Origin of the sequence: Shewanella sairae (assembly GCF_023283535.1) — a bacterium.
GTDB classification, from domain to species: domain Bacteria; phylum Pseudomonadota; class Gammaproteobacteria; order Enterobacterales; family Shewanellaceae; genus Shewanella; species Shewanella sairae.
The window spans coordinates 1-43,079 of record NZ_JAKILT010000050.1 but is presented as its reverse complement, the minus strand read 5'-3'; the positions used below and the strand labels follow the sequence as shown (position 1 = coordinate 43,079).

At 43.9% G+C, this 43,079-nt stretch carries 27 protein-coding genes, 4 tRNA genes and 1 rRNA gene; 15 read left to right on the top strand and 17 right to left on the bottom strand.

Translation table 11 applies throughout. The annotated features are described in order from the left end of the window. A 5S ribosomal RNA gene (gene rrf / locus L2748_RS24730) occupies nucleotides 1-82 on the top strand; the annotation flags it as partial. 741 nt (nucleotides 83-823) lie between these two features. Then, a complete protein-coding gene (locus tag L2748_RS17970) occupies nucleotides 824-1,759 on the top strand; it encodes a LysR family transcriptional regulator (RefSeq protein WP_220781526.1) in 936 nt (311 codons plus the stop codon). On the opposite strand, the gene ilvY is transcribed toward L2748_RS17970, so the two are convergent. Next, the gene (gene ilvY, locus L2748_RS17965) at nucleotides 1,756-2,628 is read right to left on the bottom strand and encodes an HTH-type transcriptional activator IlvY (RefSeq protein ID WP_220781527.1); all 873 of its coding nucleotides are present in this window, start codon (nucleotides 2,626-2,628) and stop codon (nucleotides 1,756-1,758) included. The genes L2748_RS17970 and ilvY overlap by 4 nt on opposite strands. A gap of 201 nt (nucleotides 2,629-2,829) precedes the next feature. Between ilvY and ilvC the strand changes: the two genes are divergently transcribed. From ilvC to L2748_RS17930, 7 genes are all read left to right on the top strand, one after another. Beyond that, complete coding sequence (ilvC, locus tag L2748_RS17960; protein ID WP_220781528.1) at nucleotides 2,830-4,311, top strand: ketol-acid reductoisomerase; 1,482 nt, start codon at nucleotides 2,830-2,832, stop codon at nucleotides 4,309-4,311. 523 nt (nucleotides 4,312-4,834) lie between these two features. Further along, nucleotides 4,835-6,514 (top strand): acetolactate synthase 2 catalytic subunit, encoded by a 1,680-nt coding sequence (gene ilvG, locus L2748_RS17955; protein ID WP_220781529.1) that lies wholly within the window; start codon nucleotides 4,835-4,837, stop codon nucleotides 6,512-6,514. A 102-nt stretch (nucleotides 6,515-6,616) separates the two neighbouring features. Continuing rightward, entirely contained in the window at nucleotides 6,617-6,874 is a 258-nt protein-coding gene (ilvM, locus tag L2748_RS17950; protein WP_220781530.1) for an acetolactate synthase 2 small subunit, read from the top strand. Between the two features lie 13 nt (nucleotides 6,875-6,887). Beyond that, nucleotides 6,888-7,811 (top strand): branched-chain amino acid transaminase, encoded by a 924-nt coding sequence (locus L2748_RS17945; protein WP_220781531.1) that lies wholly within the window; start codon nucleotides 6,888-6,890, stop codon nucleotides 7,809-7,811. 137 nt (nucleotides 7,812-7,948) lie between these two features. Beyond that, on the top strand, nucleotides 7,949-9,796 hold the full coding sequence (gene ilvD / locus L2748_RS17940) for a dihydroxy-acid dehydratase (RefSeq protein ID WP_220781532.1): 1,848 nt from the start codon (nucleotides 7,949-7,951) through the stop codon (nucleotides 9,794-9,796). A gap of 28 nt (nucleotides 9,797-9,824) precedes the next feature. Then, nucleotides 9,825-11,375: a threonine ammonia-lyase, biosynthetic gene (gene ilvA, locus L2748_RS17935; protein ID WP_220781533.1), complete on the top strand. Its 1,551-nt coding sequence runs from the start codon at nucleotides 9,825-9,827 to the stop codon at nucleotides 11,373-11,375. Between the two features lie 295 nt (nucleotides 11,376-11,670). Continuing rightward, complete coding sequence (locus L2748_RS17930; RefSeq protein ID WP_220781534.1) at nucleotides 11,671-12,807, top strand: pyridoxal-phosphate-dependent aminotransferase family protein; 1,137 nt, start codon at nucleotides 11,671-11,673, stop codon at nucleotides 12,805-12,807. 84 nt (nucleotides 12,808-12,891) lie between these two features. Here L2748_RS17930 and L2748_RS17925 read toward each other — a convergent pair whose 3' ends face one another. From L2748_RS17925 to L2748_RS17910, 4 genes are all read right to left on the bottom strand, one after another. After that, nucleotides 12,892-14,877, bottom strand: coding sequence for a TonB-dependent copper receptor (locus tag L2748_RS17925; RefSeq protein WP_420833307.1), 1,986 nt, complete (start codon nucleotides 14,875-14,877; stop codon nucleotides 12,892-12,894). 187 nt (nucleotides 14,878-15,064) lie between these two features. After that, nucleotides 15,065-16,420 (bottom strand): sodium-dependent transporter, encoded by a 1,356-nt coding sequence (locus L2748_RS17920; protein WP_220781536.1) that lies wholly within the window; start codon nucleotides 16,418-16,420, stop codon nucleotides 15,065-15,067. Between the two features lie 323 nt (nucleotides 16,421-16,743). Further along, nucleotides 16,744-17,220, bottom strand: coding sequence for an Lrp/AsnC family transcriptional regulator (locus L2748_RS17915; protein ID WP_220781537.1), 477 nt, complete (start codon nucleotides 17,218-17,220; stop codon nucleotides 16,744-16,746). A gap of 106 nt (nucleotides 17,221-17,326) precedes the next feature. Next, nucleotides 17,327-18,166, bottom strand: a complete 840-nt coding sequence (locus L2748_RS17910; protein WP_246616170.1) for a phosphatase PAP2 family protein — start codon at nucleotides 18,164-18,166, stop codon at nucleotides 17,327-17,329. A gap of 191 nt (nucleotides 18,167-18,357) precedes the next feature. Between L2748_RS17910 and L2748_RS17905 the strand changes: the two genes are divergently transcribed. Continuing rightward, the gene (locus L2748_RS17905; RefSeq protein ID WP_220781538.1) at nucleotides 18,358-19,221 is read left to right on the top strand and encodes a DUF417 family protein; all 864 of its coding nucleotides are present in this window, start codon (nucleotides 18,358-18,360) and stop codon (nucleotides 19,219-19,221) included. Between the two features lie 93 nt (nucleotides 19,222-19,314). On the opposite strand, the gene ubiK is transcribed toward L2748_RS17905, so the two are convergent. From ubiK to L2748_RS17885, 4 genes are all read right to left on the bottom strand, one after another. Beyond that, nucleotides 19,315-19,569 carry a ubiquinone biosynthesis accessory factor UbiK gene (gene ubiK / locus L2748_RS17900; RefSeq protein WP_028767932.1) on the bottom strand — a complete coding sequence of 85 codons (255 nt, stop codon included), beginning with the start codon at nucleotides 19,567-19,569 and terminating at the stop codon, nucleotides 19,315-19,317. A gap of 162 nt (nucleotides 19,570-19,731) precedes the next feature. Beyond that, a complete protein-coding gene (locus tag L2748_RS17895; RefSeq protein ID WP_220781539.1) occupies nucleotides 19,732-22,830 on the bottom strand; it encodes a multidrug efflux RND transporter permease subunit in 3,099 nt (1,032 codons plus the stop codon). Nucleotides 22,831-22,844: 14 nt separating this feature from the next. Beyond that, nucleotides 22,845-23,963, bottom strand: a complete 1,119-nt coding sequence (locus L2748_RS17890) for an efflux RND transporter periplasmic adaptor subunit (protein ID WP_220781540.1) — start codon at nucleotides 23,961-23,963, stop codon at nucleotides 22,845-22,847. Nucleotides 23,964-23,978: 15 nt separating this feature from the next. After that, the gene (locus tag L2748_RS17885) at nucleotides 23,979-24,590 is read right to left on the bottom strand and encodes a TetR/AcrR family transcriptional regulator (RefSeq protein ID WP_220781541.1); all 612 of its coding nucleotides are present in this window, start codon (nucleotides 24,588-24,590) and stop codon (nucleotides 23,979-23,981) included. Nucleotides 24,591-24,797: 207 nt separating this feature from the next. On the opposite strand from L2748_RS17885, the gene rep reads away from it, so the two are divergent. Then, a complete protein-coding gene (rep, locus tag L2748_RS17880) occupies nucleotides 24,798-26,813 on the top strand; it encodes a DNA helicase Rep (protein ID WP_220781542.1) in 2,016 nt (671 codons plus the stop codon). A 30-nt stretch (nucleotides 26,814-26,843) separates the two neighbouring features. Here the strand turns inward: rep and L2748_RS17875 are convergent, their stop codons facing one another. After that, entirely contained in the window at nucleotides 26,844-29,483 is a 2,640-nt protein-coding gene (locus L2748_RS17875; RefSeq protein ID WP_220781543.1) for a bifunctional diguanylate cyclase/phosphodiesterase, read from the bottom strand. A 228-nt stretch (nucleotides 29,484-29,711) separates the two neighbouring features. On the opposite strand from L2748_RS17875, the gene L2748_RS17870 reads away from it, so the two are divergent. The 4 genes from L2748_RS17870 to L2748_RS17855 all read left to right on the top strand — a co-directional run bounded on the left by L2748_RS17870 (nucleotide 29,712) and on the right by L2748_RS17855 (nucleotide 30,145). Beyond that, nucleotides 29,712-29,788: transfer RNA gene (locus tag L2748_RS17870), tRNA-Arg, on the top strand. 37 nt (nucleotides 29,789-29,825) lie between these two features. Then, nucleotides 29,826-29,901 (top strand) — tRNA-His (locus L2748_RS17865). Nucleotides 29,902-29,933: 32 nt separating this feature from the next. Beyond that, a tRNA-Pro gene (locus tag L2748_RS17860) sits at nucleotides 29,934-30,010 on the top strand. 58 nt (nucleotides 30,011-30,068) lie between these two features. Next, nucleotides 30,069-30,145: transfer RNA gene (locus L2748_RS17855), tRNA-Pro, on the top strand. A 359-nt stretch (nucleotides 30,146-30,504) separates the two neighbouring features. Here the strand turns inward: L2748_RS17855 and L2748_RS17850 are convergent. From L2748_RS17850 to L2748_RS17820, 7 genes are all read right to left on the bottom strand, one after another. Continuing rightward, nucleotides 30,505-32,424, bottom strand: coding sequence for a bifunctional diguanylate cyclase/phosphodiesterase (locus L2748_RS17850; RefSeq protein ID WP_220781544.1), 1,920 nt, complete (start codon nucleotides 32,422-32,424; stop codon nucleotides 30,505-30,507). 8 nt (nucleotides 32,425-32,432) lie between these two features. Then, nucleotides 32,433-33,140 (bottom strand): transglutaminase-like cysteine peptidase, encoded by a 708-nt coding sequence (locus L2748_RS17845; RefSeq protein ID WP_220781545.1) that lies wholly within the window; start codon nucleotides 33,138-33,140, stop codon nucleotides 32,433-32,435. A gap of 18 nt (nucleotides 33,141-33,158) precedes the next feature. After that, nucleotides 33,159-33,764 (bottom strand): OmpA family protein, encoded by a 606-nt coding sequence (locus L2748_RS17840; RefSeq protein WP_220781546.1) that lies wholly within the window; start codon nucleotides 33,762-33,764, stop codon nucleotides 33,159-33,161. Beyond that, nucleotides 33,761-35,176: a TolC family outer membrane protein gene (locus L2748_RS17835; RefSeq protein WP_220781547.1), complete on the bottom strand. Its 1,416-nt coding sequence runs from the start codon at nucleotides 35,174-35,176 to the stop codon at nucleotides 33,761-33,763. The genes L2748_RS17840 and L2748_RS17835 overlap by 4 nt, the downstream gene beginning before the upstream one ends. Before the next feature lie 29 nt (nucleotides 35,177-35,205). Beyond that, complete coding sequence (locus tag L2748_RS17830; protein WP_220781548.1) at nucleotides 35,206-36,588, bottom strand: HlyD family type I secretion periplasmic adaptor subunit; 1,383 nt, start codon at nucleotides 36,586-36,588, stop codon at nucleotides 35,206-35,208. Beyond that, nucleotides 36,585-38,762, bottom strand: coding sequence for a type I secretion system permease/ATPase (locus L2748_RS17825; RefSeq protein ID WP_220781549.1), 2,178 nt, complete (start codon nucleotides 38,760-38,762; stop codon nucleotides 36,585-36,587). Before L2748_RS17825 ends, L2748_RS17830 begins: the two co-directional genes overlap by 4 nt. Nucleotides 38,763-38,856: 94 nt before the next feature. Beyond that, a partial coding sequence (locus L2748_RS17820; RefSeq protein ID WP_276521626.1) for a type I secretion C-terminal target domain-containing protein occupies nucleotides 38,857-43,079 on the bottom strand: 4,223 nt, incomplete at its 5' end.

Below are 43,079 nucleotides of genomic sequence, written 5' to 3'. Positions count from 1 at the left end.
CCATTCCGAACTCAGAAGTGAAACGCAATATCGCCGATGGTAGTGTGGGGTCTCCCCATGTGAGAGTAGGTCATTTCCAGGCGCCAAATACACGAAAAAGCCCTAGCAAACAACGCTAGGGCTTTTTTCGTATATGCGCTGCGCGAAAAGAACGACTCCCGACGTCGACCCGCCGCTGAGCGGGGTCTCCGGCTTCGAAGGCAAGCTTCTCCGCGTTCAAGTGAGTCTGAATACTACGTATTCAAAACGCCTCACTTTCACCCCCATGTGTTCGCTGCGCGAACTACGAGAGTAGGCCATTTCCAGGCTTTAAATTAAGTGAAGAAGCCACCTACTCTTATATGATAAAAGCAGGTGGCTTTTGTGTACAGGAAGTACTTATCCTCGAATGCCATGGATGGCATAGGAGTTGCGTTTGGGCGTTTGTAAAATATTGAACGCTATCTTATCTGAATACAGCTACCCGTTAAGGTGGCAGCTTCACTTGAAGTAGGCATAAATGCCTCCCCCTACGTCGGTCGATAAATGTTCCTAACAATATCGACACTTCCGCCATCCTTGGCGGTCACTGCTGCTACGCGCTACAAGATTGCAATGTACTTCGTACATTAAGCGCAACCTCTTCGCCCCCATATGTACGCTGCGCGAACCGAGGGCGATTATATGCTTAGCATAATCGACTCTGCGGACATCCATTTAGACCGTAGGTCATTTGCAGTCGGTTTTTATTGCTTGAATATCGATATGGTCCTAATTTTTGTTATTCCTGAGCCATAAAGGCTTTATGATGTCTGTAGGTTGGTGTGTTTAATAGAGGGGTTGCGTGAAACAGTTGGATTTCAATTTACTTAGGGTGTTAGAAGTCTTGCTCGAAGAGCAGAGTGTTACCGCTGCTGCCTCAAGATTACATTTGAGCCAATCGGCAGTGAGTAAACAGCTAAGTAAATTAAGGGAGACTTTTGATGATCAGTTATTTGAGCGCACGGCTTATGGATTAAAGGCGACACCTAGAGCTCTGGAGTTAGCACCGGAACTTAGAGAGGTATTACAACGGCTTGATCAGTTTACTCGCCCGAGTACTTTCGAACCTGCTGAAAGTCAGCGCCGATTTCGAATGCATGTAGTTGAAACTGCTTACTCGCTAAGTTATCCGCACTTTATGCCCAAACTTTTGAAAGATGCACCATTAGTTAGTGTTAATAGTCAGACTTGGTCACATGACAGTATGGATAAGTTATTGCGTTGTGAAATCGATATGGGGATTATTTGCCGCGAATGGGATAACCGCTCTTTGTTGCATATGAATAACTTGCCGGAAGAGCTTGGTTATGCAGAACTGATCCGTGACTATCCAGTATGTTTAGTTAGGCGTGGACACCCTTTATTAAAAGAGACTTGGGATCTCGACACTTTCCTTAAGTATCGACATTTACAGGTGGCCTTTGGAGGTGTTGAACATTGGTTGTTAGATGATGTGCTTAGGTTGCAGCATTTACAGCGTGATATCGCGGTTAACATGACTGACTTTAATTGTGCCTTGGGTTTATGTGAGCATAGCGATCTGATTTTATGTGCTCCGCGGAAATACCTGATGCAGATGATTGCCGACTATGATTTAGTTTGCTTAGACGTGCCGGTAAAAGTTGAGCCAGGTGCTTATGTGCTGGTGTGGCATAAACACTTTAGCCTAGATCCAAGTCATAGTTGGTTACGTAACTTGATCATTAATGGTGTCCAAGCGCATTCAGAAGTAAGTTAGATAGCACTTAAAAAGGCATCGATAATAGGCTCTTGCTGGCGTTTTACTTTGCAGCAACAGCCAAGTTCAAATGGCGGAATTTCTATTGGTGAGCTTAACAACTGAATGCGGTCACGCACTGGACTATTGTTAATTACCACCTCTGGAGTAATACTGACACCACATCCAAGTGCGACCATCGAAGCTATTGCTTCCTGTCCCGATACTTGTGCGTAAATATTGGGTATTAAGCCTAATGATTTGAACCAGTTATCAATTCGCTTTCGACCGGGTCCGTGTTCTGGAACAATAAAGGGGAGTCTATCCCACGGGATATAAGATTCGGTTAATAACTCTTGTACCTGACACCTAAAAGTTGGTGCGATGATGGATAAAGGGACGTCATCTATTTTGGCAAAATGTAGGGTGTCAGGAAAAGCATCGGGTAACGCTGCAATCGCGATATCGGCACGATTATTACGTACTTCATTCACCGCGTTTGCTGCATCACCAGTGATCAGGGCTATTTCAACTTGAGGGTGCTCACGGCGAAAGCGGTCGAGTAATCCCGGTAAATGGCTATAGGCTGCAGTGACCGAACAATAGATATTGAGCTTGCCTCTTAGAACATCTTGCTTGGGATCTAATTTTGTTTTCAATTTAGCCCACTGAGCCAGTGTCACTTCGGCAAAGTTTTTATATTCGACCCCAGCGCTGGTTAAGGTGACACTGCGATTATCGCGTTGAAATAATTGTGCACCAACTTCCTCTTCCAATCTTTGCATCGCACGACTTAATGTCGATGGACTGACATGCATCGCCTGCGCCGTTTTAGAAAAATGTAAGCTGTCTGCTAGATGCAAATAAAGCTTGATGGTTCTTATATCCACAGTGACTCCGCTATTCCTGCAGCTACTTTCACGTAACCTTTATATTTCGCTCTGCCTATTGATGTTGCAATAAATGCAATATGACGTTTCGAATATATCATTTTAAGCAATCAAAAGCTTGCGCTATAGTGACCTTAATCACAGCGTGGCTCGGTAAAGAGTCAGCCCGTTTAAATGTCCAGAATCAAGGTGGTATATCAGATGGCTAACTATTTTAACTCTCTGAATTTGCGTCAACAATTAGAACAGCTGGCACAATGCCGCTTTATGGATCGTAGTGAATTTAGCGAAGGCTGTAACTTTATTAAAGGTTGGAACATCGTTATTTTAGGTTGTGGCGCACAAGGTTTGAACCAAGGTTTGAATATGCGTGACTCCGGTCTAAATATCTCTTTTGCATTGCGTGAGCAAGCGATTAATGAAAAGCGCGACTCGTACCAAAAAGCCACGGGCAATGGATTCCGTGTTGGCACCATTGAACAGCTTATTCCTGATGCGGATTTAGTGCTCAACCTTACTCCAGATAAGCAACACACCAATGCAGTTAACACTGTTATGCCGCTGATGAAGCAAGGTGCAACCCTGTCTTATTCTCATGGTTTCAATATCGTTGAAGAGGGCATGCAAGTTCGCCCTGATATCACGGTCATCATGGTGGCACCTAAGTGTCCGGGTACTGAGGTACGTGAAGAATATAAGCGTGGTTTTGGTGTACCAACATTGATTGCAGTTCACCCTGAAAATGATCCTAAGGCTGAAGGTTTTGATATCGCTAAGGCTTATGCAAGTGCTACCGGTGGCGATCGCGCTGGCGTTTTACATTCATCATTTATTGCCGAAGTGAAGTCAGACTTGATGGGCGAGCAAACTATTTTATGCGGCATGCTGCAAACGGGTGCGATTCTTGGTTACGAGAAGATGGTTGCCGATGGTGTTGAGCCAGGATACGCAGCTAAGCTTATTCAGCAAGGCTGGGAAACCACCACGGAAGCGCTAAAGCACGGTGGCATCACGCATATGATGGACCGACTCTCTAACCCTGCAAAGATCAAAGCTTATGACATGGCTGAAGAGCTTAAAGTTATCCTTAAGCCGCTATTTGAAAAGCATATGGACGACATCATCGGTGGCGAATTCTCTAAGACCATGATGACGGATTGGGCTAACGATGACGCTAATTTGCTTAAGTGGCGTAGCGAGACTAACGATACAGGTTTTGAAAATGCACCGGGTTGTGAAGAGCATATCGATGAGCAAGCATACTTCGATAAGGGCATCTTCTTAGTCGCCATGATTAAAGCGGGTGTTGAGCTTGCGTTCGATACTATGGTAGCAGCAGGGATTGTTGAAGAGTCTGCTTACTATGAGTCTTTACATGAAACGCCGCTTATCGCTAATACCATTGCACGTAAACGTTTATATGAAATGAACGTAGTGATTTCAGATACAGCTGAGTACGGCTGTTATTTGTTCAACCATGCGGCGCTGCCTTTACTAAGCGACTATGTGGCTAACATGTCTGCCGAATACTTAGGTGGTGGCTTGCAAGATGCGAGTAACGGTGTCGATAACGTACGCCTAATTGAAGTAAATGCGGCAATTCGTGGTACCGCCGTTGAAGAGATTGGTGCTGAGTTACGTGGCTATATGACCGAAATGAAGCGCATTGTCGAAGAAAGTTAATCACTTTTTTACCAATAGCCTGGAGGGTAACCCGCTCTAGACTCTTGGTCGTTAAAGTGTTTGTTAGAGACAAAAGATATTTTAGAAAAAACATTAATGATTAACACGTTAGTGGTATTAACTCAGTTAGGCAGAACATGATTATTTGTCAGTATATGAGTCGATAAAGGAATAGGCTCAACTTGATTAATTTTGATGTTAAAAAGTTTTTTATTGTGTTTTTTATAGGCTTTGTGGTACTTCTAAATGGTCGCGTTTTAAACGACACCGAATTTAAGCAAAGAATCTGATTAGGATACAAGTCGAATATGTTCAAACAAGCTGCCCAGCTGATTATTGTGATTATTACCGTCGTGATTATTAAATCACAGCGGGGGCTGCGCATATCGAATCGACATACCTAACTTAGGTTTAAGATTGCAAAAACCCCCGCTCCGAAAGGAACGGGGGTTTTTTCGTTTAAGGGGTTAAGCAAAAGCTAACCCATTAAGAAATAAAGTTAAATGTAGTGGAGTAAGAGCTGATGGAACAAGGGCAAATGATAAGAGGCGCAGACGCAGTCATAAAAGCGATTGCCGCACATGGTGTAACAACAGTGTTTGGTTACCCTGGCGGAGCGATTATGCCTATTTACGATGCGCTCTATGGTAGCCCGGTAGAGCATCTGCTTAGTCGCCACGAACAAGGAGCAGCATTTGCAGCTGTGGGTTACGCCAGAGCAAGTGGCAAAACTGGGGTTTGCTTTGCTACATCTGGCCCTGGGGCAACGAATTTAGTCACCTCACTTGCTGACGCGCTGCTGGACTCTGTGCCGGTTGTTGCTATCACAGGGCAAGTTTCCACAGCGGTTATTGGTACTGATGCGTTTCAAGAAATCGACGTATTAGGCATGTCACTGTCATGTACTAAACATAGCTTTATGGTGACTAATGTTGATGAGCTAGTGCCGACGCTTTATAAAGCCTTTGAGATCGCTGCATCAGGTCGTCCGGGCCCGGTATTGGTGGATATTCCTAAAGATGTGCAAATTGCCATGCTGGAATATAAAACACCTCTGCAAGCTATCAGCGCCGAGCCTGAGCATACCCCAGAGCAAATTAACGATGCGCGCGAGCTTATCGAACAAGCTAAGCAGCCAATGCTGTATGTTGGCGGCGGCGTGGGTATGGCGAGTGCTGTTGAGCAATTACGCGATTTTATTCAAGTGACCGGCATTCCATCAGTGGCAACACTCAAAGGTCTAGGCTCAATTACCATAGATACGCCTGGTTACTTGGGCATGTTGGGTATGCATGGCTCTAAGGCGGCGAATTTAGCCGTACAAGAATGTGATTTATTAATAGTGGTTGGCGCACGTTTCGACGACAGAGTTACCGGCCGGTTAGCTAGCTTTGCTGAAAACGCCAAAGTTATTCACCTTGATATAGACGCTGCTGAGCTTGGCAAATTACGTTTACCTGAAGTGGCTATAGCTGGCGACTTACGCCAAATCCTGCCTGCATTAAGTCAAAATCTAGGTGAGCAGTTTGCGTCATGGCAAGCCAAGATTGATGAGATGAAACAAGTGCATCAGTGGCGTTATGATCGTCCCGGTGAGCTAATCTACGCACCTGCAATGTTAAACCGTTTAGCCAATAAGTTACCGAAAAACAGTGTAGTGGCTTGTGATGTTGGTCAGCACCAAATGTGGGTTGCACAGCATATGTTTTTCAATCGACCGGAAGACCATCTTTCAAGTGCTGGTCTCGGCACTATGGGTTTTGGCTTACCTGCTGCAATTGGCGCTAAAGTGGCACGCCCAGATGCCACAGTAGTAACAGTATCAGGCGATGGCTCTTTTATGATGAATGTACAGGAGCTAACGACGATTAAGCGCAAGCGCTTACCGGTAAAAATCTTACTTATCGATAACCAAAAGCTCGGCATGGTTAAGCAGTGGCAGCAGCTGTTTTTTGAAGAGCGTTATAGCGAAACTGACCTATCAGATAATCCAGACTTTGTAAAAATGGCCTCGGCATTCGATATCCCAGGGCGCAGGATCTTTAAGGCTTGCGAGGTTGAAGCCGGCTTAGATGAGATGCTCAATAGCGAAGGGCCTTTCTTGCTGCACGTGTCGATCGATGATGCTCACAATGTATGGCCGTTAGTGCCGCCGGGAGCCTCGAACCAAGACATGATGGAAGAAATGGATAAGCAAACTTAGTTTGTATCAGGGCTAAACGTATTACGGCATGACTGACTTGAAACAAGTATTAAAGCTAAAACATTGAAACAACAGCATTGAAGCAAGATGGAGAGCAAGAATATGAACAATTACTCATTAGCGTTAAACGTGCAGCAAAGACCAGAAGTGCTAGAGCGTGTTTTACGCGTTGCTCGCCATCGTGGTTTTAAGATCGCCAACTTAAGTATGCAGATTAATAGTAATAACAGCACCAGCATCGACATGTTGGTAGAGAGTGAGCGTGAAATTGGCTTGCTAACTAATCAGATAGATAAGCTTATTGATGTCATTGATTGCCGCGTATTAGTAAGCAATTCAACTACCGCATTAGCAAAATAGAAAGGGTGAGAAAATGGCCGCTAAAACAGCAGAATTAATTTGGTTCAATGGTGAAATGATGCCTTGGGGTGATGCTAAGGTACATGTTATGTCTCACGCACTGCATTATGGCACGTCGGTTTTTGAAGGTATTCGAGTTTACGATACGCCTAATGGTCCTGCAGGGTTTAGGCTAACTGAGCATGTGCAGCGCTTATTTGATTCTGCCAAGATCTACCGTATGCCGATCCCCTATAGTTTCGATGATGCAATGCAAGCTTGCCGCGACGCAGTCTTAGGTAATGGCTTACGCAGTGCTTATATCCGACCATTGGCTTTTTATGGCGATGTGGGCATGGGTATTACGCCGCCTAAAGATGCTCAGTGCGACTTAATGGTCGCAGCGTTTCCTTGGGGCGCTTACTTAGGTGAAGACAGCATGGATGCCGGTGTTGATGTGGCAGTAACGTCATGGAATCGCTTAGCGCCCAATACTATTCCGACTGGCGCTAAAGCGGGAGGTAATTACCTTTCATCATTACAAATCTCCACCGAAGCTAAACGCAACGGTTTTGATGAAGGTATCGCACTTGATACTAACGGCTTAGTGAGCGAAGCGGCTGGCGCTAATATATTTGTGATTAAAAAGAACAAAATCTACACACCGCCTGCAACTGCCGCTATTCTGATGGGATTAACGCGTGACACCATTATCACCTTGGCACGGGATCAGGGTTATGAAGTGGTTGAAGAGCAGATGTCGCGTGAGTTTCTTTACCTTGCCGATGAAATCTTTATGACAGGCACCGCGGCTGAAATCGTACCTGTGCGCAGTGTCGACAGAATTGAAGTAGGCACAGGTAAGCGTGGTGAGATCACTAAACAAATTCAGCAAAGTTTCTTCGGTTTATTTAACGGAGAGACGCAAGATAAATGGGGCTGGCTAGAGGTGTTATAACATCCATAAGCTCCGATTAATTATCTAACGATAAACACAGAAAACAAATTGAAGTGGCTTAACTCGGTTGGGTTAAGCAATAAAGAATCAGCATAAATGCGTCAATGAATGACGCATTTTATATCAAGGATAAAGCAATGCCAAAACTACGTTCAGCAACCAGTACCGAAGGCCGTAATATGGCAGGCGCGCGCGCATTATGGCGTGCAACAGGCGTTAAGGATAACGATTTTGGTAAGCCAATTATTGCCATTTCAAACTCGTTTACTCAGTTTGTTCCGGGGCATGTGCATCTTAAAGATATGGGCTCATTAGTTGCCGGTGCAATTGAAGAAGCCGGTGGTATCGCTAAAGAATTTAATACTATTGCCGTTGATGACGGCATTGCGATGGGCCACGGCGGCATGCTTTATAGCTTACCGTCACGCGAGCTGATTGCAGACAGCGTTGAATACATGGTCAACGCACATTGCGCCGATGCCTTAGTGTGTATTTCAAACTGCGACAAGATCACTCCAGGCATGTTGATGGCTTCGCTACGTCTTAACATTCCGGTAATTTTCGTGTCAGGTGGACCGATGGAAGCGGGTAAAACTAAGCTTTCAGATAAACTGATTAAACTCGATTTGGTTGATGCTATGGTCGCCGGTGCAGACGAGCGTGTATCAGATGAAGACAGCGAAAAGATTGAGCGCAGCGCGTGCCCTACGTGTGGTTCATGCTCGGGTATGTTTACTGCTAACTCAATGAATTGCCTAACTGAAGCGCTAGGTTTATCACTACCGGGTAACGGCTCAATGCTGGCGACTCACGCTGATCGTCGTGAGCTTTTCTTAGAGGCTGGGCGCCGCATTATGGATTTAGCGACGCGCTATTATCGCGATGATGACGAGTCTGCATTGCCACGCAATATCGCCAATTTTGCTGCCTTTGAAAATGCGATGACACTTGATATCGCCATGGGTGGTTCAAGTAATACCGTATTGCACTTGTTAGCGGCGGCGCAAGAAGCCGAAGTTGATTTCACTATGGCAGATATCGACCGACTTTCTCGCCTTGTACCACACCTTTGTAAAGTGGCACCAGCAACGCCAAAGTATCACATGGAAGATGTGCACCGCGCCGGTGGCGTAATGGGCATTTTAGGTGAGTTAGACCGCGCAGGCTTACTGCACAATACCGCCTATCACGTAGCGGGTAAAAACTTGGCGGAAGTATTGGCTAAATACGACATTGCTCAGAGTGACGATACTGCAGTACGTAAGTTCTTCTCGGCAGGCCCTGCAGGTATTCCAACCACTAAAGCCTTTAGCCAAGATTGTCGCTGGGATAGTGTTGATGATGACCGTCAGGAAGGTTGTATCCGCAGCCGTGAGTTTGCCTTTAGCCAAGAAGGTGGTTTAGCTGTATTAGCAGGTAATGTCGCCGTCGATGGTTGTATCGTTAAAACTGCAGGTGTTGAAGTCGAAAACCATACCTTTATTGGTAGTGCACGTGTGTATGAAAGCCAAGATGACGCAGTTGCTGCGATTTTAGGTGGTGAAGTGGTAGCTGGCGATGTGGTGGTGATCCGCTATGAAGGCCCTAAAGGTGGACCCGGTATGCAAGAGATGTTGTACCCAACCAGTTACTTAAAGTCTCGTGGTCTTGGCACTAAGTGTGCGTTGATTACAGATGGTCGCTTTTCGGGTGGTACGTCAGGTTTGTCTATTGGCCATGTTTCACCTGAGGCTGCAGCTGGTGGCACCATTGGTTTAGTGCAAACGGGCGATCGAATTGAAATTGATATTCCTGCACGCTCCATCAAATTGGCGATCAGTGATGTTGAATTAGCCGCGCGTCGCATTGCGATGGAAGCGTTAGGCAAAGATGCTTGGAAGCCATTGGGGCGTGTAAGGCAGGTATCACTAGCGCTTAAAGCTTATGCGCTACTAGCGACCAGTGCCGATAAAGGCGCTGTGCGTGATACCAGTAAATTAGTGTAATGGATTTAACGGGTTTAAGAGGTAGTTTATGTTGGCTTTAGCATCACAATCACAACTGGATTTAGCCCACTATTATTTACAGAAAATTTTGCTGTCGTCGGTTTACGATGTCGCTAAAGTGACGCCATTATCGAGCATGAACAAACTGTCAGCGCGCTTAGGTTGTCAGGTATTTTTAAAGCGTGAAGATATGCAGCCAGTGCATTCTTTTAAGCTGCGTGGCGCTTATAACAAAATAGCTGAGCTGACGACAGATGAGTGTGCGTGCGGCGTTGTTTGCGCCTCAGCTGGCAATCATGCTCAGGGCGTAGCATTGTCTGCGTCAGCTCGTGGTATTAGCGCAGTGATTGTGATGCCAGAAACCACGCCGGATATTAAAGTCGATGCGGTTAGACGTTTGGGCGGTGAAGTGGTGTTGCACGGACAAGCATTTGATCAAGCGAATGCCTATGCCCAAAGTTTGGCTGAAAATGAAGGCCGTGTGTATGTGGCGCCGTTTGACGATGAAGCCGTGATTGCCGGCCAAGGTACCGTTGCGCAAGAGATGTTGCAGCAGCAGCGGGATCTTGAAGTGGTATTTGTACCTGTTGGTGGCGGCGGGCTGATTGCCGGGGTTGCTGCTTATTATAAAGCGGTGATGCCACAAGTTAAAATCATCGGCGTAGAGCCTGAAGATTCTGCTTGTTTAAAGGCGGCACTCGACGCTGATGAGCGGGTAGTGTTATCGCAAGTTGGATTATTTGCTGATGGCGTAGCGGTAAAGCAGATTGGCGCTGAGCCTTTTAGATTGGCGCGTGAATATGTTGATGACGTGATTACCGTAACGTCAGATGAAATCTGTGCTGCGGTCAAAGATATCTTTGAGGATACTCGTGCGATTGCTGAGCCGTCAGGTGCGCTGTCGCTGGCAGGCCTAAAAAAGTATATCGGCATTAACGGCAAAGGTGAAAAGCTTGGCGCGATTCTCAGTGGTGCCAATGTAAATTTTCATAGCTTGCGTTATGTGTCTGAACGCTGCGAATTAGGTGAGCAAAAAGAAGCTATTCTAGCGGTAAAAGTGCCGGAGCGTCCGGGGATATTTTTGCGCTTTTGTGAGCTGTTAGAACAGCGGGCAATGACCGAATTTAACTATCGCTTTAGTAGTCGTGATAAAGCGGTGGTGTTTGCGGGTATTCGTTTGTCTAACGGTCAAGATGAGTTAAATGAGATTATTGCTAAGCTCGAGTCTGAAGGCTTTGGAGTACAAGATTTATCGAATGATGAAACCGCTAAACTGCATGTGCGTTACATGGTCGGTGGTCAACCACCAGAGCCGATAGAAGAGCGCTTGTTTAGTTTTGAGTTTCCGGAGCACCCCGGCGCGCTATTTAAGTTTTTAACCACCTTGCAGAGCAAATGGAATATCAGTTTATTCCATTATCGTAATCATGGTGCAGCCTACGGCAGAGTGTTGGCGGGTTTTGAAGTACCTGCGAGTGATAGTTTACCGTTCCAGCAGTTTTTAACTGAATTAGGTTTTGTTTATCAAGAAGAAACAGACAGTCCTGCGTATCAACTGTTTTTAGATAATCGCGATTGATTGAGTTTTTAGGGTATCAAAGGCAGCGGCATTTTACATGTCGCTGCCTTTTTTATTTCTATAAATCGTTATAAATATTATCAGTTAGGCGGTTGATAGTATTGGAGCTTCTTCTGTAGTATGGTCAGAAAGTCGTCTTTAAATACTAGCACTTTACGCTGTTAAAGATGGAACAATAATAATATTCCACTAAAGACTGACTACACGTAGGGGCTTAACGGTATTTTTCGTTATAGCAGTATGGCATCAGTCAAATCTTAACCTTATTAAATCGCCAAGTTTTAGAGGAAGTATCATGTTACCTGCACCGTTTATCGAGTCATTTTCACCACCACGCCGTATTTTAATGGGGCCTGGACCATCAGATGTTTATCCTGAAGTGTTAGCTGCGCAAGCTAAACCAACTATTGGTCATTTAGACCCTTTGTTTGTCGGTATGATGGATGAGCTTAAAGCGCTGATTCAATATGCTTTTCAAACCACTAATGAGATGACATTAGCCGTTTCTGCGCCAGGTAGTGCAGGCATGGAAACCTGTTTTGTGAATCTGGTTGAACCGGGTGAAAAAGTGATTGTTTGCCGTAACGGCGTGTTTGGTGAGCGGATGCGCCAAAACGTTGAGCGTGTTGGTGGTATTGCGGTCGTGGTTGATAACGAATGGGGCGAAGCGGTAGACGCAGATCTGGTGGCGAGCGCATTAGCAGCTAATCCTGATGCTAAATTCTTAGCCTTTGTGCATGCCGAAACATCAACTGGCGCTCTGTCTGATGCCAAAACCTTATGTGCATTAGCTAAGCAACACGATTGTTTGTCGATTGTTGATGCGGTGACCTCATTAGGTGGCGTAGAGTTAAGAGTCGATGAGTGGGGTATTGACGCCATTTATTCCGGCAGTCAAAAGTGTTTATCTTGCGTGCCGGGGTTATCGCCGGTGTCATTCTCACCCGCCGCAGTTGAGAAGCTAAAAGCACGTAAAATGCCAGTGCAGAGCTGGTTTTTAGATCAAACATTAGTGATGGGGTACTGGGATGCATCGAGTGACGGTAAGCGTAGTTACCATCATACGGCGCCAGTTAATGCGCTATATGCCTTACATGAATCACTACGTTTATTAGCGGCAGAAGGGTTAGAGCTTGCTTGGCAGCGTCATGCGGATATGCACCAAGTATTGCGTCATGGGCTGCAGCGTTTAGGGCTACGCTTTGTGGTGACAGAAGCTGACCGTTTACCGCAGTTAAATGCAGTGTATATTCCAGAAGGGATTGATGACGCCAAGATCCGTAAGCAACTACTGGAAAATTATAATTTAGAGATTGGTGCTGGCCTTGGTGCACTAGCGGGTAAAGCGTGGCGCATAGGTTTGATGGGTTATGGTGCTCGCCGTGAAAACGTTGCCTTATGTTTAAAGGCATTGGAAGAAGTGCTGGCTTAGTTAATTTGGTATAAGTATTCGTTGTTCATTGAAAAATAAAAGTCCGCTCAGTTGAGCGGACTTTTTTAGTTAATGAGGTAAAGCTTAGAAAGTGTAATCCACTTTGACCCAAGCGGTGCGACCCGGTTCATTAACTTGGAAAGTGGGTTCGCTTCCAGGAATATCGTTACCTGCGCCAGAGCGGCTAATGTGCTCGGCATAGGTAATATCAAATAGGTTTTCAACACCAAAGCTAACCAATAGTGCATCGTTGTGCTTCCAGCTTGCGTTGAACGAAAGCGTACCAAAGCCGCTGCTTTCTGCTAAGTCTTGGCCTGAAATATTGCCCTCACCAATAGCGACTCGATCTTGAGCTGCCACTAGACGCCATAGAAGACCTGCTGCCCATTGATTGTATTGGTAGTCTAAGGTGATACGTCCCTCAAGCGGTGGAATTTGCCCTAGCGGTGTGCCAGCGGTGTCGTTATCACCATGACTATAGCTCACGCTTGTTTGAGTAGAAAAGTGCTCAGTGAGTGGAATGGTTGCTGCAACCTCACCGCCATAAACTGTAGCATCAATATTGTATGCGCTGGTTTTATCTGTATTGGCATCAATTAAGATATAGTCACGGATCTCACCGTAAAACAGTGAAGTAGAGATAGCGATATCCGCTTCGTAGATCCAACCGATATCAAGCTGAGTGGTTTTCTCTGGCGCTAAGTCGAAGGCTTTTTGGCTTGGGTTATTCACATCGGCTTTCATGATCTCCCAGTAATCAGGAATGCGCTGCGCGTGGCCAACACCTGCGTAGTACTGGCTGTTACCTGACGTTAACTCATAGCGACCGTAACCACTGAACAAGTCATCGGTACGTTCACCCTGTTGGGCAACCATAAGCTCGGTTTTCCAGTGGTCATAACGCGCGCCTGCAAGCAATTGCCCATGGGGTAACTCGTAGGTGGATTCAACAAATAAGCCACTGGTTTGATAGCGCATATTGTCTTTAAACGGTTTATTGAGTAGATCATCAAGTCCATTATCAATAGCAGGATTAATGCTGCGGCCTTCATGGGTACTGTCCATATGGTCAACACCAGCAGTTAATGTCCAGTCGCTAGCTAAGGTAAAGTCGAGCCATAAATGCCCACCCGAAGTGGTGCGTCTAACGTTAGTCCCCGAGTTTACCCCTTGGTCAAACTGATCCATAACGTGGTCATTTTCATTGGTGTAAGCTTGCAGCTCAATGCTGTTTAGCCACTGGCTATCAAATTCGTGTTGCAGTAAAAAGGTTAGGTTTTCATTGCTAATTTCGCGGGCTTTATTGGCACGGTCGGCATACTCTGCTTCACCAGACGAGCTACCATAAGCTAGCTCTAAAACCGTTTGCTCAGTAGGGGTCCAACCAAGTGCAAAGTTGTAGTTAGAGCGGTCGTAACTCGACTGCACTTTGTTGCCATCACCATCTTTATAATGGTCACTTGATGACTGGTTAACATCCATATCGAAGTAATGTTTTTCGTCACCCGCCTTCAGTTCGACCAAGTGATCGGTACGACCAAAGCTGCCAGCGGTCATACTCGCGCGACCATCGAGTCCCGCCTCATCAAAGCTATGACGGTCTTTTTCAAATAGCACAGTACCAGCGCTACCTACAGGACCGTACTTAACGGTTTGTGGCCCCTTAATCACGGTAATGTTGTCGTAGGCTTCTGGATAAATATAGGCTGTTGGTGGATCCATGCGTCCGCCACAAGTTCCCGCAACGTGTTGACCATCATCAACAATACTTAAACGGGAGCCGCCTAAACCGCGCAGGCTAGGATCACCGCCTGCGCCACCCTTTCGGCCGATACTAAAACCTGGAATGGTCTTTAAAAACCCTGCGCCGTCATATGCAGGTAAAGGTAAGCGTGGTTTTTTAGGGTCGGTATAGGTTTTGGTTGGGTCTTTCATCAATTCGCCAGTGACCACGATGCGCTCTACAGTTGGCGATTCGTCAGTTTTTGTCACAGCTTCATTGGCTAAACAGGGGAGAGAGATTAATCCCAAGGTGACGAAAGGAATCGTCAAAATACTTTTCTTGTTCATCATGGTGTCACTGTCGTTATTTATTTTTCGCCTGTTTTACAGGGCTTTATAAATACAGCAAACCAATTTGTCCCAAGGTGCGACAAAGGGTCACAGGTAGGTGTGACAGGCTTCACTTTCTTGAGGGGCGCACATAGAAAAAGGGCGATAATATCGCCCTTACAAAGTTTGCTCAAAATGCGGCTATTTAGCTAATTAGCTGCACAATAATCATGATGATTAAAAGTGGACAAATGTACTTCACATACCAAGGCCATACTTTCCAGAAAAGACTATTAGCTTGCACACCTTCTTGCAGACCAATCGCTGTGATTAACTGATTTCTGTTCCATACCCAACCTAAGTAGATGGCAATACCTAGAGCGATTAGTGGCTGTGCACGCTCTGTAGTTAGGGTGATCATAAAGCTGAATAGGCTGTCGAAATTAAACACAACTATCATAGATAGCGCGGCAATTAAGCTGCCTACAAGCAAAGTTGCTTTGTCGCGGCTTAAGGTCGTTTTCTCAACTAAGTAGCTGGTGGGCACTTCAACAATTGAGATAGCTGAAGTTAAACCGGCAATGGTCATTAAGATAAAGAACACAATCGCTAATAGGTATTGGCTCACACCGCCAATAGTATCGAACAGTGCAGGCAGTACAGTAAACACTAAGGTGTCAGAGTTCAGTAAGCTGCCATCTTCTGCAAAAATTTGTACGCCGTTATGCTGCGCCACGTACATAGCAGGGATCACCATTAATGCCGCTAAAAATGCCACTGAGGTGTCGGTTAGGGTGACGTAGGCGGTTAGCTTAGCTAGGTCTTCTTTTTGGCTTAAGTAAGCGCCATAAACCATCATTGCCGCAGTACCAATGGTTAATGAGAAAAAGGTCTGTCCTAGCGCGCCAATCAATACATCTGCATCAAATACCCGCGAAAAGTCAGGTACTAGTAATACTTCTAAACCTTGCATGGCGCCAGGCTGAGTCAAGATATACACCACGCCAGCGACTAAGATCAGTAATAACATAGGCATTAAACGCTTAGACCAACGCTCGATACCTTTTTGTACACCTTGGCGGATCACTAAAATCACCATAGCGATAAAGATTAAGGTAAACACTAGATTGCGCGACAAGCTAAAATCCATTAACCAATTAGCCGCTTGAGTTTGGCCGCTTATCTCTGCAATAGGCGCAATGGCAAAACTAACAAACCAGCCTGATAAAATACTGTAGAAAGTACAGATTAGTGTGGCGGTCACAATTGAGATAAAGCCAATTGCTTTACCTATTCTTTTGGTGAGCGGAGTGTTGGCGATTTTAGCCATAGCATCTGCTGGATTGGTTTGGCCGTGGCGACCAATCATGAGTTCGGCCATTAACATTGGATAGCCTAGCACTAAGATCAGAAACAGATAAACCAGCAAGAAAGCGCCGCCGCCATGAGTGGCAGCTTGAGTTGGGAAACCCCAAATATTACCTACGCCCACCGCAGAACCTGCCGCGGCCATAATAAAGCCTATCTTTGAGCTAAAGTGCCCTTGTTTTACTGTACTCATTGGAGCTCTCTTTCTGACTATCTTGATCAACTAAGAGCGCGCATATTAGTGGTTTAAAAATACGAGTCAACGCCAAAAAGAAGCGTTAAAAGTCACTTTTGCAATGTTTACTGTCTTCTTTGTGCCTATTTTTGAATTTATTTATCGCTATACTGGTTTGCGTTGTTTTTTTATTGCGATGACCGGTTTGTATTAACGCTTATGCGCAATAAAATCATTTAACGAATAAACTGAAAAATGCGATCGAATGCACAGATTATAGTCTCTTGGCTACAATCTGCGGTGGATTCAGCTGCCTAAAAGCAGGTGAGTAAAACAGAAGTTTAGCTCGGTAGCGGAATGCTGGTTTGGTTTTTAACTTGCTTTAGGACGAAGCTCGAACGTACACCCGCAATGTGGTCATTGGTGGTGAGTTTGTCGAGCAGGAACACTTTAAAGTGCTTCATGTCGGTCACCAGTACTTTTATTTGGTAATCGGCATCGCTACCAGTGAGCAGGCAACATTCTTGTACTTCATCGTAACTGCTGATTTTCTCCTCAAAGGCATCAAGGATATCTGTTGAGTGCTTTTCTAATCGCACTTGAATATAGGCAGTGAGCGCTAGATCGAAATGTTCTGCACTGAGCAAGGTGGCGTAGCCGGCAATATAGCCAGCTTCTTCTAGTGACTTAACCCGTCTAGAGCAAGGTGATGGTGAAAGGCCTACCTTTTCTGCGAGTTCTTGATTAGACAATTTACCATGTTGCTGCATTAGTTTGAGGATATGCAGGTCAATCTTATCTAATTGCAATTCAGCCATGGTTGGGTCTCGCTTTGATTTTATTTTAGTGGAGGCAGAATACCTTAAATAAAATCAAGCGCAAGTGAGCCGCTAACACTGACTATTGGATTTAGAATATTAAGGGTTATCGTCTATTTGATTGCTGCACTTTACGCTGAGGCGAAATAAGCTGCCAAAGACGCGGCCATAAACATTGCGCTAAAAAGATACTCGCCGCCGCAATACAGCCACCAATGAAGGTGGAAGCAAGTACATCTTGAGGCCAGTGCATACCAAGCAACATGCGACTTAAGCCCATACTTATCGCCCAACTGACTAATAGCAGTGGCATGGCAATTAGGCCCGATAGCAGTAAGTAGAAACACACGACAAGCGCGAGGGTGACGGCAAATAAAGTATGGCCTGATGGGAATGCGTAGCCGACTTCATGTTGCCAATGACCTTTAATGGCATCGCTAAGAAGCAGGTCTGGGCGAGCGATTTCTAATTGATTCACCGCTACTCCAAGTATTTGTCTTTTTTCTAGCTTATCTTTTTGATAAAAATCTTTGGTATTGAGCAAGTAGCTTTGCTCAAGCAATATCGCATTGGGTCGTGGCTCAGCAAAGTAGGGTTTTAAAAATTGATTTAGGCTTAAGGTTGCCGCCATGCTGATAGATACCGCGAGCACTAGCTTTGCAAATTGTTGGCGATTGAGGAGGCGATAACACACTACTAAGATCAGCACTCCAGTAATAATGCCGTAAGGTGCAGTGCCAGTGCTGGTAAGCCAATAAAGCGCCTCGGCTAGCAATGAGTTTAACCGAATACTAGGGAACAATTGGCTTGAGCTGAGATAGATGATGGCCGGTATTGCAATTAATAGCCCCCAAGCAGCTAAGGTGACTTGTTTAGCATTTTGGCTGACAAAGCGACTCAGTGTAGCAAGTGTTTTAGTGGCGTGAATATTGGTTGAAGTCGTCAAAGTAAAGCCTCACATTTGGCAGGTAAAAAGAAAGCCAGAAGGCTGTGCTCATTGGATAAGGCTACCTATCCGCGCGGCGCTATACTAGCCCTTGCCGATGAACTGTAAATTAATCTTATTTCACTCAATTGTTAATTTGGCGAAAGGCTTTACTGAGTTTGCAGGTCTACTGCAAAAAATAGGAGCCTTACATGCCAAGATCACCGATAAAGATATCCGTTCAAACCCGTTTATTGATTGCTCGTAGTTTACTTGCAATCTTTTTACTTCTCACGGCAATGCCACGCTTTAGTGCCGCGGATGCCAGTTATTTTACTCAGCAATTAATGGAAGTTGGCTTGCCTGCGTTGCCTTGGCTTGCACCGATTTTAGGGGTTGTACAACTGCTGGTGGTGGTTGCATTGATTGTACCGCAGCAACGTTGGGCGCAAGTGCTGCTTTACCTATACGCAAGTTTAGCCACTGTGCCTTTGCTGATGATGTTCACTCATCCAGTCTGGCTCGACAGTTTAGGTGGCTTTCCGGCAATTGGTGCTGGGCAAGGATTGATTAAGTACCTAGGCATCGTTGGCTTAGCCTTGTTTATTAGTTCATTTTACAGTGGCAACAAAACCATTAACCGCCTAGCTGAGAAGTTAATGTTAGCCGGAATCGTGCTGGTGATGCTGTGGATTGGCGGCATGAAGTTTACCCAATATGAGGCTGATGGCATTGAGGGCTTGATGCGCACCAGTCCGCTATTTAGTTGGATTTATGATGTGTTTAGCGTGCTGCACGGGTCTTACTTTATCGGCGTAATTGAATTGATTGCAGTTGCTGGTATCGCGTTACTGCCTTGGTCTAAAAATGCTTATATTGCGGGGCTCAGTATTGCTGCGTTGACGTTTGCCGCCACGCAAACGTTTGTGATTAGCCTACCAGCATACGAAACCAGTATGGGTTTTGCTATGCTCACCGGCAGCGGTCAGTTTATTGTGAAAGACTTAGCTTTGCTGGCTTGTAGCATTATTTTGCTTGCTAAAGCATTAGAGGGAAGTACTAGCGAGGATTGTTAGCGGTTGTGCTTCAATAGCATAAATACAAAAAAGAGCAGCTAATATACTCAGTATTAGCTGCTCTTTTTGATTAAACCTAAGAACTTATTGGAACTAGTCTTCAGCGTTTAATTTAGCTTCAAGTGCATCAACTTGTGCTTGTAATGCTTCTAATTTTTCACGAGTTTTGATTAAAACATGTTGCTGCACTTCGAACTCTTCGCGAGATACCACATCTAATTTTTGTAGTTGGTTTTGCAGTACCTGCTTGCTACGTTCTTCAAATTCGCCTGCAAATTGCTTTAATCCACTAGGAAGGTTTTCGCTTAATTGCTTAGCGACTTCTTCAATTTTTTTCGGGTTAATCATTGTTTGTATCCGCTCAAGTGCATAATGCTGTGTATGTTTTGATTGTACCTTAGGCTATCAGTATTGCCAAAATAATCACCATTGAGTGTGAATCAAAGCTCGATAAACCAATGCATAATAAAAAAGCCTGCATTACTGCAGGCTTTTGTTTTGGTTTACAAGTTAAGCGTGGGAAGCTTTGTTCTCTTGCGTATTTAATGTTTCATCAAATACTGGTAGAGGTTCATGTTTTTCTGCCAAGTAGGTATAAATTACTGGTAGAACGAACAGGGTAAATACGGTACCAATAGCAAGACCTGACACAATCACAAGGCCAATATTAAAGCGGGCAACAGCACCTGCACCTGAAGCAAACAATAGTGGGATTAGACCCGCTATCATCGCCGCAGTGGTCATTAAGATTGGACGTAAGCGAATCGTCGCAGCATGCTTAATGGCGTCCATTTTACTCAAGGCATTATGCAGTTGCTCTTCTTTGGCTACTTCACACATTAAGATACCGTGCTTAGTGATAAGACCTACCAAGGTAATCAAGCCGACCTGGGTGTAGATGTTCATTGACGATAGACCGAACACATGAGTCCAACCTAAGGCAACTAGAGAACCGCTTATCGCTAAAGGCACCGATACCAAGATAACCAAAGGATCCTTAAGGCTTTCAAATTGACTTGCTAGTACCAAGAAGATGATTGCTAACGCTAATGCAAAGGTCGCATACAGTGCCGAACCTTCAGTCACGTATTGACGCGCTTCACCTAAGAAGTCATAGCTGTAACCTTTTGGTAATTCGTTATCACCAATGTTCTTAAGGAAGGCAATTGCATCACCAATAGCAACACCTGGCGCTGCAACCCCACCTACGGTAATTGCATTCATCTGGTTGAAGTGTGGCAATGAGCGTGGCTCTGAGATGATCTCTACATCCACTAAACTCGACAGTGGGATTGAACGACCGTCAGCTGCGGTGAGGTAATAACCCGCTAGCGCTTCAGGGTTAGCACGCAATGCTCGTTCCACTTGTGGGATCACCTCATACGAGCGACCGTCTAAGTTGATACGGTTGACGTAACCATCACTCATCATGGTGGTAAGGGTTAGACCGATATCTTGCATGGTGATGCCGTAGGCACCGGCAACGTCACGCTTAATATGGATCTTCATTGAACCTGAGTCGAACTTTAAGTTCACCTCTGAGTATACAAACAGCGGACTTTGCTGCACTTTTTCAAGTACGCCTGAACCAATTTGGAATAAGCTCTCAAATGAACTTGAGCTAGTGATAACAAACTGGATAGGTAGACCACTTGAAGCGCCCGGTAGCTCAGGCATTTGGAAGGTGGTTACTGCCATGCCTGGTACGTTTTTCACTTCTTTACCAAAGAACTCCTGCATCTGCTTTTGGCTCTTGTCGCGTTCGCTCCAAGGCACTAGTGGCGCAATACCAAAGGCTTGGTTGGCGTTAGGTACACCGACGAATGCTAAAGATGCTGCAGCTTCTGGTTGAGCGCTGATCATGTCGGTGACTAATGTCATATTAGCTTGCACATAATCTAGGTTAGCGCTCGATGGTGCAGTACCCATCATCATCACCACGCTCTTATCTTCATTCGGCGCCAGTTCTGACGGAATAAAGCTAAATAAGATAGGTAAAGATGCAAATACGATAAACGCAAAGCCAATCACCACTGGGCGCTTATCAAGCACAGCGGTTAGCATGCGGTTATAGCGACTTGTTAATCCGTTTAAGAAGTTCTCAACCCCGCGCTCAAAACGGTTTGGCTCTGAGTGTGCTTTAAGGATTTTTGAGCACATCATAGGTGACAAGGTCAGTGCCACAATACCAGAGATAAATACGGCTCCCGCAAGGGTTAAGGCAAACTCTTTAAACAGTGAACCTGTGATACCCCCCATCAGTGCAATCGGCGCATATACAGCCGCTAGCGTGATAGTCATTGAAATCACGGGTACCGCGATTTCACGGGTACCGATAATCGCCGCTCTAAATGGCGTTTCACCTAGCTTGATATGTCTGTCGACGTTTTCCACCACCACGATGGCGTCATCCACCACCAAACCAATGGCAAGTACCATTGCCAGTAGTGTCATCAGATTAAGGGTAAAACCGAACATCTGCATGATAACTGCCACACCAATCAGCGACAGTGGAATAGTCACAATTGGAATGATGACCGCACGGAACGAACCTAAGAATAGAGTGATAACCACGATAACGATTAATGCTGCTTCGCCAATGGTCTTGATAACTTCATTGATTGATTCATCAATTGCCAGTGATGAGTCATAGAGCACACGAGCCTTCATTGAGATAGGCAAGTTACGCTCAATTTGCGGCATCATGGCTCTTGCATCTGCTGCTACAACCAGTGGGTTTGCTGTTGGCGTCACATCTAGGCCCACGACAACGGCCTCTTGGCCGTCAGCTAAGGCGCGGTATACATCATGGCTTTTCTCAAGGTTTACTGTCGCAATATCACCTAGACGAATAACTAAGCCATTTTTACTGCCAATAACCAGTTTCTTCAGCTCGTCAACGGTGGCAACTTGAGTATCAGCTGTGCCATTTAACAGCGTAAAGGTGTTGTTGGTTTGTCCCACTGCAGACTGGTAGTTATTTGTCTGGAGGACGTTCATCACGTCTGTTGCAGATAGATTAAACGCGCCCATACGAGCCGGATCTAACCATATACGCATGGCGTATTTAATACCGCCGTAGAGGTTAACTTTGGCAACACCGTCAATAGTGAATAGCTCTGGCTTTACCACACGCTCTAAATAATCGGTGATCTGGCTTGAGTTGATTTGGTCACTGTAAAACGAGATGTAAAGGGCAGATGTTTGCGCACCTGTCGACATCTCAACGGTTGGATCTTCTGCCTCTTTTGGCAGTTGAGAGCGTACCGAGTTTACCTTAGCTAGAATATCGGCTAAGGCACCATTGGGATCGGTATTGAGCTTCATATACACAGAGATTTTAGAGCTACCTAAAAAACTATCAGACGTCATAAAGTCAACGTTGTCAGCTTGAGCTAGGGCTTGCTCTAAAGGCTGAGTAATAAATCCTTGAATTAAGTTTGAATCGGCGCCGTAGTAACTGGTGGTGACAGTGACAACGGTGTTAGTCATCTCTGGATATTCACGTACTTGCATGCTTTTAAGCGAATAAAAGCCCAGTAGTAAAATCAGAAAGCTAATTGAGGCCGCAAGTACCGGCCTGCGGATAAATATATCAGTAAAGCGCATTGCCTAACCTCCGCTTACAGCTGTGGCAATGTGGCTGGAGGGGTTAATGCATCATCCTCAGTCACTTTGACTTTACTATTGTTACTTAAGCGAACTTGACCTGAGGTCACGACGCTATCGCCGGCTTTAATACTACCGCTGATCAAGGCGTTAATGTCGTCACGTTCAAGTACTTTGACATTCACTTGCTTAACGCGCTTAACTTGCTCGCCATTTTCTGTTTTTTCTTCGATTAGATAAACAGAGTCGCCGTAAAGGGTGAAGCTAATGGCTGTTTGTGGCAGTACCACTTGCTGAGTCAGTTCAGGTAATTGAATGTCCACTTTGGCGAACATACCACTACGCAATTTAGCATCGCTATTAGGTATTTGGGCTTGCACTTGGATTAGACCACTTTGATAAAATACCGCCGGCTCGATAGCTGAAATCACCCCTTCAAACGGTTCAGTAGGGTAAGCATCAACATACACATGCACGGTTTGCCCTGTAGCGATACGCGATAGCTGAGTTTGCGGAATGGTAAAGCGGATTTTCATAGTGCTGATATCTTCAAGGCGCACGATGTCAGTACCGGTTTGCAGGTATTCACCCAAGTTAACGTTACGAATACCAACTAAGCCTGCAAAAGGTGCTTTGATTTCGCGGCGATCAATGGTGGCACTTAAGCTTTCAATATCAGCCATTAATGCTAGGTACTTAGATTGGCTGTTATCAAGGTCTTGTTTTGATACTGAGTTTTGCTTGTAGAGTTTACTTAGACGCTTAAAGTCAGCTTCGGCAGCGGGTAGCTGTACTTGTTTACTCTTTAAGTTAGCCTTTTCTACTTTCGAATCAATTTCAACTAGCATCTGGCCGGCGGTTACCGGACTACCGTTTTCAAATTTGATTGCTGATACCACACCAGAAAGTTCGTTGGCGATTGTGACGCCTTGATTAGGCTCGACAAATCCGATGGCATTAATCGTTGGCTGCCATGTGCCTTCTTGCACATTGATAGCAGTAACAGGCGCTACCGCTTCAGGCATATTGGCAATTGCATCGGCAATTTTTCCTTTAATAAAAAGATTAAAACCAATGACTGAGCCGAAGGCCAGTACAGCAATGATGATCATCACCAGGGTCCACTTTTTCATGTCCTGATAACTCCTTTAGTTTGTCGGTGTGGTTGGGATTAAAATCGCTCGCCAGCATAGATCGCAAGCGAGCGTGATATCTTTTTGGTCATACTGAATGAGGCCGCGTCGTATTGCTCTGGCCATTGCCATAGAGGGCTCCATAGCGATGGCGTATAGTGCACGCGGATGCAGTGGTTGAATAACGCCTTGCTCTAAACCTTCTTCAAACAGACGATGCAAAGGTTCAAACAACTTCATTTCGAGGGCACGGATCTCTTCAGTATTACTTTCAGGTAGGTGAGCGTATTGCTCATAACTCAAATTGGTTGGTGAGGCTTGCTTGCCATATTCATGCATTTTCATCCAGATACGTTTGAAGCGTTCTTCAAGTGTACCGATTTGATGATCTTGTAATATTGCGGCTGCAACTTGAGACAGCACATCTTTTCTGAGTTCTAAGATCAGCTCATTTTTATCTTTGAAATAGCGATAAATAGTGCCTGCGGCAACGCCAGCTTCGTTAGCAACTTGCTGCATAGATAGGCCTTGAATACCGCCGGTGGAGATGATTTTTTCTGCTGCGCGCAATATAAGATTTCGTTTGCTGTGCATAATAACAACTATAATGAGTGAACGTTCATTCATTATTCTAGTAAGCCTTTTAAATAATCGCAAGTAATAATAAGAACAAAATTAGTACAGCACCGCTTAAGTTAATGACTTGATTAGTGATAAATGTAGTAATAAATTTAAGCAGTGCAGATATTGTCGATAACTTTTCCGTTCGCATCGGCGTTTCTGCTATCATTCGTCTTTTAATGCCTTCCTCAATATCTTGGTTTTAACGTATCCATGAAGCTCAATCCCGGACAAAATGATGCCGTTCACTATGTAAGCGGCCCTTGCTTAGTACTTGCGGGTGCTGGCAGTGGTAAGACCCGAGTAATTATTAATAAGATTGCTTACTTGGTGGAAAAGTGTGGCTATAAAGCCCGCAATATTGCTGCGGTAACCTTCACTAACAAAGCAGCACGCGAGATGAAAGAGCGTGTTTCGCAGTCTATGGGGCGTAAAGAAGCGCGTGGATTATGGATCTCCACTTTCCATACGTTAGGGCTTGAGATCATTAAGCGTGAGCATAAGGTTGTTGGCTTAAAGCCTGGTTTTTCACTGTTTGATGACCAAGATACTTTTGCATTGCTAAAAGAGCTAACTGAAGTCGAGTTGGATGAAGATAAAGATCTGCTCAAGTTATTAGCTAGTACCATTTCCAATTGGAAAGGTGATTTAGTGATCCCGGAGCAAGCGCGAAAAATTGCTAAGGATGAGCAGCAACAGTTATTTGCATTGCTTTATCAGCGTTATGCCCAACATATGAAGGCTTATAACGCACTCGATTTTGATGACTTGATTTTAATGCCGACATTATTGCTGAGGCATAATGAAGAGGTGAGAACCCGCTGGCAAACCCGTATTCAATATATGCTGGTGGATGAGTATCAAGATACCAACACTAGTCAATATGAGATGGTGAAGTTGCTGGTGGGTGAGCGTGCTCGCTTTACCGTGGTAGGTGATGATGACCAGTCTATTTACTCATGGCGTGGCGCTAAACCGCAAAACCTAGTGCTACTGGGTAAAGATTTTCCTAAGTTAAAACTGATTAAACTGGAGCAGAACTATCGTTCCAGTCAGCGTATTTTGCGCGCTGCCAACATTTTGATTGCCAATAACCCGCATGTGTATGAGAAAGCGCTATTCAGTGAGTTGGCTTATGGTGAACCTATTCGTGTGCTCATTGCGGCTAATGAAGAGCAAGAAGCGGAGCGAGTGATTGCGGAAATGATCCGCCATAAATTCGTCGGCCGTACTAGCTATGGTGATTACGCGATTTTGTATCGTGGTAACCATCAGTCACGCTTGCTTGAACGTGCACTAATGACTAACCGCATTCCCTATAAGCTCAGCGGTGGTACGTCTTTCTTTGGTCGTGCTGAAATTAAAGACATCATGGCTTATTTGCGTTTAATCGTGAATCCGGATGATGACAATGCCTTTTTACGTATTGTGAACCTACCAAAGCGTGGTATTGGCCCTGCAACACTTGAACGTTTGGGCAATTTTGCTAACCAAAAGCAAATTTCCATGTTTGCCGCCATCTTTGAGGCTGACTTAAATCACGAGCTGCCGCCTGCGGCGATGTCGAGCTTGTATCACTTCGGTCGCTTTGTGGTTGAAACCGGTGATTTAGCTGAGCGTGGCGATCCTGTTGATGCAGTTAAGCAGCTCATTCGTAAAATTAATTACGAAGATTACCTATACGAAACTAGCACTAGTGCTAAAGCGGCTGAAATGCGCATGAAGAACATTTCAGAGCTATACCGTTGGGTCACTGAAATGCTGCAAGGTGACGACTTAGATGAGGGCATGACGCTGCCTGAAGTGGTGACTCGTTTAACGTTGCGCGACATGATGGAGCGTAATAGTGAAGACGAGGGCGGCGATCAGGTGCAGCTAATGACCTTACACGCTTCTAAAGGTTTGGAGTTCCCGTATGTGTTTATGGTGGGCGCAGAAGAACGCATTTTGCCGCATCAAAGCAGTATTGATGAAGACAACGTCGATGAAGAGCGCCGCTTAGCTTACGTAGGGATTACTCGAGCACAAAAAGAATTGTGGTTTGTGATTTGTCGCGAACGTCGTCAGTTTGGTGAAACTATTCGTTGTGAGCCAAGTCGCTTCTTGATGGAATTGCCGCAAGATGACTTAATCTGGGAAAACCGTAAGCCAGTGCAAACGGCTGAGCAGATGCAGCAATCAGGTAAATCGAATATCGCTAACTTAAGAGATATGTTTAAGAATAAGTAGTGTGCTTGACCGAGAGTGTGCATAGCACTGTTATGCACACTCTTGGTCAGTGACGTTATCTGTTTTGGCTTCGGCCGGGCACTCAATAACCTCGCCTAAAACAACTCCTTGCCCCACCTGAAAGCCGATGTTTTTCAGAACTTGTTGCTGCTGTGAGGTATTTACTCCAACAGCAAACACTGCGATTTCCATTGCTTGGGCTGCACTAAAATAAGCTTTCACAAGCTTTAGATGTTGACTGTTCTCTAGATGGCTGCAATAGCTTGGATCGAGTTTTAATGCATCGACGGGTAAAAATGTCAGGCTGCTAATTGCGCTGTGAGCACTACCGTAACCTTCAATTCCTAGCTTCACATTCAGTGGACTTAAGCTTTCAAAAGCGCAAATATGATTATTGGTATTTTGGACAAAGGCTTTTTCATCGAAGAATAAAGTGACTTTACTCCTATCAACATCAAACTGTTTCAGTCTATTTTTAAGGGCGCGTAGTGCATACTTGTGATTAAGGTGTTGACTAGAAATCGATAAATGCAGTTTTAGAGCATCATCATAAACGTCTTGGAATGTATCAAAACTACCATTAACCATGTCGAGCATATAATTATCCAGTTCAATAATCATGTTGCAATGTTCGGCAATATTATTTAATTGATTCTGCTTAATCTTCCCCAAAGTTGGATGATGCCAGAATAATCTTGGTTCCAGACCAACCACCTTGTTAGTACTTAACCCCATAATTGGTAAGTAACTCACTTGTAGTTGCTTATTACTCATTGCTGACTTGAGCTCGTTCTCAAGTTTGATATCAGTGATTTGCTGCTTATTAACGTTATTATTGAAAATAACAAAGCAACCTTTCCCTTGAGACTTGGCTTGATACATTGCTGTATCTGCATCACGTAAAATAGATTCGCTAGTGTCGGACCTGTTCTGGTCGCTCATCGAAATCCCGATACTGCCACTGGAATTAAATTTCTGATTGACGAGTTGATAAGGTTTAGATAGCTCGGCTAAAACTCTTTCGGCAACGTCTTCAGCATCCTGAGAGCCACTAATAGAATCGAGAAGAATGACAAATTCATCTCCGCCGAGTCTTGCAAGCATGTCGTTACTGCGTATACATAGCTTTAGGCGTTTGGCTGTTTCAATAAGAAACCTGTCACCTTCTAAGTGACCTAAGGTATCGTTGAGGAGCTTAAAGCGATCCATATCAATAAACAGTACGGCGAATCGATTTAATGTATGTCGGCGAACGTGCTTTATCGCTTGGGTTAGGCGCTCCATAAACATAGAGCGGTTAGGTAAACCAGTTAAATTATCGTGTTTAGCATCATGGACCAATTGGCGTTCAATTCGTTTACGTTGGCTGATCTCTTTTTCTAAATCATTATTAGCATCTGCTAATGCCTGGGTCCGTTGATTAACTTTATCTTCTAGTTGCTCATAACTCAGTTTGAGAGACTCAGCGGAGAGTTTTTTCTCAATTGCTGTGGCTATGTGCTGTGAAACAAAAGTGAGTAGTTCAAGATCTTTCTCTTGGTAGTTTTGGCTAAAGCTATAGCTATATATAGTCAATGCACCGCTAACTTGACCGTGGATAAATAATGGCACGGCAATCCACTGATTGATCTCTTTAGTGTCGTTAAGCTCTGGCGCCGCCTTGTAGAGCTCGCCAGATGCGATAAGCGCGTTAATATCGGCTTTTTCAAGTAATCTAGGCTTATGGTTAAGCAAAATATATTCGGTAAGACCATCGCTCAATGGTCTCGACTTTGGTGGCTCTAGATCAAACTGAGACACGAAGTAAGGGAAGGTTAGTGTGTTTCTTTGTTCGTTTAACAGTGAAATAAAGCAGTTGTTCACTGGCAAAAGGTGGCTAATCACCCGGTGGATCTCACTATAAAACTGTTGATTGTCGATATTAGAGTTAGCTAGGTCTGCAATTTCAAACAACGACTTTTGTAGGCGTTCGGCGCGGCGACGTTCATAAACTTCTTGTTTTAGCTTGTTATAGGCGATGCTGAGCTCTTTAGTTCGAGTATCAATCGCTTGCTCTAACTGCTCTTGGTTATCTAAACGTTGAATAACGCCTGAGATATGGTGGCTAATAAAATTCATCAGCTCTATTTCTATTTCTGAATAAACAACATTAGGGCTGTAGCTCTGGAAAACTAGAACACCTATTGTTTGATCAGCACTTTTTATGGGCGTACCTATCCATTGATGACAGGTGCTACCACGTAAAGCGATAGCTTTTGATTTGGCGAGTTGTTGATAGAGCTCGTCATTACAGATCAATGTTTGTTCTGTTCTGAGTACGTAACCGGTTAACCCACTGTATAAGGTTTCAGATAAATCTTCATCAGGGTAGCAATCGTCCGGGTGAGCGTCTTTCTCGTCTAGGAAAAATGGGACTTCAAGCTTGCCGTTGGTGGAGTTTATAGTTGCAATAAAAAAGTTGTCGGCAGGGATCAGTTCATTAACTGATTTATGCAAAGATGAATAGAACTCTTTTGGCGTGGTCACGCTCGCCGCAAAGTTAGATATCTCTAACAAAGCGTTTTGAGTGATTTCGGCGCGTTTATACTTAAGAGCTAGTGCTTTTAAGCGAGCAATCCTTTTATGTAGCCTCAGTGTATGTTTTGACTGAGATGTTTCTTCCCTAAACATGCTGTTCCGTCAATCGCTATTATTTTAATTTGATTAGGATTTGGACTAATCCCTATTGATAACATGAATTCTTAGCTCATCCAAGTCATTATTTTGACGCGTTACGATAAAAAAATGCACAAATGACTCAAATCTTGAGCGAACGCACGTAAAATCACGAAAAAAAGCAAAACAAGTGTAGACGGCGAGGCGATTTGGACCTATTATGTGCCCCGCTAACAAGGCAAGGCACCCATAGCTCAGCTGGATAGAGCGCACCCCTCCGGAGGGTGAGGCCGAGGGTTCGAATCCTTCTGGGTGCACCAGAATGGAAACGAGGCTTGTTAGTAGGAAATATCAGTGGTGATTGTAGCTCAGTTGGTAGAGTCCCGGATTGTGATTCCGGTTGTCGTGGGTTCGAACCCCATCAGTCACCCCATTTTCCTAACGCTTTAAATGTTGTAAAAGACTCGGTGATTAGCGCAGCCCGGTAGCGCATCTGGTTTGGGACCAGAGGGTCAGAGGTTCGAATCCTCTATCACCGACCACATTTATAAATAGCGAGTTTACTCGATATTTAGCAAGTTAAGTAAGACAAAAGATTTTCGGTGATTAGCGCAGCCCGGTAGCGCATCTGGTTTGGGACCAGAGGGTCAGAGGTTCGAATCCTCTATCACCGACCACTTTTACATGAAGCCTCTAGAGAAATTTAGAGGCTTTTTTGTATCTGTCATATATCGCTACGGATTCGAATCCTCACTCTTTTGTCATGCGACCACTTTTATATTAAGCCTTTCGAGAAATCGAGAGGCTTTTTTTGTTTCTATTTGCTGCAAAAAGAGCTGGAATTCTTATTCTTTCGTTCATGCAAGCATTTTCACATGAAGTCTTTTGAGAAGTTGAGAAGTTGAGAAGTTGAGAGGTTTTAGGTTTATCTTGAGCAGAAAAAGAGAGATGACTTTGTGAAACACTCTTGGTATGAAGCGTTAAATTTTGTCTAGGGAATAAAAAAGGCCTCTTGGAGGCCTTTGTATGTTTTTAATTAGTCTATTGCGATAGGAGGCGAGATATAGCCCATATACGCATTTGTTTTTAATGGGATAAAGCGTTCAAGCTGTTCTTCTTCCTCTATACCAGTGACGATAACTTCAATATCCAAGCCTTTGGCAACATTAATAAGTGCGCGACAAAGCTCACTGCTGTGCTCGCTTTCATCATAATAAGCAAAAGATTGATCGAGTTTGACGTAACGAGGACGTAAATCTTGAAGGTAGGACATCGATCCAAATTGGCGACCAAAGTGGTCGATGCCAAAGTGTGCCCCATTGTCACGGATAATTGTACAAAGCGCTTCACAGGCCTCAGGGTTACTATAAATGGCTGCTTCTGGTATATCGAAACAAATACGTGAACTTAATGGAGATGCGCGCAAAAACTTATTAAGCCATTGATGGAATTCAATATCACCCATACTTTGGAAAGTTAAGTTAATTGCAATTGGTTCGAAGTTCTTTTCCAATAGTTTTTTACTATGAACAGCTTCAATGAGACTTTTGTCCAATTGGGTTCCCAAAGACAGTAGTTCTACATAGGGCATAAACTGACCTGCTTGAACCATTTTCTGGTTAATTTCCAGTTGGCAGTATAGCTCTCGTTGTAAGACGGACTCGGTTTCGTTTAATAAAACAGGTTGCCATTTAAACTTAAACTGACCATCGCTAATTGCGCTGTTTAAATGATCACGCCATTGTTCACGAGTAAATAATTGCTTTTCGTTGGTTTCGAACCAATGGAAAACTTGATTGTCCTGTAGCGCTTTTTGTAGGGCGTTATCTGATTGAGCAAGAATATCAGTTACTGACATTTGGCCTATACGCTCGGCGATGCCTATGGCGAAGTCTTCATTAGGCTTACAACCTGCTTTAGATACCTCTTGGTTGATAGTGCGGATAAGCGTTTGTAAATATTTACTGGTTTGCTCATGCTCTGAGCTATCAATTAAAAAGGCAAATTCGTAGGCTGCGATACGTGCTATTACTGAAGGAGTTACACCATCCAAATGTTGCTTCATCTTTTCTGATAGCAAGCGAATGGTTTCATCACGGACTTGATAACCATATTTACTATGGACTTCTTCAAGCCAGTTAAACTTCGCCATCATCAATGCACCACTTTTCGGCTCACTTAGCCAGCTGTTTAATTGCCCCATCATATACTGGCGATTTGGGAGTCCAGATACTTGATCTATCAAGTTTTTCTTTCTTAGTTCTCCAACCTCTTCATCTAAAGAGCTAAAAATTTGTTTAAGCTGATCTGACATGCTGTTAAAAGCTTGAACAACAGATTTTAATTCAGCGGTTCTAGGCAGTGTTAAATCTGGTCCAAATTTACGATTAGCGATATCTTTAGCATGCTCAGCAATATTGTGAAGTGGTCTTAATATCCAAGTTAAACCAATACGTGCAGAGATGATTGCGATTAAAAATAGAATGGAAAATACGATTGTCGCATTTGTCATTGTGCGCCAAAGTTCATGGTAACCAAACCCTGGGTGAGCAACAATTTCTAGACGTGCTAATTGGATCCAACCCGACGTAATGATGCTTTCTCGTTTGATTGTTTTGAAGAGGTCTAAATCGATAAACCACTGCGGTACACCATCAATTGTTATGGGGTTTTGCCAAACTTGTTGTTTGCCATCCACTAACCAAGTGAGTTTGACCTCTTGGTAATATCCACCTTCAAAAATGACGTTAATCAGTGTTTCTGCACCAACAATATCCCCCGCTTCTAGATCGGGGACTAACATAATACCTAATGAGTGGCTGGTATTATTGAGATCGGATTCCATTTGTTTGGTCAAAAAGCTTTGTGTTTCGGTAAACTGCACATAGCTTAAGCTGGTCACAACTAACAAAAATAGTACAAATAGTAGTGTGTATATCTGTCGAAACAGGGTCATCTTATTTACTACTCCAGTTTGATTTTGGGTTGGTTGAGTCTTTCAACTCCCAAGCGGTGTTGTAGGTCATTCCATTTCGCCAGCTTAGATGAAGAGCCAGCTAGAACACCTCGTCCTTTTTCTTTATTTAACCATAGCTGTCGACCATTAAAGCTATATACAGGTAATAGGTCTGTTCTCTGGGTTGCTGGTTTTATTTGTTTATCAAGATTGTCTAAAACGAGAGGAATAGAAGAGGGGGTTTCATAATAAGCGAGCACCATATGGTATTGGTTTACTGTGGTTGCTTTAACCATAGTAATTCGCAGCTTATCTTCTGAAACACCGAGTTGAAGTAGAGTAAAGTATTTGGCGATTGAAAAATCTTCACAGTCACCACCACTGACTCCTATAAACTCCATGGGCGTAGCCCAGTAGTTCTTATTTCCCCAAAGTTTTATATCATCGACAAAATGAAACAGATTAAAAAAATTATTAACCATCAAAATTTTGTCGCTATCTTGTAAGTCCTTTGCTTCATCTAGAATTTTAAACCAAGCTCTGATTCGCTTACCCGCGCGTTCACCATACTGTGACTCTATTGTTTGGGTAATATGGATTGAATCTAGCTCTTTTTTGGGAGCGGCATAAAGACAAAAAACAGACAGCCCTAATACCGTCAATTTAAATTGGCAGACTTTTCGTATATTTTTTAATGGATAAAGCCTGCCAATCATGATGCTTAGTTACAACTCCTAGTTAACTTCTTCGTCGACGGTATAGATGTGCCATTTCATGTCCGCTGTGGTGTCATCTCCTGTCAACTCCGCAATTACTCGACGATTAACTTTGTGCGCCGCAGCTGTATGTGTAGGGTCAATAGGGCGGTCGAAGCTATAACCTACAGCACTTAGTCTATTAGATTCAATACCAAAGCGTTCAGTCAATAGAGCACTCACAGCATTAGCTCTATTCTGAGAGAGCTTTTGGTTGTGTTCATGAGAGCCGGTTTTGCTACAGTGGCCTTCAATCACAGCCTGAGTATTTGGGAATTCACGCATGAATGTCGCGATGACTTCAACTTGTGGATAATACTCTGGTGCAATGTAAAAAGAGTCATTGGCGAACAAAACCTTAAGCTCTTGACGCTCATTGATAGGTTTTATTTTTCCACAGCCATAATTGTCGATAGTGGCACCTAGTGCTGTATCGGTACAGCGCTCTCGTGCAACAATCACCCCATCATGATCTATATCGCTGAGATCGTTCACTTGGACAGTAGGCTCATCCATAGTGGCTATATCACGCATTGAGCAACCACTTAATGTCATGATACCCAATAGAATTAATAAGATTTTCATTGTGGGACTCCTCCCTCATAGTCTCGCTCGCCTTGCCAAACATCGGGTCTGGTTACACGTAAGGAATCAAGTAATTGTCCTGTGGCATTTAACACTCTGTATTGAGCAATGATTTCATCGTATTCAGATTCTAAATAATCTTTTCGTGCTTCAAATAGTTCATTCTCGGTATCGAGTAAATCTAATAAGCTTCGTTGACCTAGATTAAACTGCTGGCTATAAGCAACCTGAGTGTCTTTGGCTGCAATAACATGGTCACGTATATACATCTTTTGTGGTGTAAGCAGCTCGTAGGCATTCCAAGCTAAGTTTGCTCCTTCAACGACTTGCCTGTGTGCGCTTTGACGGATTTCTTTGGCTTCACCAACTTTGTAGGCGGCTTCTTTTTCTCTAGCGAGATCTCGACCACCTGAAAATAGGTTGTACTTTACTCGTACCATGGCAACGAGGTCATTGCTGTGCCCACCGACATTGTTGCTAGCTATAGCTGAGTATCCATCTTCACCATCAAGATCATTATTCCAGTTACCTTCAAGTTCCAAGCTGAGCTTAGGGTAATAATTGGATTGTGCAGAGTCTCGCTCATTTTTTGCGGCGTAAATATCACTCGCTGCAGACTTGAGAATAGGATGATTGTCTTGAGCCATAATGATGCTAGTCCCTAGATCTGCAGGAAGCATGTCAGCATCAGGTACTGGCACAATCATATCTTCAGGTTCTTGCTCAACGATTCTAACAAATTGGGATTTAGCATCGTAAAAGTTATTACGCGCTGAAATGACGTTAGCATTTGCACGAGCTAAACGGCCGGTAATTTGAGATAAATCTGCAGTAGAGCCTAAGCCTGAATCTGTACGTTGCTTGATTTGGCTGTAGATCTCTTTATGACTTTCGAGATTTTTCTCTGCAAGTGTTAGTACTTGCTCGCTGCGAATATAATTGATGTAAACTTTAGCTACATCGAGTGCCATGTCTTCTGCTGCGGCAAATAGTGCCCATTGCTCGGCACTGGCTTCAAAGCTGTAACGGTCAACTTCACTGCTGGTATAAAAGCCATCGAAAAGCATTTGTTTAATACTGAAACCTGCTTCACCTCGTTCCAGTTCGATCACGCCATCATCATCGACACTGCCTTGCCCTGCTCGTCTACGAGTTGATGGGCTGTTGGTCTGCTCCCAGCCATAACCAGCGCTTATGTCAACTGTCGGCATATAGCCAGCAACAGCTTGACTGACCTGCTCTTCACGTGTTTTAAATCGATTAAATGCAATCCGAATCTCTGGATTGGTATCAAGTGTATGCGCTACTGCTTGCTCAAGTGTTTGGCTGTACGCTGACGTTGGAACTATCAGTGTGCTAACGGCAAGTGCTAAAGCACCGCGTTTTAGCTGCCGGATTGTACTGTTATCCATATAGACCCCTCCTGGTTACCTTATAGGGCTTAGCGCTCTCTGAGCGCAGTGTCTTTAGCCCGTAATATTGGATTAAGTATGTACTCTAAAACAGATCTTTGCCCTGTTATTACATCAACCGAGGTAAGCATGCCTGGTATGATGGGCATTTTAGTACCGTCATCTTTTGTTAAACTTGAAAATTCAGTTCTTACTTTTACGATATAAAAGCTGTTGCCTTCTTCATCTTGTGTAGTATCAGCACTTATATGTTCTACAACACCTTTTAAGCCCCCGTAACGGGTGAAGTCATAGGCGGTAATCTTCACTACAGCGGGTAACCCTGGATGTAAAAAAGCGATATCTTTAGGAATAATCTTAGTTTCTATTAGTAGCTTGTCTTCAGAAGGCACAATCTCAATAATATCGACCCCAGGCTGAACAACGCCGCCTAAGGTATTTATATGTACGCTTTTTACTGTGCCGTTTACAGGTGAAATAATCTCCGCTTTGCTAACTTTATCTTGTGCACCTACTTGTGCTTCATTCATACGAGAGAGCTTTGTTTGCATTTCATTAAGCTGGGCTCGGCTGTCTGCGGCGTAAATGAGTACAGATTCTCGGCGTTTTAAAATCGCTTCGTCCATGGTCGATTTAACTTTAGGACGTAATAAACGAAGTGAGGCTAACTCGCCTTGAATATCGTTTACAACACGTTGAAGTTTTAATAATTCAACTTCAGGAACAATACCTTTCTCTGCTAAGGGGCGAGTGAGTTCAAGTTCTCTAGAGACTAACTGGAAACTGGTTGTAAGTGTTTTGATCTTGGAAGCTAGTTCTTGGATCTCTTGATTACGTTGCTGAATTTGTCGCGCTTGGATCTCTAGTTGGTTACTTAGATTATCGAGCCTACCGACATATTCTTCACGTTGACGGCGGGTAAGTTCTGCTTCTGTTTCTTCAAGGGGGGCTGGAAACACTAATGTTTGAGGAGATATTTTTACTTGCTCGCGCCAATCATTATTGATCCCTGAGATCGTGATGCTATTAAGTTCGGTTTTTAGGCGGATAACATTGGCAAGTAGACTGTTAACTTCTTGCTCTTGCTGAGCAAAGTCTGATTGAAATCGTGTGGCATCAATACGAGCTAATGGCTGTCCTTTGGTGACAATAAGCCCTTCTTGAACGTACATGTCTTGCAAAATACCGCCGTCTAAACTTTGAATCACTTGCACCTGAGATGAAGGAATAACCTTACCCATGCCCGTTGTTACTTGATCAAGTTCAGCAAAATAAGCCCAGGTGATAAAAGTCACAACTAAAGCGGATAATGCCCAAATAGTGAGTCTGTGACTCGTTGGTGCATCCGTCATCATGGCACCATATACGTCATCGACCATTTCTAGATCGTTTGTAGTTAGGTGCTTACTCATTTCTTTGCCGCTCCTGCTAAAAGTCCATCATTTAGCTTTTTGAGTACTTCTGTTTTAGGGGCATCAGCAACAATGTGACCACGGTCGAGTACTATAATGCGGTCAACGAGATTAAGTAAATGCATCTTATGGGTGATAAGTAATAGCGTTCTATCTTTACTAACGTTATGCATAGCATGGATAAATTGCTTTTCTGCACGGGCATCTAAGCTTGCAGTTGGTTCATCCATAAGTAAAACTGGAGGATCGTTTAATGTTGCTCGAGCTAGCGCAATTGTTTGTCGTTGGCCGCGTGATAGCTCGCGCCCCCCTTCACCGACTTGTTGATCTAAGCCTTCGGATTCTAAATTTGTGAACAGGTTGATCCCCGATAACTGTACCGCTCGAATAAGCTGGTGCTCAGTAACTTGGCGTGTACCAAATAAAATGTTGTCACGAATAGTGCCATGAAAGAGTGTTATATCTTGTGGTAAGTAGCCGAAGTTCCGTCTTAAATCACTTGGGTGGATTTGCTCTGAGTCAAGACCATCATAAGTCAGGCTGCCCTTTGTTGGCTTAAATAGTCCAACCAAAAGCTTAGCTAAAGTACTCTTTCCCGAACCGTTACGGCCAATAATTGCTATTCGCTCTCCAGGAGCGATATTAATTGATAAAGGGTGCAAAATCGGGCGCTCTGCACCTGGGTAGCTAAAGCCCATATGATGAGCGCTTATTTGCCCCATTAGTCGCTGTCGACTTACCAAGTGGCCTTTGTTTTCAAATTCATCTTCTTGAGTCATGAGTTCATCTAATTGGCGTAATGCGCTAGCGGTTTGATTGCCGCGAGTCATTAAACCTGCTAATTGCGCCATAGGAGAAATCGCTCGGCTAGAAAGAATAACTGCTGCAATAATTCCACCCATTGATATTTCATTTTCTGCGACTCGATAGACACCTAAAATAACCACAAAAATAACCGACGTTTGCACGACAAAAGTTGCCATATTTGTCACCGATGTGGTGATTTTTTTCGATTTAAGCTGCCAATTTGCAGTATGGCCAATCATTTGTTGCCAACTTTTTTGCACTAGCCCTTCAGCACCACTGGACTTAATTGACTCAATGGAGGCTAACGATTCAATTAAATGACCGTGCTTAAGCCCAGAGAATTTGTTACTTTCATCAATAGCAGTTTTTAGTTTTGGCTGCATAATCAAGGTGTAACCAATAATAATTATGCCGCCTAAGAGAGGGATGATGGCAAGGTCGCCAGCAACAATATAGATAATAGTTAAAAAGAAAAATGCAAAAGGAAGGTCAACTAAAGTGGTGATTGTGGCCGAAGTGAGAATATCGCGAATACTGTCAAATTCCCCGAGTTGCTTTGCCATGCCACCAACGCTTGGGGATCGCTTTTCTAGAGGAATGCCTATTGCTTTGGCGAAAAGCTTAGAAGATACAATAATATCAACTTTTTTCCCTGCAACATCTATCAAGTAGCTTCTTAATTGGCGAAGTATTAAGTCAAATATGTAGGCAATACCGGCACCAATGGCTAGTACCCATAAAGAGTCAAAAGCGAGATTAGGAACAACCTTGTCATACACATTCATAATGAATAGTGGTGAAACTAAGGCAAATAAGTTGACGAGTACTGATGCGATTAATGCATCTCTATAAATAGGTGCGGAATCTTTTACGGTTTGCCATAGCCAGTGAGATTTGTTGTCATGAAGATGGACATCCAATCCCATATCTCCACGATACTCTTGTTTAACTAAGAACAAGTAGCCAACGTAAAGTGCTTCAAGTTCTTCTATTGATAAAACTTCTTTACCTCCCGTTTCAGGGAGCTGAATAACTGCACGATCTTTATCAATATCAAGTTCACGCAAAAGGCAGGCTTTCTTGTCTTTTAATAATAAAATGCAAGGCAGCATGATATCTGATATCTCGTTTAATCCTTTACGAGATAACTTGGCGGCTAAGCCTGCTCGGCTAGCAGCCTGAGGTAATAACTCTGGCGTTAATACGTGTCCCTGCATTGGCAGTCCTGCCGCTAGAGAGTCACTAGAGCAAGGGCTACCGAAATGCTCGGTAAGTAAAACTAAACTGTCTAACAGGGGGTCGACAATGACTCGTTGTGAAGCCGAAATCGCCCATTGCTCAGTATTCTTAGGATCTGATGCAGACACTATAGGAAGTTATCCTTAAGATTTTGTTATTATTTATTATTGAAGTATCGGACAAAGTGACCTGTTTTGCCACAGGTCACTTGTATCTTCTTTGTTATGGTATGTTTGTTCCATTTTGATTTATTAGTTCATCAAGTGGGGCCGGCGTGTTAACGGCCTGAACTAGAGGTTCTCCAGAGGAGTTGCTCACAATAAGAGCACCATCACCATTACTTCCAAGTAAACCAGAAATGATATCGGATTCATCGCTACCAAATTGGGCAAACAGATCAACACCATCTAGAATGATGTGTTGATCGAAACTACCGTTTTGGTCTGTATCAATATTAATACTGGTTGAGCCGTTTACATCGGTAAACTCTATGAATGGTAGTAGCTCACTTACTGAGTCACCTTGCAAAATATCGCTCAAGTCGAGTTTGTCTTCTGCTAAGTTGAAGTCAGTAATATGATCGGTCATGTCAGAGCCATCAACAGAGGTTGCTGTCCAGATGAATGTATCGGCATCTGCGCCACCCGTTAAGGTGTCATCACCCAAACCACCAATTAAGGTATCTGAACCATCTCCACCAATAAGCAGGTCGTTAGCACCCTGGCCAAATAGAATGTCATTACCTTCACCTCCGCTTAAGGTATCTTCACCATCATTAGCATTGGAGATATCAAACATTTCTGGGTTCGCTGTAATGAAAGCGTGAATATCTTGAACAGATACATTGGCTTCATTTGTATAGGTTTCTTGGGCTACGAGTGCTTGTAATGCAGTGAAGCCTTGACCATCAATACCTGCAAACTGGGTCAAATCACCAAAAATAATGTCGTTACCTTGAGCGCCGTTTGATTGGTCATCACCTGGAATTAAATTGGTTTCTGAGCCCAAAATTACGCTAGATAAGTTGTTGACATCGACTTTAGCTCTAACAAGACCGTCACTGTCGTAAGCGGTTAAGTCAGAGCTGTTTAATGTATTGTGAACTCCTACAGCTTCTACTTCTGAAACAGCATTTAATAAGCTAAATGCATTGCTGACATTTCCGCCTTCATTATCCTTACCATCTGTAATGAAGTAGGTTAGATTGTTACCTTGGTTATTTGTAACTAACTCACTGGAAAACCAGTTGGTTGCTTCATTGAAGGCATCGAAATAGTCTGTTCTTCCGCCGCTAGTAATATCGTTCCAAGCATCGACACTATTATTGACCAAAGCATCAATATCCAACTCGTTAATATTGAGTGATATGCTTGTAGTTGCGCTACCAGAGAAGTCGATAACGGCTATATTTACAGTACCCGAATATTGACCGGAGGCAGAAGCTTGCAGGACTTTAAAAACTTCTATTAACTGTGCTTTTGCTGTGGTAACGGCTTCGCCACCCATACTGCCAGATGAGTCTAATATAAAGGCGATATTATAGTTTTCACCCTGAACAATCTGGATGCCTGATGTGTCACTAACAATGATATCGTGACTATCTGTGCCATCAATATTATTGTTGCCATTAGTACCAGTATCAAAGTTATGGTCACGTAGTGATACATCTAAAGTAATCGTTGAGGTAGCGTTGTCATTATTGCTAGATTCGGTACTGGTTACACGAATATCAAGCGCAAACTCTTTATCACCAGTGTAACCCTCTTCAACTCTTATTTTTAAGTCGTTCAACTCTTGCGGAGTAACAGACCAAGTGCCATTATCTAAGTAATTACCTGCAGATAGGTAAGCTCCCTCGGGTAATCCTTCGATGGTAATATCTGATAGTGTTTCACTGCCGTCTAAATCAACAAGAGAAGCTTCTATATCAAGTGCAATTTCTTGGGTTTGTACTTGAGTTAGCGTACCGTCTGGGTTGACGGTATAGATCCCATCAGCAAACACTAAGCGTTCAACTTCATACAAATGATCGCCAGCATCGAGTGCTGCAGCGTTAACTGAACTGGCATCTCTATTTAGACTGTCATTGATTAATATGTATGGGGTAACTGAATGATCGTCATGATAAGTAATGGTGTATTCGGCAAAGTTTCCTTGGTAAACCGCAGTATCTACACCGTCTCCGCCATAAATAGAATCATTTTGGCCGCCACCGAAGAATATGTCATTACCTGCATTGCCATGCAGAGTGTCAATCTGATTGCCACCAACTAAGATATCATTGCCTGAGTTGCCATTAAGGGAGTTACCAAGAACTTCAGATCCTTGCAGATAAGTGTTTGCCTCTGTTGCGACTAGATTTCGCCCTGACATGAAATCTTCAACGTCAATATCAAAGATCTTATCACCTGAGGATACTGTACCTGTTGGTAGTTGATTATTGATAATGGTATCAACCCACTCAATATTACCCGTCTGTGTAGTGAGTGTTGGCTGATCTGCTCTAGCATCAATATTAATCGTAAATGAGGAACTGTCACTTGTGGAGGTTCCATCGGTTACGACGAATTCAAACTCGGCTAGTGCGGAGCCTTTGTTGCCTATGCCTGTTGCTAATCCATCGCCATCAGCTTGATTTTCAGCAGGTGAAAAGCGTACCTGATTTGCATCAAACATTGCAGCTGTAAGCAGCACTTGTGTTGTCACTGCAACCCAAGAGCTGCCATTAAAGTACTCGAGTATGCCATTTTGACTATTGGGTAACTGACTGACTTGTATAGTTAGTTCTGATTTCGAGTTGTCTTGATCAGTTATTGAGAAGTCTTTCCACTCTAATATGATTGCAGTATCTTCAATGCCGCTTACTTGTCCGTCAGATGTCGTTGGGACATCATTTTTCCCTATAATATTAATAGTGACAGTTGCAGTATCCGTTGCACCATGTTCATCTGTAATTGTATAGGTAAACGTATCCGTAGCTTGCTCACCAGCTAAGAGGTGCTCAAAAGCTCCATTAGTATCATAGCTGTAAGTACCATTAGCATAAATGACTAATTTTGCGCCGCTATCAAGTATTATTTCATTGCCAACAGGAAGCGAATTTCCGTTGACTGCGGTGATCTCAAATGAATCAGCGTGCTCATGTGAATGTCCTGTTTCAGAATGGTCTGAGTCAGTGTCATTGGCTAATAAACCTGCTTCAATGGTTGATGCAGAGAGTATTTCTCCTTCATTAACGACTAATGCATTTCCACCTAATTCAGGACCAGATACCATTATTGAGGTTAAAAAGTAATCTGACGAGTCCCCACCAGGATTAGTTTCAGACTCCTCATTTACGGCGTAGGTCGCTTCAAATACTAGAGTGTCAAAGACAAATTTACCGGTATCAATTGTGAACTCGCCTTTATTATCAGTTTCAGTTCTGAAAGTATCCATTGCAACAAGTTGACCTTGGTAGTATGCCTTCCAAACTCCTTGCTCACCATTTTCTTCACTTGAAAACATATTGCTGACGTTAAAGGTCGCTGTGTTGACTAAACCACTAAACTCAAATATTAAGGCTTCTGACTCACCTGTTTCAGCATTGAATTCAATTTGCTCTTCTACCCCTCCAGAGCTTCTAGGCGAGCCAGATACACCCAGCTTACCGTCTCCACGACCATTGTAATTAACCGTGCCAACACTACCATCTGCGTTTCTAGCACTAATAGTGAATAGTGGGTTTGCAACGCTACCATTTTCAGTTCCCCAGTTATTCTCAGAACTTGCACTTGCGCTAAATGAATTACCTTGTGCATCATCATTCGCATCGACGGTTGCTATTGTTGCAATGTCACTGCCAGGTGCTGAGTCATTTCCTTCCATGTCACTCTGTATGGCACTGACAGATATTGATTCACCAGCTGCTGGTGTCGTCTCTGTCCAAGTGATAGTGCCATTATCGTAACTAAAAGGGCTCGTTGCAGTGTTTGAAGAGCCGTTAACTATCAGTTCTCCTGTTCCACTGAGGCTGAGAGTTACGTCTGATAACTGAGTACCATTCGTGATAGTTAGCGTAACAGTTCCGCCTAGCAGTAACTCTGAATGATCAACATTGACTTGTAGTTGAATACCGTTACCGCCAGACGCAATTTCGTCTGCATTTAGCCAGCCGTCATTTATATGCCCTTGGGCACCAACCACTGCATTGTCATCTAGGATTATGACAGTTGGTGCATTTGGCGCGGTTTCATCGGCAACCGTTGCGGTGTCTTTCCCTTGTGCCGAGGTGTTGTTGTCGGCATCGGTTTGGGTGGCGGTGACAGTGATGCTGTCACCTTCAGCAGGCGCGGTTTCAGTCCAGCTGATCACACCGTTGGCATAGGTGTAGTTACCAAAGGTAAGGTTGCCGCTGCCATCATTAGTGAAGTCAGAGAAGCTCAGCTCAATTGCTGCGCCGCCGT

Bases quoted from the DNA above. Each gene is read 5' to 3' on its own strand.
- ilvC (WP_220781528.1), top strand. From the start codon at position 2,830: ATGGCTAACTATTTTAACTCTCTGAATTTGCGTCAACAATTAGAACAG.
- ilvG (WP_220781529.1), top strand. From the start codon at position 4,835: ATGGAACAAGGGCAAATGATAAGAGGCGCAGACGCAGTCATAAAAGCG.
- ilvM (WP_220781530.1), top strand. From the start codon at position 6,617: ATGAACAATTACTCATTAGCGTTAAACGTGCAGCAAAGACCAGAAGTG.
- L2748_RS17945 (WP_220781531.1), top strand. From the start codon at position 6,888: ATGGCCGCTAAAACAGCAGAATTAATTTGGTTCAATGGTGAAATGATG.
- ilvD (WP_220781532.1), top strand. From the start codon at position 7,949: ATGCCAAAACTACGTTCAGCAACCAGTACCGAAGGCCGTAATATGGCA.
- ilvA (WP_220781533.1), top strand. From the start codon at position 9,825: ATGTTGGCTTTAGCATCACAATCACAACTGGATTTAGCCCACTATTAT.
- L2748_RS17930 (WP_220781534.1), top strand. From the start codon at position 11,671: ATGTTACCTGCACCGTTTATCGAGTCATTTTCACCACCACGCCGTATT.
- L2748_RS17925 (WP_420833307.1), bottom strand. From the start codon at position 14,877: ATGAACAAGAAAAGTATTTTGACGATTCCTTTCGTCACCTTGGGATTA.
- L2748_RS17920 (WP_220781536.1), bottom strand. From the start codon at position 16,420: ATGAGTACAGTAAAACAAGGGCACTTTAGCTCAAAGATAGGCTTTATT.
- L2748_RS17915 (WP_220781537.1), bottom strand. From the start codon at position 17,220: ATGGCTGAATTGCAATTAGATAAGATTGACCTGCATATCCTCAAACTA.
- L2748_RS17905 (WP_220781538.1), top strand. From the start codon at position 18,358: ATGCCAAGATCACCGATAAAGATATCCGTTCAAACCCGTTTATTGATT.
- ubiK (WP_028767932.1), bottom strand. From the start codon at position 19,569: ATGATTAACCCGAAAAAAATTGAAGAAGTCGCTAAGCAATTAAGCGAA.
- L2748_RS17895 (WP_220781539.1), bottom strand. From the start codon at position 22,830: ATGCGCTTTACTGATATATTTATCCGCAGGCCGGTACTTGCGGCCTCA.
- L2748_RS17890 (WP_220781540.1), bottom strand. From the start codon at position 23,963: ATGAAAAAGTGGACCCTGGTGATGATCATCATTGCTGTACTGGCCTTC.
- L2748_RS17885 (WP_220781541.1), bottom strand. From the start codon at position 24,590: ATGAATGAACGTTCACTCATTATAGTTGTTATTATGCACAGCAAACGA.
- rep (WP_220781542.1), top strand. From the start codon at position 24,798: ATGAAGCTCAATCCCGGACAAAATGATGCCGTTCACTATGTAAGCGGC.
- L2748_RS17875 (WP_220781543.1), bottom strand. From the start codon at position 29,483: ATGTTTAGGGAAGAAACATCTCAGTCAAAACATACACTGAGGCTACAT.
- L2748_RS17850 (WP_220781544.1), bottom strand. From the start codon at position 32,424: ATGACCCTGTTTCGACAGATATACACACTACTATTTGTACTATTTTTG.
- L2748_RS17845 (WP_220781545.1), bottom strand. From the start codon at position 33,140: ATGATTGGCAGGCTTTATCCATTAAAAAATATACGAAAAGTCTGCCAA.
- L2748_RS17840 (WP_220781546.1), bottom strand. From the start codon at position 33,764: ATGAAAATCTTATTAATTCTATTGGGTATCATGACATTAAGTGGTTGC.
- L2748_RS17835 (WP_220781547.1), bottom strand. From the start codon at position 35,176: ATGGATAACAGTACAATCCGGCAGCTAAAACGCGGTGCTTTAGCACTT.
- L2748_RS17830 (WP_220781548.1), bottom strand. From the start codon at position 36,588: ATGAGTAAGCACCTAACTACAAACGATCTAGAAATGGTCGATGACGTA.